This window comes from Streptomyces sp. NPDC002888 (assembly GCF_042888465.1).
Taxonomy (GTDB): domain Bacteria; phylum Actinomycetota; class Actinomycetes; order Streptomycetales; family Streptomycetaceae; genus Streptomyces.
This window is the reverse complement of the sequence record NZ_JBIAPU010000042.1, coordinates 1-56,869: the sequence shown is the minus strand read 5'-3', so window position 1 is coordinate 56,869 and position 56,869 is coordinate 1. Positions and strand designations below refer to the sequence as shown.

General features: G+C 69.1%; 46 protein-coding genes, 1 tRNA gene and 12 pseudogenes (1 of these 59 cut by a window edge). 25 read left to right on the top strand and 34 right to left on the bottom strand.

The annotated features are described in order from the left end of the window. The 6 genes from ACFYWX_RS43885 to ACFYWX_RS43860 all read left to right on the top strand — a co-directional run. Positions 1-4,369, top strand: partial view of a beta-ketoacyl synthase N-terminal-like domain-containing protein gene (locus tag ACFYWX_RS43885; RefSeq protein WP_389430983.1) — the 3' portion only. The gene continues 209 nt to the left of window position 1, outside the view; only the last 4,369 of its 4,578 coding nucleotides appear in the window; the start codon falls outside the window, past its left edge; its stop codon occupies positions 4,367-4,369. Continuing rightward, positions 4,366-4,683: an acyl carrier protein gene (locus tag ACFYWX_RS43880; RefSeq protein ID WP_389430948.1), complete on the top strand. Its 318-nt coding sequence runs from the start codon at positions 4,366-4,368 to the stop codon at positions 4,681-4,683. Before ACFYWX_RS43885 ends, ACFYWX_RS43880 begins: the two co-directional genes overlap by 4 nt. A 3-nt stretch (positions 4,684-4,686) precedes the next feature. Beyond that, positions 4,687-5,505, top strand: coding sequence for an alpha/beta fold hydrolase (locus ACFYWX_RS43875; protein WP_389430947.1), 819 nt, complete (start codon positions 4,687-4,689; stop codon positions 5,503-5,505). Continuing rightward, the gene (locus ACFYWX_RS43870; protein ID WP_389430946.1) at positions 5,502-6,659 is read left to right on the top strand and encodes a glycosyltransferase; all 1,158 of its coding nucleotides are present in this window, start codon (positions 5,502-5,504) and stop codon (positions 6,657-6,659) included. The genes ACFYWX_RS43875 and ACFYWX_RS43870 overlap by 4 nt, the downstream gene beginning before the upstream one ends. A gap of 86 nt (positions 6,660-6,745) precedes the next feature. Then, positions 6,746-7,783: a class I SAM-dependent methyltransferase gene (locus ACFYWX_RS43865; protein WP_389430981.1), complete on the top strand. Its 1,038-nt coding sequence runs from the start codon at positions 6,746-6,748 to the stop codon at positions 7,781-7,783. A 103-nt stretch (positions 7,784-7,886) separates the two neighbouring features. Beyond that, positions 7,887-8,819, top strand: coding sequence for an alpha/beta hydrolase fold domain-containing protein (locus ACFYWX_RS43860; protein WP_389430945.1), 933 nt, complete (start codon positions 7,887-7,889; stop codon positions 8,817-8,819). Between the two features lie 8 nt (positions 8,820-8,827). Here the strand turns inward: ACFYWX_RS43860 and ACFYWX_RS43855 are convergent, their stop codons facing one another. Then, entirely contained in the window at positions 8,828-10,168 is a 1,341-nt protein-coding gene (locus ACFYWX_RS43855; protein ID WP_389430944.1) for an MFS transporter, read from the bottom strand. 414 nt (positions 10,169-10,582) lie between these two features. Between ACFYWX_RS43855 and ACFYWX_RS43850 the strand changes: the two genes are divergently transcribed. After that, positions 10,583-10,807, top strand: coding sequence for a hypothetical protein (locus ACFYWX_RS43850; protein ID WP_389430943.1), 225 nt, complete (start codon positions 10,583-10,585; stop codon positions 10,805-10,807). A gap of 41 nt (positions 10,808-10,848) precedes the next feature. Here ACFYWX_RS43850 and ACFYWX_RS43845 read toward each other — a convergent pair. From ACFYWX_RS43845 to ACFYWX_RS43835, 3 genes and pseudogenes are all read right to left on the bottom strand, one after another. Beyond that, positions 10,849-10,925 (bottom strand) — tRNA-Met (locus ACFYWX_RS43845). A gap of 157 nt (positions 10,926-11,082) precedes the next feature. Beyond that, entirely contained in the window at positions 11,083-11,868 is a 786-nt protein-coding gene (locus ACFYWX_RS43840; protein WP_389430941.1) for a sulfite exporter TauE/SafE family protein, read from the bottom strand. Between the two features lie 147 nt (positions 11,869-12,015). Next, positions 12,016-12,623, bottom strand: a pseudogene (locus ACFYWX_RS43835) (cadmium resistance transporter). A gap of 252 nt (positions 12,624-12,875) precedes the next feature. Here ACFYWX_RS43835 and ACFYWX_RS43830 point away from each other — a divergent pair. Further along, positions 12,876-15,062 (top strand): annotated as a pseudogene (locus ACFYWX_RS43830) (PHP domain-containing protein); the annotation flags it as partial. Here ACFYWX_RS43830 and ACFYWX_RS43825 read toward each other — a convergent pair. Together ACFYWX_RS43825 and ACFYWX_RS43820 are read right to left on the bottom strand one after the other, a co-directional pair. Continuing rightward, positions 15,063-15,404, bottom strand: a complete 342-nt coding sequence (locus tag ACFYWX_RS43825) for a recombinase family protein (RefSeq protein WP_389430979.1) — start codon at positions 15,402-15,404, stop codon at positions 15,063-15,065. It lies immediately after the preceding pseudogene. 45 nt (positions 15,405-15,449) lie between these two features. Beyond that, positions 15,450-15,842, bottom strand: coding sequence for an ester cyclase (locus ACFYWX_RS43820; RefSeq protein ID WP_389430977.1), 393 nt, complete (start codon positions 15,840-15,842; stop codon positions 15,450-15,452). A gap of 123 nt (positions 15,843-15,965) precedes the next feature. On the opposite strand from ACFYWX_RS43820, the gene ACFYWX_RS43815 reads away from it, so the two are divergent. Further along, on the top strand, positions 15,966-16,544 hold the full coding sequence (locus ACFYWX_RS43815; protein WP_389430940.1) for a PadR family transcriptional regulator: 579 nt from the start codon (positions 15,966-15,968) through the stop codon (positions 16,542-16,544). 21 nt (positions 16,545-16,565) lie between these two features. Further along, a complete protein-coding gene (locus ACFYWX_RS43810; protein WP_389430939.1) occupies positions 16,566-17,546 on the top strand; it encodes an NADPH:quinone reductase in 981 nt (326 codons plus the stop codon). Positions 17,547-17,676: 130 nt separating this feature from the next. On the opposite strand, the gene ACFYWX_RS43805 is transcribed toward ACFYWX_RS43810, so the two are convergent. Then, entirely contained in the window at positions 17,677-17,952 is a 276-nt protein-coding gene (locus ACFYWX_RS43805; protein ID WP_389430938.1) for a hypothetical protein, read from the bottom strand. 73 nt (positions 17,953-18,025) lie between these two features. Between ACFYWX_RS43805 and ACFYWX_RS43800 the strand changes: the two genes are divergently transcribed. Continuing rightward, positions 18,026-18,322 (top strand): hypothetical protein, encoded by a 297-nt coding sequence (locus tag ACFYWX_RS43800; protein WP_306959384.1) that lies wholly within the window; start codon positions 18,026-18,028, stop codon positions 18,320-18,322. A 74-nt stretch (positions 18,323-18,396) separates the two neighbouring features. Here ACFYWX_RS43800 and ACFYWX_RS43795 read toward each other — a convergent pair whose 3' ends face one another. Further along, the gene (locus tag ACFYWX_RS43795) at positions 18,397-19,152 is read right to left on the bottom strand and encodes a class I SAM-dependent methyltransferase (RefSeq protein WP_389430976.1); all 756 of its coding nucleotides are present in this window, start codon (positions 19,150-19,152) and stop codon (positions 18,397-18,399) included. Between the two features lie 232 nt (positions 19,153-19,384). Between ACFYWX_RS43795 and istA the strand changes: the two are divergent. The 3 pseudogenes from istA to ACFYWX_RS43780 all read left to right on the top strand — a co-directional run. Continuing rightward, positions 19,385-21,087, top strand: a pseudogene (gene istA, locus ACFYWX_RS43790) (IS21 family transposase). Continuing rightward, positions 21,084-21,296 (top strand): annotated as a pseudogene (locus ACFYWX_RS43785) (AAA family ATPase); the annotation flags it as partial. The pseudogenes istA and ACFYWX_RS43785, both read left to right, overlap by 4 nt. 395 nt (positions 21,297-21,691) lie before the next feature. Continuing rightward, positions 21,692-22,711, top strand: a pseudogene (locus ACFYWX_RS43780) (DNA polymerase III subunit alpha); the annotation flags it as partial. Between the two features lie 149 nt (positions 22,712-22,860). Here ACFYWX_RS43780 and ACFYWX_RS43775 read toward each other — a convergent pair. Next, a complete protein-coding gene (locus tag ACFYWX_RS43775) occupies positions 22,861-23,742 on the bottom strand; it encodes a helix-turn-helix transcriptional regulator (RefSeq protein ID WP_389430936.1) in 882 nt (293 codons plus the stop codon). Between ACFYWX_RS43775 and ACFYWX_RS43770 the strand changes: the two are divergent. From ACFYWX_RS43770 to ACFYWX_RS43730, 9 genes and pseudogenes are all read left to right on the top strand, one after another. After that, positions 23,732-23,851: pseudogene (locus tag ACFYWX_RS43770) on the top strand (nuclear transport factor 2 family protein); the annotation flags it as partial. The gene ACFYWX_RS43775 and the pseudogene ACFYWX_RS43770 sit on opposite strands and share 11 nt — an antisense overlap. Then, positions 23,839-24,633, top strand: coding sequence for a DNA/RNA nuclease SfsA (locus ACFYWX_RS43765; RefSeq protein WP_389430935.1), 795 nt, complete (start codon positions 23,839-23,841; stop codon positions 24,631-24,633). The pseudogene ACFYWX_RS43770 and the gene ACFYWX_RS43765, both read left to right, overlap by 13 nt. 186 nt (positions 24,634-24,819) lie before the next feature. Continuing rightward, positions 24,820-25,197 carry a nuclear transport factor 2 family protein gene (locus tag ACFYWX_RS43760; RefSeq protein ID WP_389430934.1) on the top strand — a complete coding sequence of 126 codons (378 nt, stop codon included), beginning with the start codon at positions 24,820-24,822 and terminating at the stop codon, positions 25,195-25,197. A gap of 150 nt (positions 25,198-25,347) precedes the next feature. Then, the gene (locus tag ACFYWX_RS43755; RefSeq protein ID WP_389430933.1) at positions 25,348-26,298 is read left to right on the top strand and encodes an NAD(P)-dependent alcohol dehydrogenase; all 951 of its coding nucleotides are present in this window, start codon (positions 25,348-25,350) and stop codon (positions 26,296-26,298) included. Positions 26,299-26,483: 185 nt separating this feature from the next. Then, entirely contained in the window at positions 26,484-27,371 is an 888-nt protein-coding gene (locus tag ACFYWX_RS43750; protein WP_389430932.1) for an NmrA family NAD(P)-binding protein, read from the top strand. A gap of 8 nt (positions 27,372-27,379) precedes the next feature. Beyond that, positions 27,380-27,877 (top strand): TetR/AcrR family transcriptional regulator, encoded by a 498-nt coding sequence (locus ACFYWX_RS43745; RefSeq protein ID WP_389430931.1) that lies wholly within the window; start codon positions 27,380-27,382, stop codon positions 27,875-27,877. 14 nt (positions 27,878-27,891) lie between these two features. Then, positions 27,892-28,032 carry a hypothetical protein gene (locus ACFYWX_RS43740; protein ID WP_389430930.1) on the top strand — a complete coding sequence of 47 codons (141 nt, stop codon included), beginning with the start codon at positions 27,892-27,894 and terminating at the stop codon, positions 28,030-28,032. Between the two features lie 467 nt (positions 28,033-28,499). Beyond that, entirely contained in the window at positions 28,500-29,378 is an 879-nt protein-coding gene (locus ACFYWX_RS43735) for a serine/threonine-protein kinase (RefSeq protein WP_389430929.1), read from the top strand. 217 nt (positions 29,379-29,595) lie between these two features. Next, the gene (locus ACFYWX_RS43730) at positions 29,596-30,756 is read left to right on the top strand and encodes a pentapeptide repeat-containing protein (RefSeq protein ID WP_389430928.1); all 1,161 of its coding nucleotides are present in this window, start codon (positions 29,596-29,598) and stop codon (positions 30,754-30,756) included. Here ACFYWX_RS43730 and ACFYWX_RS43725 read toward each other — a convergent pair. From ACFYWX_RS43725 to ACFYWX_RS43705, 5 genes are all read right to left on the bottom strand, one after another. Further along, positions 30,698-31,126: a hypothetical protein gene (locus ACFYWX_RS43725; protein WP_389430927.1), complete on the bottom strand. Its 429-nt coding sequence runs from the start codon at positions 31,124-31,126 to the stop codon at positions 30,698-30,700. The genes ACFYWX_RS43730 and ACFYWX_RS43725 overlap by 59 nt on opposite strands. After that, the gene (locus tag ACFYWX_RS43720) at positions 31,123-31,713 is read right to left on the bottom strand and encodes a hypothetical protein (protein ID WP_389430926.1); all 591 of its coding nucleotides are present in this window, start codon (positions 31,711-31,713) and stop codon (positions 31,123-31,125) included. Before ACFYWX_RS43720 ends, ACFYWX_RS43725 begins: the two co-directional genes overlap by 4 nt. Before the next feature lie 138 nt (positions 31,714-31,851). Beyond that, positions 31,852-31,974, bottom strand: a complete 123-nt coding sequence (locus tag ACFYWX_RS43715; protein ID WP_389430925.1) for a hypothetical protein — start codon at positions 31,972-31,974, stop codon at positions 31,852-31,854. Positions 31,975-31,994: 20 nt separating this feature from the next. Further along, on the bottom strand, positions 31,995-32,906 hold the full coding sequence (locus ACFYWX_RS43710; protein ID WP_389430975.1) for a MerR family transcriptional regulator: 912 nt from the start codon (positions 32,904-32,906) through the stop codon (positions 31,995-31,997). Between the two features lie 179 nt (positions 32,907-33,085). Beyond that, positions 33,086-33,957 (bottom strand): IS5 family transposase gene (locus tag ACFYWX_RS43705; protein WP_389430973.1). Its coding sequence is split into 2 segments (ribosomal slippage): positions 33,086-33,292 and positions 33,295-33,957, totalling 870 coding nucleotides; the frame shifts between segments, so codons are not numbered across the junction. Positions 33,958-34,019: 62 nt separating this feature from the next. Here ACFYWX_RS43705 and ACFYWX_RS43700 point away from each other — a divergent pair. Beyond that, positions 34,020-34,157, top strand: a complete 138-nt coding sequence (locus ACFYWX_RS43700) for a DUF6207 family protein (protein WP_389430923.1) — start codon at positions 34,020-34,022, stop codon at positions 34,155-34,157. A gap of 315 nt (positions 34,158-34,472) precedes the next feature. On the opposite strand, the pseudogene ACFYWX_RS43695 reads toward ACFYWX_RS43700, so the two are convergent. The 11 genes and pseudogenes from ACFYWX_RS43695 to ACFYWX_RS43645 form a co-directional block, all read right to left on the bottom strand. Continuing rightward, positions 34,473-34,718, bottom strand: a pseudogene (locus ACFYWX_RS43695) (LexA family protein); the annotation flags it as partial. Positions 34,719-35,011: 293 nt separating this feature from the next. After that, positions 35,012-35,143 (bottom strand): annotated as a pseudogene (locus tag ACFYWX_RS43690) (ABC transporter permease); the annotation flags it as partial. A 312-nt stretch (positions 35,144-35,455) separates the two neighbouring features. Next, positions 35,456-37,066 carry a hypothetical protein gene (locus tag ACFYWX_RS43685; protein WP_389430921.1) on the bottom strand — a complete coding sequence of 537 codons (1,611 nt, stop codon included), beginning with the start codon at positions 37,064-37,066 and terminating at the stop codon, positions 35,456-35,458. A 75-nt stretch (positions 37,067-37,141) separates the two neighbouring features. Further along, positions 37,142-38,443, bottom strand: coding sequence for an amidohydrolase (locus tag ACFYWX_RS43680; protein WP_389430920.1), 1,302 nt, complete (start codon positions 38,441-38,443; stop codon positions 37,142-37,144). Beyond that, complete coding sequence (locus ACFYWX_RS43675; RefSeq protein ID WP_389430919.1) at positions 38,440-40,413, bottom strand: amidohydrolase family protein; 1,974 nt, start codon at positions 40,411-40,413, stop codon at positions 38,440-38,442. The genes ACFYWX_RS43680 and ACFYWX_RS43675 overlap by 4 nt, the downstream gene beginning before the upstream one ends. Next, positions 40,410-40,799 (bottom strand): RidA family protein, encoded by a 390-nt coding sequence (locus ACFYWX_RS43670; protein ID WP_266692932.1) that lies wholly within the window; start codon positions 40,797-40,799, stop codon positions 40,410-40,412. The genes ACFYWX_RS43675 and ACFYWX_RS43670 overlap by 4 nt, the downstream gene beginning before the upstream one ends. Before the next feature lie 21 nt (positions 40,800-40,820). After that, positions 40,821-41,906 carry an aminotransferase class V-fold PLP-dependent enzyme gene (locus ACFYWX_RS43665; RefSeq protein ID WP_389430917.1) on the bottom strand — a complete coding sequence of 362 codons (1,086 nt, stop codon included), beginning with the start codon at positions 41,904-41,906 and terminating at the stop codon, positions 40,821-40,823. 16 nt (positions 41,907-41,922) lie between these two features. Beyond that, entirely contained in the window at positions 41,923-43,566 is a 1,644-nt protein-coding gene (locus ACFYWX_RS43660; protein ID WP_389430915.1) for an ABC transporter substrate-binding protein, read from the bottom strand. Positions 43,567-43,646: 80 nt separating this feature from the next. Further along, the gene (locus ACFYWX_RS43655; protein WP_389430913.1) at positions 43,647-45,509 is read right to left on the bottom strand and encodes a dipeptide ABC transporter ATP-binding protein; all 1,863 of its coding nucleotides are present in this window, start codon (positions 45,507-45,509) and stop codon (positions 43,647-43,649) included. Beyond that, positions 45,506-46,387, bottom strand: coding sequence for an ABC transporter permease (locus ACFYWX_RS43650; protein ID WP_389430912.1), 882 nt, complete (start codon positions 46,385-46,387; stop codon positions 45,506-45,508). Before ACFYWX_RS43650 ends, ACFYWX_RS43655 begins: the two co-directional genes overlap by 4 nt. After that, positions 46,387-47,349: an ABC transporter permease gene (locus tag ACFYWX_RS43645; protein WP_389430911.1), complete on the bottom strand. Its 963-nt coding sequence runs from the start codon at positions 47,347-47,349 to the stop codon at positions 46,387-46,389. Before ACFYWX_RS43645 ends, ACFYWX_RS43650 begins: the two co-directional genes overlap by 1 nt. A 303-nt stretch (positions 47,350-47,652) precedes the next feature. Here ACFYWX_RS43645 and ACFYWX_RS43640 point away from each other — a divergent pair, with 303 nt between their 5' ends. Then, the gene (locus ACFYWX_RS43640; RefSeq protein ID WP_334453454.1) at positions 47,653-48,333 is read left to right on the top strand and encodes a PAS domain-containing protein; all 681 of its coding nucleotides are present in this window, start codon (positions 47,653-47,655) and stop codon (positions 48,331-48,333) included. A gap of 569 nt (positions 48,334-48,902) precedes the next feature. Here ACFYWX_RS43640 and ACFYWX_RS43635 read toward each other — a convergent pair. From ACFYWX_RS43635 to ACFYWX_RS43595, 9 genes and pseudogenes are all read right to left on the bottom strand, one after another. Then, positions 48,903-49,118 (bottom strand): annotated as a pseudogene (locus ACFYWX_RS43635) (IS1380 family transposase); the annotation flags it as partial. A gap of 122 nt (positions 49,119-49,240) precedes the next feature. Then, on the bottom strand, positions 49,241-50,284 hold the full coding sequence (locus tag ACFYWX_RS43630) for an alpha/beta hydrolase (protein ID WP_389430909.1): 1,044 nt from the start codon (positions 50,282-50,284) through the stop codon (positions 49,241-49,243). 319 nt (positions 50,285-50,603) lie between these two features. Beyond that, the gene (locus ACFYWX_RS43625) at positions 50,604-51,428 is read right to left on the bottom strand and encodes an enoyl-CoA hydratase/isomerase family protein (RefSeq protein ID WP_389430908.1); all 825 of its coding nucleotides are present in this window, start codon (positions 51,426-51,428) and stop codon (positions 50,604-50,606) included. Positions 51,429-52,006: 578 nt separating this feature from the next. Then, positions 52,007-52,153 (bottom strand): annotated as a pseudogene (locus tag ACFYWX_RS43620) (IS630 family transposase); the annotation flags it as partial. A gap of 35 nt (positions 52,154-52,188) precedes the next feature. Continuing rightward, positions 52,189-52,656, bottom strand: coding sequence for a helix-turn-helix domain-containing protein (locus ACFYWX_RS43615; protein WP_334453448.1), 468 nt, complete (start codon positions 52,654-52,656; stop codon positions 52,189-52,191). 704 nt (positions 52,657-53,360) lie between these two features. Beyond that, a pseudogene (locus ACFYWX_RS43610) lies at positions 53,361-53,624 on the bottom strand (transposase); the annotation flags it as partial. 637 nt (positions 53,625-54,261) lie between these two features. Next, positions 54,262-54,807 carry a TetR/AcrR family transcriptional regulator gene (locus ACFYWX_RS43605; RefSeq protein WP_389430907.1) on the bottom strand — a complete coding sequence of 182 codons (546 nt, stop codon included), beginning with the start codon at positions 54,805-54,807 and terminating at the stop codon, positions 54,262-54,264. Positions 54,808-54,818: 11 nt separating this feature from the next. Next, complete coding sequence (locus ACFYWX_RS43600) at positions 54,819-56,492, bottom strand: ArgE/DapE family deacylase (RefSeq protein WP_389430906.1); 1,674 nt, start codon at positions 56,490-56,492, stop codon at positions 54,819-54,821. Positions 56,493-56,653: 161 nt separating this feature from the next. Beyond that, positions 56,654-56,869 (bottom strand): annotated as a pseudogene (locus tag ACFYWX_RS43595) (diaminopropionate ammonia-lyase); the annotation flags it as partial.

The following is a 56,869-nucleotide window of genomic DNA, read 5'->3' as shown; positions in this document are numbered from 1 at the left end:
GTTCGGGATCATGCCCCACTCGGTGGCCGGCACCGAGCCCGACCAGCTCATCGCGCTGCACGTGGCCGCCGCGGCCCTCGACGACGCGGGCGGCACCGACCGCCTCCCCGACCGGGGGCGCGTCGGCGTCGTCCTCGGCCGGGGCGGCTACCTCACGCCCGGCCTGGTCCGGCTGGACCAGCGGGTGCGTACGGCGGCCCAACTCGTCCGTACACTGGGCGAGTTGCTGCCCGACCTGACGCCCGGCCAACTCGACCGCGTGCGTGCGGCGTTCACCGACCGCCTGGGCCCCGACAGTCCCGAGTCGGCCATCGGCCTGGTGCCCAACCTCGCCGCCTCCCGGGTCGCCAACCGGCTCGACCTGCGCGGCCCCGCCTACACCGTGGACGCCGCGTGCGCCTCGTCGCTCGTCGCGGTCGACCAGGCCGTGGGCGAACTCGCCACCGGGCGCTGCGACCTGATGCTCGCCGGGGGCGTCCACCACTGCCACGACATCACGCTGTGGAGTGTCTTCTCGCAACTGCGCGCACTCTCTCCGAGCCAGCGCATCCGTCCCTTCCACCGGGACGCCGACGGCATCCTGATCGGCGAGGGCACGGGTGTGGTGGTGCTCAAGCGGCTGGCCGACGCCGAGCGCGACGGCGACCGGATCTACGCGGTGATCCGGGGCACGGGAGTGGCCAGCGACGGTCGAGCGGCGGGCCTGGTCAACCCCGACCCCGGCGGCCAGGCCCTGGCCGTCCGCAAGGCCTGGCGGGCAGCCGGCCTGGACCCGGCCGAACCCGGTTCCGTCGGCCTGCTGGAGGCGCACGGCACGGCGACCCCGGCGGGCGACGCGGCCGAACTGGCCACGCTGGCGGAGGTGTTCGGCCCGGCGGCGGAGCGGGAGGGCGACTGTGCGGTGATCGGCTCGGTGAAGTCGATGATCGGGCACACCATGCCCGCCGCCGGAGTCGCCGGCCTCGTCAAGGCGGCCCTCGCCCTCCACCACGGCACCCTCCTGCCGACCCTCCACTGCGACGAACCCCACCCGGCGCTGACGGCGACACGGTTCCGCACGCTGGAGAAGGCGACCGCCTGGGAGACGAGCCCCGACCGGCCCGTGCGCCGGGCCGCCGTGAACGCCTTCGGGTTCGGCGGGATCAACGCGCACGTGGTGCTGGAGGAGGCACCGGAAGCCGGGAGTCGCCGAGCACGCGGGCCGGCGACGGTCGTGGACGTCACCGAACCCGAGCCTGTGCTCCTCCTCGCCGCCGACACCCCCGACCGGCTCGCCGCCCTGCTCGCCGCCGACGACGACTCCGTACGCGCCGCCGGTCTCGACCCCGCTCACGCGCATCCGGACGCGGGGCGGGCCCGCCTCGGCATCGTCGGGCCGACCGCCAAGCGGCTCGCCCTGGCCCGTCGGGCCGTCGCGAAGGGGCGGGCCTGGAACGGCCGGAGCGACGTATGGTTCCGTCCCGGCCCACTGCTCGGCGCCGGGGCCGAAGCGGGGAAGCTGGCCTTCGTCTTCCCGGGCCTGGAGGGCGAGTTCACGCCGCAGGTCGACGACGTGACTGCGCACTTCGGGCTTCCCGGCCCGCCGGTTCACCGCGGCCGGGTCGACGACGTGGGCCGGCACGGGTTCGGTGTGGTCGCCGTCGGTCGCCTCCTGAACGCCGCGCTGCGCCGCACGGGCGTCGTACCGGACGCGGTCGCCGGGCACAGCGTCGGCGAGTGGACGGCGATGACGGCGGCCGGGCTGTACTCCGGGGACGAGGTCGACGCCTTCATGGCGACGTTCGACCCGGACACGGTGAGCGTCCCGGGCCTCGCCTTCGGTGCGCTGGGCGCCTCCGCGGAGCGCGTGCTCGCCGCCCTGGAGAAGGAGTGGGCGGGGTCCGGGCTCGTACTGTCCCACGACAACGCGCCGGGCCAGTCGATGGTGTGCGGGCCGGACGCGGCGGTCGAGGAGTTCGTGCGGTCCTTCCGCGCGCGGGGGGTGCTCAGCCAGGTGCTGCCGTTCCGCTCCGGCTTCCACACCCCGATGCTGGAGCCCTACCTGGGCCCGATCAAGGAGGCCGCCCAGCGCTTCCGGCTGCACCGGCCCACCGTGCCGGTCTGGTCGGGGACGACCGCCGCGCCCTTCCCCGGCGACGAGGCGGAGATACGGGCCCTGTTCGTACGGCACCTGCTGGAACCCGTCCGCTTCCGGCAGCTCACGGAGGCCCTGTACGCGGCAGGACACCGGGCGTACGTCCAGGTCGGCCCCGGACAGCTCGGCTCACTCATCGGCGACACCCTCGGCACCCGCGACCACCTCGTCGTCCCCGCCAACTCCCCCCACCGCACCGGCCTCGCCCAACTGCTGAGGGTGACGACGGCACTGTGGACGGCGGGCGCGAGCGTGGCTCCGGCACTACGGCGGCCCGGGGGCGCGGCCGACACCCGGGCCGCCCCGCGAACCGTGAGAGCGCAGCGGCCACCCGTACGCCTGGACCTCGGCGGCGCGCTCGTGTCGCTGGAGCCGCAGACCCTCGCCGGGTTGCGTGCGGAACTCGGCGTGCCGCGTCCGACCAGGGGGTCGGCACCCTCCGCACCGGTGAGCGCCCAAGCCCCCGAGGGCCCACGCAGCGACGCCGCCCGGTCGCCGCTGGACACACTCGCCGGGCACCACCCCGTCGCCGCGGAGCTCAGCGCGCTCCTGCGTGACACGGCGGACACGGCCGCGGCCCTCATCACCGCGAGCGGACGGCGCGCGGCGCAGGTACCCGTCCCCTCCCGGACGCCCGCCGCCGGCACCCTCCCGTCCCCGGCCCGCCCCTCCACGTGGCACACCACCGTCCACGTCTCCCCCGACACCATGCCCTACCTCCTCGACCACTGTTTCTTCCCCCAACGCCCCGACTGGCCGGACATCACCGACCGTTGGCCCGTCGTCCCCGCGACGACGATCGTGCAGCACCTCATGGACGCGGCGCGGGAAGCGGCCCCCGGGGCGGCGGTCCCCGTCGCCGTGCACGGCGCACGGTTCGAGGAGTGGCTGACCGCCACGCCCGCCGTCGACGTACCGGTCACCGTGAAGCCTGAGGGCTCGGACCGCCTGGCCGTCTCCTTCGGTCCCCGCGCCCGGGCCGTCGTGGAGGTCGCCACCGCGTACCCGGCGCGGCGGCCCGCCCGCTGGCACACGGACCCCGCCTCGGAGCGCACCCCGGACCACACCGCGGCACAGCTCTACGGTGAGCGGTGGATGTTCCACGGCCCGGCGTTCCAGGGCGTCACCGAGCTGACGGCGATCGGCGAGAGGCAGGTGCGGGGCGTCATCACCACCCCGCCCGCGCCCGGCGCCCTGCTGGACAACGTGGGCCAGATCCTCGGTTACTGGATCATGGCGACCCGCACCGAGCGGACGGTCGTGTTCCCGGTCGGGATGCGGGAGATGCGCTTCTACGGACCGCACCCGACGCCGGGGACCGAGGTGGCGTGCCTGGTGCGGATCACCTCGCTGACCGACACCGTCCTGGAGGCCGACGTCCAGCTGACGGTCGACGGCACGGTGTGGGCGGAGCTGTACGGATGGCAGGACCGCCGCTTCGACAACGACCCGAAGACCCGTCCCGTCGAACGCTTCCCGGAGCGCAACACGCTCTCCGAGTCCCGGCCGGGCGGCTGGTCACTGCTGCACGAACGGTGGCCGGACCTGGCCTCCCGCGAGCTGATCATGCGCAACTCGCTCGGCGGAGCGGAGCGTTCGGAGTACGCCGAGCACGCCCCGCGCGGGCGTCGGCAGTGGCTCCTGGGCCGGATCGCGGTCAAGGACGCCGTGCGGCGGTGGCTGTGGGACCACGGGGAGGGCCCGGTCTGGCCGGCCGAACTGCGGGTGCACAACGACGACTTGGGGCGCCCGTACGTCACCGGGGTGCACGGCCGGACGCCGCCCCCGCTGGACGTGTCGCTGGCCCACTGCGCGGAAACGGGCGTCGCGATCGTACGGCCGCACACGCCAGGCCCCGGCCCGGGCATCGACGTCGAGGAGGTCACCGACCGCTCGCCGGAGACCCTGGCCGCCGCCCTCGGCGCGGACGAACTCCGGTTGCTCAAGGACGTGTCGATCACGACCGGAGACTCCGAGGCGCTGTGGTTCACCCGCTTCTGGGCGGCGAAGGAGGCGGTCGCCAAGGCGGAGGGCACCGGATTCGGCGGCCGGCCACGGGACTTCGCGGTCCTCGAGGTGACACCGGACGGCGACCGGCTGACCGTCTCGGGCCGCCTGGAACGCGCCTACACCGTGCACTGCGCCCCGGCCGCCAACCCGCCCGGCCTGCCGGAGCGGGCCTACGTCGTGGCCTGGACGACGGGACCCACCGAAGCGAAGGAGTACGCCCGATGAGCCCCCACACCCCCGTCACCGCCGACGAGGAGTCCGTCCTCGCCGACATCACCGGCATGCTCGCGAAACTCCTGGAGGACGAGTACGGCCTCGACGACGTCGAGATCGGCATGGCGACCACGTTCAACCGCGATCTGGAGCTGGAGAGCATCGACCTGGTGGCGCTGGCCGGCCTGTTGGAGGAGCGGTACGGCGGACGGGTCAACTTCGCCGAGTTCCTGGCCGGCATGGAGTTCGAGGAGATCATCGAACTCACCGTCGGACGGCTCGTCGAGTACGTCGTGACCAGCCTGAAGGCGGCGGGGGCGAGCTGACGCATGGCGAAGGTCGACACCGGCACCGTCCGGTTGCACGTGCAGCGGATCGGTCCCCGGGAGGGCCAGAAGCCCACCGCCACCGTGGTGCTCGTACACGGTCTGCTCACCGACAGCCTGGCCAGCTACTACTTCACCGTGGCGCCCGCGTTCGCGGCGGCCGGCCTCGACGTCGTCATGTACGACCTGCGGGGTCACGGCCGCAGCCAGCGCCCGGCGTCGGGCTACACCCTGGACCACAACATCGACGACCTGGAGGCACTGCTCGACCGGCTCGACGTGACCGGCCCGGTGCACCTGGTCGGCAACTCCTACGGCGGCACGATCGCCTTCGGGTTCGCGGCACGCCGTCCGGAGCGGGCGGCGAGCGTCACCCTGATCGAGTCCGAACCGGCCACCGCCGCCTGGGCCGTGAAGCTGGGCGGCATCCTCGACCGGGTGGTGACGCAGCTGGCGTACAACGAGCCCGACGCCCTGACGTGGATCACGGCCAACCGCGGCCACAACACCGCGCGCCTGGCCAAGGGAGCGGCCCGGCTCGCCCGTGAGACCACACTCGGGCAGGACATCCCGGCCAGCCGGGTGTTGACGGAAAATCAGATACGGGCGGTGCGCTGTCCGGTGCTCGGGGTGTACGGCGGTGACTCCGACCTCGCCGAACTGGTGCCCTGGCTGGAGTCGTCGCTGCCGGACTGCCGGACGGTGGTGGTGCCGGGGCACGAGCACTCGGTCCTGGTGGAGGCGTCGAGGGTCGTGGGCGGGGCCGTCCTGTCCCTGATCGACCGGGCCCGCGGAGCACGGACGGGGGTCGAGGCGCGATGAGCGGTTTCCTCTTCGTCGTACCGCCGTTGACCGGGCACATCAACCCGACCGTGGGCGTCGCCGCCCAACTGCGTTCGCGGGGGCACCGAGTGGCGTGGGTGTGCGCCGATCCCGGGCTGGTCCGGCGGCTCGCGGGTGACGGGGCCGAGGTGTTCGTGTGCGCCGGGGCGGCGGCGGGGAGCCGGCCGCCCGAGCTGCGGGGGCCGGAGGCGCTGAGGTTTCTGTGGGAGTGGTTCCTGCTGCCGCTGGCCGACGCGATGGCGCCGGGGGTGCGGGCGGCGGTCGAGGGGTTCCGGCCGGATGTGGTGGTCGCCGACCAGCAGGCCTTCGCGGGCGCGCTGGTGGCGGAGCGGCTGGGGGTGCCGTGGGCGACCTCGGCGACCACGTCGGCCGAGTTCACCGACCCGCTGGCCGGGCTGCCCAAGGTCCAGGAGTGGCTGGAGAAGCGGCTGGCCTACTTGCGGGCCGCGATCGGGGATCCGGCGGGCACCGCGGATCCACGGTTCTCACCCCACCTCGTACTCGCCTTCAGCACACCGGAGTTGGCGGGGCCCGCGCCAGATGTCCGCTGGGTCGGCCCCTCGATCGCGCCCCGCCCTGCCGAGTCCGGCTTCCCGTGGGAGTGGCTCGACGCCGGCCGGGCCACCGTGCTGGTCACGCTCGGCACCGCGAACACCGACGTCGGCGGCCGCTTCCTCGACGTGTGCCGGGAAGTGGTGCGGGAGCGGGCGGACCGGACGCAGGGAGTGCTCGTCGATCCCGGCGGAGCGCTCCGGGTACGGGGCGACGACAAGGACGTCCTGGTCGTACCGTCCGTACCCCAACTCGCCCTGCTGGACAGGGGCGTGGATGCGGTGGTCTGCCACGCCGGGCACAACACCGTGTGCGAGGCGCTGTGGCACGGGGTCCCGCTCGTGGTGGCGCCCATCCGTGACGACCAGCCGGTGGTGGCCGGGCAGGTCGCGGACGCGGGGGCCGGGGTGCGGGTGCGGTTCGGCCGGGTCGCCGCGCCGAAGCTGGGCGCGGCCCTCGACAGCGTGCTGGACGAGCCCGACTGCCGCGCGGCGGCCGACCGGATCCGTACGGCGTTCCGCGCCGCCGGCGGTGCGCCCGCCGCAGCGGCCCATCTCGACGAACTGGCCAGGGAGTTGTGATGAGCGACGACACCAAGCCCATCGATCACGGTGACACCGGGCCCACCGAACGGGACGACACCGAGGCCGCCGAGCCGGCCGCGCGGATCGCCGCACTGCGCCCCGGCTACCAGGCCGACCTGGCCGACGGCGTGGACCGCTTCTTCGAACCCCGCGCCACTGCCTGCCCCTGGTGCGGCTCGGACCGGCTGACCACCCGCCTGCGCACCACCGACCTGCTCCAGCACAAGCCCGGCCGCTTCGTCCTGGACCGGTGCGAGGGGTGCGGGCACACCTTCCAGAATCCGCGTCTGAACGAGGCGGGTCTGGAGTTCTACTACCGCGACTTCTACGACGGCCTGGGCGAGAAGAAGCTCGGCGACACCTTCGGCGGACGCACGAAGATGTACCGCGGCCGCGCCGAGTCGATGCTGCCGCACGACCCCACACCGAAGAACTGGCTGGACGTCGGCACCGGCCACGGCCACTTCTGCGCCGCCGCCCGTGACGTCCTGTCCGGCACCGTCTTCGACGGGCTCGACTTCACCGACGGCGTCGAACTCGCCGAACGTGAGGGCCGGGTGGAGCGCGGTTACCGGGGCAGCTTCCCCGACCTGGCGCCCGAACTGGCCTCCCGCTACGACGTGGTGAGCATGTTCCACTACCTGGAGCACAGCACCGACCCCGACCGTGAACTGAGGGCCGCGCGGCAGGTGGTGCGCCCCGGCGGTCACCTGCTCATCGAGGTGCCGGACCCGCAGAGCCGGTACGCGCGCCTCCTCGGCCGCTGGTGGCTGCCGTGGCTCCAGCCGCAGCACCTGCACTTCGTGCCGGTCGCGAACCTGCGGCGCCGGCTCACCGACCTGGGCTTCACCGTCGTCGCGGAACAGCACGCCGAGCCGCACGACCCGGTGGACCTGCTGGCCGCCGTATGGCTGGCGCTGGACCACGCGGCCCCGCGCGACGACGCGCCGTGGCTGCCCGAGCCGCCGGGCGCCCTGCGCCGCACGGTACGCGGCGCTCTGTTCCTCGCCGGAATCCCCGCGCTGGTAGTGAGTACCCTCCTCGACCGGTTCGCGGTGCGGCCGCTGGCGCAGCGGCTGGGCCTGTCGAACGCCTATCGGATCGTGGCCAGGCGCGACTGATCGTGCTAGCTTCTGCTCACCCCATTACCAGGAAACCTGATAATGGGCGGCGTCAATCATTACGACCATCATTACGACGCCCGGGCACGACGATCGGAACCGCATGTCCCTCCTGGCCAGGCCGGCGGTGGCCTCCTTCGCCGCCAAGTCGATGCAACGTCTCACCCTGCTGGCCGACCGACGGGCGAGCGGGCCGGGGTCCCGTGCCTCCTGGCACGCCCGCTTCCCCGAGTTCCCGCGCGACGTGAGCGAGTTGACGGTTCCGACGTCGGTCGCACCGGCTCAGGTCACGGTGTACCGGCCCGCGACCGACGTGCCGAATCCGCCGGTGCACGTCAACTTCCACGGCGGCGGTTACGTCCTGGCGCTCACGGAGATCGACGACCCGTTCTGCCGGTTCGTCGCCGCCGAGGCGGGGGTGGTGGTGATCAACGTGGACTATGTCGTCGCCCCTCAGCATCCGTTCCCGGCCCCGCCCCGCCAGGCCTTCGAGGTCGTCCGCTGGATCGCCGAGCACGGCGCGGAGCACGGCTGGGACGGCGACCGGCTCACCGTCGGCGGGCAGAGCGCGGGCGGCGGGCTCGCGGCGGCGGTGGCCCGCCAGGCCCTGACGGAGGGCGGACCGTCGATCGCGCTGCAGGTCCTGCACTACGCGCCGCTGGATCTCGCGACCAACGCCAAGGACAAGCGGGCCGCCGTCGCCAAACCGGTGCTGCGGCCCTGGATGGCGGACGTCTTCGACACGTCGTACGTCCCCGAGCCGCACCGGCGCGCCGACCCGCTGGTCTCCCCCGCCCACCCGTCGGACACGGCCGATCTCAAGGGCATCGCCCCGGCCCTGCTCGTCACCGCGGCCCACGACCTGCTGCGCGCCGAGGGCGTCCGGTACGCCGACCGTCTGCGCGCCGCGAACGCCCTCGTCGACCACCACGACGTGGCGGACGCCGACCACGGCTACGACGGCAAGGACGAGGAGAAGGCCCGCGAGACCTACGCCCTGATCGCCCGGCACGTCCGGCAGGCCCACACCCCCTGAGACGGGGGTCAGTGCGTGCCGATGAGCTCCTGGCGTGTGCTGCTCTCCCCGGCCGTCCTCGATCCGCGCAGCGCGGCGACGCCGATGAAGACCATGGAGGACACACCGGCGAGCGCGAAGGCGGTGAAGCCCCAGTCGCCGCGGTTCGCGGCGAGCAGCTGGCCGCCGAGCCACGGGCCGAAGACGGCGCCGAAGCGGCCCATGCCGGAGGTCCAGCCCACGGCGGTGGCGCGCTGGTCGGGGTGGGAGCGGATGGAGACGGTGGCGTAGATCATCGTCTGGGCACTGTTGAGGAAGACGCCCGTGAGGAAGACGACGACCATCGTCACGCCCATCGGCATGTGGACGCTGAGCAGGTAGACGCCGGCGGCGGTCAGCGCGAACCAGATCGCCGAGATGCGCGGGGCGCCGAACCGGTCGGCGGCCCGGCCGGCAACCAGCATGCCCACGATGCCGCCGAGGTTGAAGACGACCACGAAGGACAGGGCGGAGCCCAGCTCGTAGCCCTCGGCCCGCATCAGGGTGGGCAGCCACGTGGCGACGCCGTAGACCAGCAGCAGGCCGCCGAAGGAAGCCACCCAGTACAGCAGGGTCTGGATCCACTCGCCGCCGCGGAAGAGGTTCACCAGGTTCGTCCAGCGGTCGGTCGCGCCCTCCTTGCCGGCCTTGGCGGCGGGCAGCTCGACGTCGTGGCGGGCGGCCAGGGCGCGGGCCTCCTCGGTGCGGCCCTTGGCGACGAGGAAGCTCAGCGACTCGGGCAGCAGCCGGGCGAGCACCGGGACGAAGAGCAGCGGCAGCACACAGACCCAGAACGCGGCACGCCAGCCGACCGGCTCCACGAGCCACTTGGCGACGTAGGCGGAGAGGATGCCGCCGGCGTGGTGGGCCGTCATCAGCAGGCCGATGACGAGGGCGGCGCGGCCGCGGGGGGCGTAGTCGGAGACCATGCTGATCGCGGTGGGCAGCAGACCGCCGAGGCCGACGCCCGCCAGGGTCCGGCCGAGACCGAAGACCGCCACGCCGTCCGCCAGCGCGCACACGCCGGAGGCCAGCGAGAAGAGGGACACGCACGTGACCATCAGCTTCTTGCGCCCGATCCGGTCGGCGACGGTGCCCGCGGCCAGGGCGCCGACCAGCATGCCGAAGGTGGCATAGCTGCCGAGGTCGCCTGCCTGGTCCGCGGTGAGGCCGAAGGTCTTCGTGGCCAGCAGGTGCGGCAGCACCGAGCCGTAGATGAACATGTCGAGACCGTCGAAGAGCACGGCCAGCCAGCACAGGCCGACGGCCAGAGCGGCCAGTCTGCTGCCGCGAGCGGACCGGGGCGGCGACGTGGACGGGGAGGAGGACATCGTTGTTTCCCTCTCGAGCGGGGTGGGTCCTCAGACGCTAAGGACCCGCCCCGAAAAGTGTCAACATTTTTGTCCACAATCTCACGGCAACTATAGGGGTGCTTCGTTAGGGGACGGTGTTCCTCGAGGACGCCGGCGACGGCCCGCCACCCGTCGGCCTTGACCTCATATCGGGTCTGGGCGCCCGGCCAGTGGTCCTCGGCAGGAAGGTCCCGCGCGGTGACGGGGCGTACGACATCGACGGGCGGGCGTACGGGGACATCCTCGCGGGCCATGGCCTTCAGCGCACCGGACGAGCGCTCCGCACCGGGTGTGACGCGCGGGGAGCAGAAGCAAGATCCACCGGTTGGCCGTGCCCGGCCGGACCGGTCGCGAGTGTCGTCGCCGTAGCGGCTGGTCGGGCAGGATGGCCTCGTGAAAACATGGCACGTCACGATGCAGTCCAGGCCCAGCGGCCCGGCCGTGGAAGGCACCTGGACCGACCACGCCGTGGCGTTGGAGAAGTTCCGCGGCTGGCTGGGGATACACGGCAGCCGTGACGGAGTGACCATCGTCTTGCTGGAGGACACCGGCGGGGAACGTGAGCCTCTGCGAACGTGGACGAAGGAGCGCGGCGAGGTCATTCACCGTGCCGCATAACGCATCCGGCCCCCGCGACATGGCGTCACAGGGGCCGGAGTTGGTAGCGGGGACAGGATTTGAACCTGCGACCTCTGGGTTATGAGCCCAGCGAGCTACCGAGCTGCTCCACCCCGCGTCGATAGACCGCAGCCTACGGCATGCGAGTGATCCAAGCGGACCATCACTCACTGCCGGAGCTGTACGGGCGACTCCAGACGTCAACATGCCAGCCCGCCGCTGCGGCCATGACGAGCATCACAGTTGGCCACCCTCTCTGACCTGGAGCGCGCAGGTCAGGTGAGCGCACCGACCGCGTAGAGGGTGCCGAGCGCGGCGGCGAGGGCTCCCAGCAGGAGACGGAGGAGTGTCTCGGGCAGGCGGGGCTGGAGGTGCGCGCCGAGGTATCCGCCGATGAGGCCGCCGAAGCCGCAGGCCAGGCCCAGGTACCAGTCAGGGGCGATGCTGCCGGAGTGAGTCAGGGACAGCAGGGCGTATGTCGAGGCGCCGACGATGGAAGTGGCGAAGGTGGAGGCCAGCGCGGCGGGGGCAACTTCGGCGACGGGAATGCCGCGGCCTGCGAGGATCGGACCGAGGATCGAGCCGCCGCCGATGCCGTAGATGCCGCCCATGACGCCCACGACGAGTGCGAGCCCCGTGATCGTCCGGGGCGCAGGCTGGGGGTGCTGGGTGCCGGAGCGAGCAGGGCGGAGGGTCCTGATGATGAGCCAGGTGCCGATCGGGAGCATCAAGGCGGCAACCAGCAGCCGGAAGACGCGCGGTCCGGGAAGGGCGAACACGCGGATGATCGCGCCAAGGATCACGCCGGGCAGGGTACCGAGCACCAGGCGGCGTACGAGCGGTCCATGCAGCGCGCCGGCCCGCCGATAGCGCAGCAGGGCGCCGGGCCCCGCCACCACGTTGTAGAGCAGGTTCGTAGGAGTGACGGCAGGGTTGGGCACGGCGAACACGCTCAACTGCACAGGTAGCAGGAACACCGCTCCGGACACGCCGACCGGCGCGGTCACCACCGCGATCAGCAATCCGACCGCGACGCCGGCCGCCCCCAGTTCCCACTCCACCCGGCCCCCCGATGTACGGCGCGTCAGCTGATACGGGGCTCCTCGGTTCGCCCGCCGCCCCGAGCGTAGGACCACCTCATCGACCTGGACAGGTCAGCCCTGGCCAGCCACTCCGCCGCCCAGGAAGCTCGTGGCTCGTGGAGCGGCTCAGAGCCCGAAGGCGCCGCCTTCGATGAGGATGAGCAGGCCGATGGCGATCAGGACCAGGGGCAGCAGAATGTGACCCCAGCGGCTGAGGGCCTTGGCGATGAAAGGCCGGGTGGCGAAGAACTTGCCCGCGAAGCACCACACGGCAACCAGGGCGAGGAAGACAACCGCGTACACGCTCATGCCGCCGATGCCGGCGGTGGCGAACACCGGGACGTAGACGCCGATGTTGTCGCCGCCGTTGGCGAAGGTCACCGCGGCGACCTCCAGCGGGCTCGGCCCACCCTCCTTTACCTCGTCCTCCTCCTCGTCCTCCTCCTCGCCATCGCCATCGCGACGGTTCTTCCACGCCTGCCATGCGGCCTTGAGGCCCAGGGCGAGCGGCAGCAGACCGAGGTAGGGGATAGCCGACTCGGGCAGGAACGTGGCGCCGAACGCAGCGGCCACGGCCACGGCCACGGCCAGAATCGCGGCGAAGCCAAGGTATTGGCCGAGCACGATCTTGCGGGTGGATCCGCGGCGCCCGACCCCTGCGCGAAGAACAGCGCGAGGATCAGGATGTCGTCGATGTTGGTGACAGCGAACAGCCCTGCTGCCTGCCCGATCATGCCCAGGTTCACTGACCAGCCTGTTTCCGCTCGCACGACACCGACCGGACGACCCTACGCAGCCTCCGGTATCGCTGAGCGTCGGAGCGGCCAGCTGAAGCACTCAGTGGCCAACTGTGCCGCTAAGTCACACGCCCCTCGGGCGACACGTGGACGTCACCACCCGACGAGTTCGAACATATTTTCGGTTTTCGGTTATGGTGGAGACCTGGAGGGACACCGATCAGGGGAGGGACAAACGAGAGGCAGGAGGTGCGCAGCGGTGGATTTACTCATCTGCACGTCGCCTCCGGTTACTCCGCCCGCTACGGCGCCTCCCTCCCCGATGCCCTCGTGCAGCGTGCTGCAGAGCGTGGGATGACGACGCTCGCGCTGACCGACCGGGACACCGTCGCGGGCACCGTCCGCTTCGCCAAGGCCGCCGGCATCCGCGCCGTCTTCGGCGTCAACGTCGCCGTCGCCCCCGTCCGCACGCCCGACCCGGCTGCCGGTCGGCCGCGTACACCCGTACGCGGCGGCGCTCACGTGGTGGAGCCGCCATTGCGGATCACCCTGCTCGCGCAGACCCCCGCCGGGTGGGCGCGGCTGTGCCGTCTCGTATCCGCCGCGCACGCCGAGGCGAACGGAGGCCTGCCGGTCGTGTCCTGGCCGGTCCTGCGCGAGTTCGCCGACACCGACCTGCTGGTCCTGCTCGGTCCCGCCTCCGAACCGGTCCGGGCCCTGTCCGCCGGCCGCCCCGACGTCGCCGAGCAGCTGGACGGCGGCGAGCGCTGGCTGAAGGGTCCGCCCGCCATGACGGCGGCCGCCGAGCGGATCGCCCAGGCCGTCGGCGACGACCGCGCCCGGGCCGTACGCCTGCTGGCCGAGACCGAGGCCACCGGCCAGTCCTGCACCCTCACCCCGGCCGATCTCGGGCTGGGACAGACGCACTTCCCCGAGCCGTCCGTTGTGGGCGCGGGCCCGGAGCCCGGTTCAGCGATGCGGCTGCTGCGGCAGCGGTGTGAGACCGGGATGGTCGCCCGCGGATTGGACCGGGACGAGCGTTCCGTGCGACAGCTCGCATACGAGCTGGAGTGCATTTGGCGCCTCTCGTACGAGGGGTACTACCTGGCCGTGGCCCAGGTGGTCGCGGACACGCGGGCGCTCGGGATCCGGGTGGCCGCGCGCGGCTCCGGCGCCGGGAGCATGGTCAACCATGCGCTGTTCGTGGCCACCGCCAACCCCCTCGAACACCACTTGCTGTTCGAAAGGCACCTCAACGATCGCCGCACCTCACTGCCCGACATCGACCTCGACGTGGAGTCCGAGCGGCGCCTGGAGGTGTACGACGCGATCATCGAGAGGTTCGGGCGGGAGCGGACCGCGGTCACCGGCATGCCCGAGACCTACCGGGCCCGGCACGCACTGAGGGACACCGGGCTCGCCCTCGGGATTCCGCCGCAGGTCGTGGGCGAGATCGCCAAGAGCTTTCCGCACATCCGGGCCCGGGACATCCGCGGCGCCCTGGCCGAACTCCCGGAGCTGCGGCAACTCGCTGCCCAGGCGGGCAAGTTCGGGCCACTGTGGGAGCTGGCCGAGGGCCTGGACGCGCTGCCACGCGGCTACGCCATGCACCCCTGCGGGGTGATCCTGTCGAACGCGTCGCTGCTGGACCGGCTTCCAGTGCAGCCGACGCCCGCCGGCTACGCGATGCTGATGGCCGACAAGGAGGACGTCGAAGATCTTGGACTTCTGAAACTCGACGTCCTCGGCGTTCGCATGCAGAGCGCCATGGCGCACGCGGTCGCCGAGATCCGCCGCACCACCGGCCGCGCGCTCGATCTCGACAACCCCGACCATGTCAGCCTGAACGACCCGCGGGCCTTCGAGATGATCCGCGCCTCGGACACCGTCGGCCTCTTCCAGCTCGAAAGTCCTGGTCAGCAGGATCTGGTGGGTCGTCTTCAGCCGAGGCACATGCAGGACGTCGTCGCGGACATCAGCCTCTTCAGGCCAGGACCCGTATCCGGGGGCATGCCCGCTTTGTATATCGCCGCCCGGCACGGCGCCGCCCCCAAGTACCCGCACCCGGACCTGGAGCCGGTGCTCGCCGACACCTAGGGCGTGGTCATCTGGCACGAGCAGATCATCGCCATCCTGACGACCATGACCGGCTGCGACCGTGCCGCCGGCGACGTCGCCCGCCGCGCCCTGGCCGACCCCGACCGGCTGACGAAGGTCGAGGCGTGGTTCCGACGTACGGCCGGGGAGCGCGGCTACGCCAAGGACGTGCTGGACGAGGTGTGGGAGACCGTCTCCTCCTTCGGCGCGTACGGCTTCTGCCGCGCGCACGCAGTCGCCTTCGCCGTACCCGCTCTGCAGTCCGCGTATTTGAAGGCGCACTTCCCGGCGTATCTGTACGCAGGGCTGCTTGAGCACGACCCCGGCATGTGGCCCCGATTACTTCCGCACTCGCTGTGTCCCGTGCTGGTCATGTCTCATTGTGGCGAGGTCACGTCGCAGGCTGCGTCCCGGGGATTTGGCTGGCCGTGTCGCTCTGATGCAGGACGAACATGGGTGGTTTCCGAAAGGATCGCCAGGCCGCAGCGGTGGTCCCCGGCGCCGTCCTGGGGCCGGCGCCGGGGTATGTGCGGAGCGCGAGAGCCGGTCGAGCCGGGTGACTTTCAGCGTGTCGCCCTCGCGCAGCAACGTGAGGACGAGGTCGAGCTTGGGGCGGGAGGCCTTCGCCCCACTCGCCGTATCGAGGTGGATGTTGACGGGGTCGACGCCGGCCCGCGGCAAGGCGTCGATCTGGTGGTCGGGGTTCTGGTTGAGCGCTCGCTCGTCCTACGGCGTCGGTACGGCGCCGATCTGCTGCATCACCCCGAGCAGGTCGGGCTGCCCCCGTTCCCCGATGATCCGGCCGTCGGCCAGATAGTAGAAGTTCATGGCCTGCGCCGAGATCTTGTTGCCACTCGCCGGAATCCCGAAGAATTCGCCGTCGTGGGTGCCTCGCATGGTGAACCGCGCGGCCACCGTGTCACCTTCGGTGATCATCTCCTCCAGCGTCCACCGGACGTCCGGGAAGGCGCTGCGCATCATCCCGATGACTTCCATGTACCCAGCGGGCCCCCGCAATGGTTCCGGGTGGCTTGGTGCATGGAACACCGCATCCGGAGAAATGACCTCGCGAGCAAGGTCCTCGTCGGCGGTATTGATGAACTCGACGAAGCGGTTCATCACTGACTTGGTGGACTGCAGTGGCATCTCGCGCTGCCTCTCAGGAGACGTTGATGGAGGCTTAGAGCCTAACATCGAATCGATGTATGCATCGATTCGATGTGTCTGTGTGACAATGAAGCCATGCTGGAACTAGCGATACTCGGCTTCCTGGCCGAGGGCCCCCTGCGCGGCCATGAGCTGCGCCGCCGCGTCGCACAGCTGACCGGGTACGCCCGGCCGGTGAGCGATGGCACCCTGTACCCCGCGATCAACCGCCTCGCCAGGGCCGGCCTGCTGGAGCGGAGCACCGATCCGGGCGCCGGTGCCGCACGCTATGTGCTGAGCCTGACCGACGACGGGCGGGCCGAGATGCTGGAGCGCCTGCGCAAGCCGGCCGACCATGAGATCACCGACTTCAGCCGGTTCTTCACCATCCTGGCGTTCCTCTCGCTCCTGCCTGACATCGCCGACCAGCACGCGGTGCTGCGCCGTCGACTGGACTTCCTGCAGGCGCCGGCGAGCTTCTTCTACGACGGTGACGAGCCGCTGCGCGCAGAGCAGGTCACCGACCCCTACCGGCGAGGGATGCTCCTCACGGCCCGCGCCACCAGCCGCGCCGAGCGCGCCTGGCTCCGTGACCTCCTCGGCGAGGGCGAGCCGGGGCCCGATGCCGCGCGCACCCGCAACGATCCCCCTACGCTCGAAGAACCCGCGGGCTGACAGGTGATGGAGGTTCCCCGCATGCTTGCCTCCTGGTACGACGCGCAGGGCCCCGCTGACGAGGTGCTGCACGTCGGTGAGCTGCCCGTCCCCCGGCCCGGCCCCGGCGAGGTGCGCGTCCGTGTGACCGTCTCGGGCGTCAACCCCGGTGACACCAAGAAGCGGCGTGGCTGGCTCGGCTCGACGATGCCCTTTCCCCGCGTGATCCCGCACAGTGACGCCGCCGGGGTCGTGGACGCAGTCGGGGAAGGCGTCGATGCGCGCCGTACGGGGGAGCGGGTGTGGGTCTACGGCGCGCAGTCCTACCGGCCGTTCGGCACTGCCGCCCAGTACACCGTCGTCCCCGCCGACCTGGCCGCTGTTCTGCCCGACCACCTTGGCGACGAGCTCGGGGCGAGCCTGGGCATCCCCGGGATCACCGCCCACCGCACTGTCTTCGCCGACGGCCCGGTCGACGGCAAGATCGTCCTGGTGCACGGTGTGCTCGGCGGGGTCGGCTCTCTGGCCGCACAGCTCGCCCGCTGGGCCGGGGCCACCGTGCTCGCCACGGTCCGGCGCGGGAAGGACCTGGACCGCGTCGATGCCGGCGTGGTCTCTCATGCCGTCGCCCTCGACTCCGGCGACCCGGCAGCGGAGATCCGCACGTGTGCGCCGAAGGGAGTCCACCGCATCGTCGAGGTGGCCCTGTCCGACAACGCCGACCTGGACTGCGCCGTCGCCGCAAACGATGCGGTCATTGCCGCCTACGCCACCCGCGCCGACCGGACCGACATTCCCTTCTGGCCACTGTTGTTCAACAACGTCACCCTCCGCCTGCTCGGCAGCGACGACTTCCCCGCCGAGGCCAGACGGCAGGCCGCCCGCGATCTCACGGCCGCGGCCGCCGTCGGCGCCCTCACGGTGGACATCGGCGCCCGTTTCCCGCTGGAGGAGATCGCCCAGGCGCACGACCGCGTCGATGCCGGCGGCCGCGGCCGCACTCTGGTCACCATCCCCCGGTGATACAGCTGGGCCCACGCGACGGACGGCCGTAGCGTTCCGCGGCAGAGGGAACAGGAGCTCCTTCAACCACATCCAGGAAGGCCCGCCCGGCCCGTCGGCCTCGCTCGGCGCAGTGCCCTGTCGGCCGGTGTCAGCCGGCGGCCGTGTCGCGGGCGTCTTCGGCAGCGGCCGGTGCGGAAGCCGGCGCGCCGGTCCAGCTGGCGAGGGCCTCCGCGGAGGGGGAGGCGGGCTCGGGGGTGAGGATGACGAGGGACTGGTCGGGGGTCCCGGCGACGTCCAGGGTCACGAGGTCGAAGGCGAGGTCACCGACGTGGTTCTGTCGGTAGTTGGTGACGTCAGTTGTTGTGAAAGCTGACGGCACCAGGTGATGGCCCAGAGAGATGTTCGCGAATTCTGACGTCACCATCGGGGTTGCGGTGTCAAGCTGGATGTGCTCAGTAAAGGAGCACCCCCGATGCCGCCTGGCCAGTCGAATCGAGTTGTACGCCGCGCTGCGGCGCGACTCCCGCGATGGCATGTCGAACCGGGCGTTGCAGTGCAAGTACGGCGTCACCTGGAGCACGGTCAACAAGGCCCTGACCTCGGCTTGGCCGCAGCCACGCACGACAACCGCTTCGGCGCGGCCGTCGAAGCTGGATCCGTTCACGCTGCTGATCGACGAGATCCTGCTCATTGATCTGGACGCGACCAGGAAACAGCGCCACACCGTCACCCCGGATCTACCGCCGTCTGATCGACGAGCACTCCTCGTCCGAGGCGTTGCGTTGACCACTTGAACCCGCACCGATGAGAGGGCGCAAGCGTCCTGCGAGCAACCGCGCGGTCCGGCCAGGGACTGAGAGTCCGGTGTTTATACCTTGCTCGCGACCACCATGTAGTTCTCGGCCTCAAGATCGAACGTGCTCAGTTCCGTTTGGAGTCCGACCCGGTGCAGCTCGACTTCGAATTCCTCGTACCGGTAGGGCCAGCAGGACAGCAGTTCCGAGCGGACAAGAACCAACCCGGTCGCATCAACTTGCGCGATCGCAATCTCGATGTGGTGCTCCTCCTCCCAATGCGGCGCAATCTCCCAGCGGTAGACCACGACGGCATCGCGACCGTTCCGGCGGACGAGTCGGTCACTGATCTCCAGCCGGGAACCTCTGGCCCTCACGAGTTCCCAAGTGCGGGATGTGAGTACCAAGCGCCCGCCGGGGCGCAGAAGCCGTGACATCGACTCCAGAGCAGCACCCCTGCCTGTCGCGCCCGCGGCATGGTGAAGCGAGTTGCCAACGCAGAACACCATGTCGAACGTGTTGTCCTGGAAATGGTCGGGCAACTCTTCCCAGTTCGCCCGTACGGCCCGGACGGATGCCCCGAACTCCTCAGACAACTCTGCAGTCCGACGAACCATCGCCTCGCTGGCGTCAGTTGCGACAACCTGCATGCCACGACCGGCGAGGCCAACCGCCAACTGTCCGGTTCCGCACGAACAGTCGAGGACGTGAGCGTTCGACGGCAGGAGATTGAGAACGTCGTCGAACGACGCAGCGAACTCGGCTGGAGGCAACTTTGCATCCGAGATGAGCCATTCGTACACCTCGGCAAGCACGTCATAGCCTGTCACAACCACTACCTCCGTCACGCGGCAGACTCACGGTGGGACGTCAGTCCATCAGCGGAGCAAGCCGGGCACCAATGGTTTTCGCAAGGATGGCTCTGACGGTGTTTGTGGGTTGTCAGTTGTCCGTCTGAGTGGATGTCACCGGCTGGTTAGCTGGGAAGTTGCTCGTGAGAAGTAGTGTCACTCGCGGGGTTGCGGTGGCAAGGTGAATGTGCTCAGTGAAGGAGCACCGCCGATGCCGCCTGGTCAGTCGAAGGTCGAGTTGTATGCCGCGCTGCGGCGTGACGCTCGCGAGGGCATGTCGAACCGGGCGCTGGAGCGCAAGTACCGGGTGGGCTGGCGGACTGTTCAGAAGGCGCTGAGTTCGGCGTGGCCGCAACCTCGGGAACCGTACGCGCCTCGCCGTTCCAAGCTGGATCCGTTCAAGCCGGTGATCGACCAGATGCTGCTGGCTGATCTGGATGCGCCGAGGAAGCAGCGTCACACGGTGGTCCGGATCTATCGCCGGTTGATCAACGAGCACGCGATGGACGACGTGTCCTACCAGGTCGTGCGCGCGCCTACGTCGCCAAGCGGAAGCCGGAGATTCGGGTCGAGGCCGGCCGTGGCCCGGCGCAGGTGTTCATCGAGCAGTCGCACCTGGCCGGCGCCGAAGCCGAGGTCGACTTCGGCGAGGTCGCGGTCCGTTTGCGGGGCGAGCTGGTGAAGTGCCATTTGTTCTGCCTGCGGTTGTCGTTCTCCGGGAAGGCGGTGCACCGGGTGTTCGCCTCCGGCGGTCAGGAGGCGTTCTTCGAGGGCCACGAGCACGCTTTCAGAGTGCTGGGCGGCGTGCCGTTCGGCAAGATCCGGTATGACAACCTGAAGGCCGCGGTCGCGTCGGTGCTCGGCTTCACGCGGCGCCGGGTCGAGACCGACCGGTGGACCGCATTTCGGTCCCACTACGGCATCGAGCCGTTCTACTGCACGCCGGGAATCGAGGGCGCCCACGAGAAAGGCGGCGTCGAGGGCCAGATCGGCTGGTTTCGCCGCAACCACTTCGTTCCCGTCCCCGAGATCGACTCGCTGGCGCACTTGAACATACTGATCGACGAGTGGGATCTGGCCGACGAGGCCCGGCGGATCGGGACCCGTCCCCGCACGATCGGCGAGCTGTTCGCCGTCGAACGGCCGTCGTTGAAGCCGTTGCCCGTCGAGACGTTCGAGACCGGCCGCTGGTTCACCCCACGGGTCGACCGGTTCTCCCAGATCACCGTCCGCACCAACCGTTACTCGGTCCCGACCCGGTTCATCGGCCGCCAGGTCCGGGTCTTGCTGCACGCCTCCGAGCTCGTGGTGTTCGACGGCCGCACCGAGATCGCCCAGCACGAACGGCTGCTGACCAAGAGCGGATCACGGCTCGAGCTCGATCACTATCTCGAAGCGCTGCTGCGCAAACCGGGCGCGCTGCCCGGCGCCACGGTCCTCGAACAGGCCCGGGCCGCGGGCCAGTTCACCCCGATCCACGAAGCCTGGTGGACAGCCGCCTGCAACGCCCACGGCGACACCGCCGGCACCCGCGCTCTGATCGAGGTTCTGCTGCTGCACCGGCACATGCAGCACGACCACGTCATCGCCGGCCTGGCCGCCGCGCTCCAGGTCGGAGCGCTCACCGCGGACGCGGCCGCGCTGGAAGCCCGCCGCATCGCCGACAACGACGCACCGACCTCGGCCAAGCCACGACGCCGAGCCACTACCGAGGCAGACCGGGCCGTCGCAGCGACCGTCACCTCGCTGACCCAGCGGCGCCTGGCGCAACTGCCCAAAGACACCCGCCCCATGCCTGACGTGTCGATCTACGACCAGCTGCTTCCCAGCCGGCGAGCCGCCGTGGCCGCCGCTGGGCGCGCGCCGGCCCCGAGACCCACCCAGAAGCCGAGCAGGAAGAAGCCGCCGCCATGAGCCCTCGCCGCCGGATGAGTGAACAAGCCGCCGAAGCCGCCGTCGACCAGGCATGCCGGGTCCTGCGACTGCCCACGATCCGCAACCAGTTTCCCGACCTGGCGGCCAAGGCCGGCAACGACCAGATGTCCTACCTGGTGTTCCTGGCCGAACTGCTGCTGGCCGAGTGCGACGACCGCGCCAGGCGCCGCAACGAACGCCGGATCAAGGGCCACCAGCCGTTCCATGGTGGCCATGGCCATCGTGTGACGGCAGCGGTGCGGATGAACGTGGGGAAACCGCGGCTCGTAGCGCTCGGCGATCCGGCGGCTGGTCCGCTCGAACAGGCTCGACCAGGCGGTGAACGGGCCTCCGTCGGACCGGACGGCCAGCAACATCGACCCGCCGTCCGGCGCCACCAGGCGCCGCCGCTGAGACGGTTTCAGCGAACTCCACTTGACCCACTGCCCGTTGACCCGTCCGCCATGGCTGTCCATCTCGGTCCGAACGCCACCTCCATGCCCTCGACCGTACGAACGGGACACAGCACGGAACACCCGACAAGTGCGTTCGAGGGGTCACCCAACCAGCCTTACGAGACACGACAGTTCAGCGTGAACAACCGCGCCGGGTCATCGTCGCCGACGCCCGCCGCCACGGCGTTGCCGTGCTGCCCGTCGACGTCAACCACTCCCGCGGGCAGCACAGCGTGGAGCAGACCGGACAGGGCTGGGGGGTGCGCCTGGCGTTCACGACGGTCAAGGGCATCAGCGAGGCGGAGACCGCCCGCCTTACGGCCGGCCAGCCCTACACCGGCCTGCAGGATCTGTGGCAGCGTGCCCGCCCGTCCCTGCCGCTCGCGCAGCGCCTGATCTGTATCGGCGCCCTCGATGCCCTCTCCCCCGGTCTGACCCGGCGGGACCTGCTGCTGCAGGCGGTCGAGTTGCACCGGCAGTCCCGCAACCGCACCGCCACCGACGGGCAGCTGCCACTGGGCGGCGAGCTGGTGACCGCGACCCCGAGCGGACTGCCGGAGATGACCAGTCGCGACAAGCTCGGCGCCGAACTCGACACCCTCTCCATTGACGTGAGCCGGCACCTGATGGAGCACCACCACCGGCTGCTGCGCGAGCTCGGCGCGACCGACGCCGCCCACCTGCGCGCCATGGTGCCCGGACAGAAGGTGCTGGTCGCCGGAGTACGGGCCTCCACGCAGACGCCCCCAATCCCGTCCGGCAAGCGCGTCATCTTCTGCACCCTGGAGGACGGCTCGGGCCTGGTCGACATCGCGTTCTTCGAGGACTCCCACGAGAACGTCGCGCACACCGTTTTCCACTCCGGGCTGCTGCTGGTGCGCGGCACCGTCGAGGCCCGCGGCCCGCGCCGCACCGTTGTCGGCGAGATGGCCTGGGACCTGGACGAGGTGGCCGCCGCCCGCCGCGACCACGGCCCCCAGGCCGCCCTCGACCTCCTCGGCCGCACCGGCCCGGCCCCCACCCCCGCACAGCCGGCCACGCCCCAGCGCACGCTCGCCGACGGCACGGCCGGGGCGCGGCTTTACCCCTACGCCGATCTCCAGCCCGCCGGGACCCGCTCCGCGGACCTGCGCCGGCTCGGCCACCGAAGTCAGGGTTCTCCAGGCTGATAGGTGTCTCACGAGACACACCAACGCCCACTCGCGCGAGGGGGCGTACCAGGTTCGGGGGCTGGACCGGTCAGTTCTGGCAGCTGCCTCCACTTGCGGAAGTGTCCTCGACTCTTGGTAGAGGTGGTGGGTGTGCCCGGGCTGTCCGGTCAGGTGTCCTGGCAGGGGGTGTAGAGAGCGGCGGTTGCGGCGACTTTGCGGGCCAGGGCCTGGCGGAGATCTTCGGGGGTGAGGACTTCCGCGTCGGGGCCGAAGGCGAGGAGTGCCTCGGCGGCCACCAGGGAGCGGAAGCGTAGCTCGACCTTCGTCCAGCCCGGCTCGCCCTCGGGTTCGGGGGGCGACTCGGCCGGGGCGGGAGCCGCGAGGTCGGCTTCGTGGATGCGGAGGAACTTGGCCAGGATCTCGTTGCGGACGCGGGCGGTGACGGCGAGCGGGGCGGGGATGTCGTCGATGCGGCGGCGCAGGGTCTGCCACACGTCGGTGAGCTCCTGGCCGTCGCGGAGCCGGGCGGGCTGGTCGAGGACGGAGGCGGACAGGGCACGGTCGGTGCGGAAGAGGCGGGCTTCGCCGTCGTGGTCGGCGACGAGGTACCAGACGCCGGCTTTGTTGACGAGGCCGTAGGGGTCGACGGTGTAGGTGCCCACGCGGTTGTCCCGTCCGTGCCGGTAGCGCAGGCGCAGGCGCCGGTCGGTGAGTGCGGCCTGCTGGAAGGGGGCGAGGTCCGGGGCGGGGTGGTCGGGGCTGGGGGTGCCGCGCCAGCGGACGGGGTCGATGAGGATGCGGCGCTGGCCAGGTCGGCGTCGGGGCGGTGTGGGGCGGGCAGGGCTGCCATGACTTTGCGCAGGGCGGAGCCGAGGGCTTGGCCCAGGCCCAGGCCCAGGCCGAGGTCGGCGTGGGCGCTGTCGGAGAAGAGAACGAACAGGGCCCGGCCGCTCCCGGAAGACGGGCCGCCAGTACACGAGCTGTACTGGGGCCTGGGGGACGCACGGGAGCAGTGCTCCAGGAAAGGGAATACCTGTTATGACCGCCATCACCGGCTCTGCCCAGAAGATTGCCGACGAGTTCGTCCGTGCCTGGCTCGGCGGCGACATCGACAAGGCGATGTCCTTCGTCGCTGAGGACATTGTGTGCGAGGCGCCGAACGGCCGCTTCGAGGGGCTGGACCGATACCGCCAGTTCCTGGAGCCGTTCACCAGCGCCCTCATCAGCAGCAGCGTGATCGGCGTGCTGGCCCCAACCGGTTCATCATCGACGCAGACGTCGCCGGGACCGAGGTCGCCTGCCACTGCCCGACCACCGGCCGCATCGGCGATCTCGTCCTGGACGGCCTGCCCTGTCTGCTCTCCCGCAGTCACAGCTCTGCCCGCAAGACCCCATACACCGTCGAAGCCGTCAGCGTCGATGCGCCCGGCACCCAGGAACCTGCCTGGATCGGCATCAACCAGACCGCCGCCAACCGTTACGTGGAACAGGCCCTGAAGAACAACCTCCTGAGCAAGATCGTCACCGTGAGCTGCGTCCAGCGTGAGAAGACCCTGGGCGGCTCCCGCCTCGACTTTCTCGTCAACGACGACACCTACATCGAGGTGAAGACGCCCCTGGACCATCTCCAGGTGCCCCTCGGCGACCATGTGCGCACCCGGCCCCGCCCGCCGCTCGCTTCCACCGATCGGCTGGTGAGGCACATCGGCGAACTCGGCGACAGTCTCGAAGCACACGAACGCGCGGTCCTGCTGGTCTGCTTCCTCTACGACAATCCCGGCTTCCAGGTCCGCCGTAGCAGCCGCCATGAAGAGGTCAAGGCCCAAGTCGCCCAGGCCGTGCAGCGCGGCGTCGAAATCTGGCAGGTCAACCTCCGACTCGACGCGGTCGGCGTCCGCGTCGGCCGCCACTTCGAACTCACCCCCCAGTTCCTCGCCTGAGGAGCCGACCGCCGTAGCACCGGACTGCGCGAGGGCGACCGCTCACCCGGCCCCGCCATACCCCACACACCAGCAGAACTCTTCCCCTTACATGACACAACGTGTCATATAAGCCGCCAAAGATGTAGGCAGACGGCCGGTCGAGCTCGACCGGCCGCGCCACCGAACACGAGGAAAACGCACCCCATGACCACCACCGCCCCCACCACCGCACGCGACGTCGCACTCGCCTGGCTCGACGCGCGTGTCGCCCACAACCTGGACGCAGTCGTCGACCACGCCGCCGACGACATCGTCTACGACGCGCCCGGCATCCGCCTGACCGGCAAGGACGCCTTCCGCGAGGCCGAGGCCGTGTTCCTGCCGATGATCACCGGCGTCACGGTGATCAGCGCGTTCGGCGACGACACGTCCGCGCTGCTGATGTACAGCGTCGACACCGCGCCCGTGCCCGCGAACACCACCGGCGCCCACCTCACCGTCACCGACGGCAAGATCAGCGCGCTGCGGGTCGTGTACGACCAGACGCCGTTCGCCGCCCTGCAAGGCGGCACCGGCCGGTAACCCCGCTGGCGGGTGACACCACCACCGCCGACCACCACCCATGGCCCGGGCTCCCGGGGCACCGTCGGTCGACAGGCACCAGCCACCCCAATGCCGCAGCACCGCACCATCCCGTCCCTCAGGACGGGTCTTCTTCAAGGAACACGTCTCATGCGCAGGATTCAGTACCACCGCTACGGCGGCCCCGACACGATGCGGCTGGAGGACTTCGTCCTGTCCTCGCCGAAGGAAGGCGAGGTCGCGGTCACGGTTGCCGCGGCCGCGGTCAACCCAATCGACTGGAAGGTCCGGCAGGGTGCGCTGAAGATGATGACCGGCCGGTCGTTCCCCCGAGCGATGGGCTCGGACTTCGCCGGCACCGTCACCGCGACCGGCCCCGGCGTCACCGCCGTCAAGCCCGGCGACCAGGTGTATGGGATCGCTCCGCTGGGGCCCAGCGGGGCCTTCGCCCAAGCGGTCATCGTCCCCGCCTCCCACCTCGCCCTCAAACCCGCCGGTCTGTCCTTCGAACAGGCCGCTGCTCTCGCCACCCCGGCGGTCATGGCCCAGGCCGGACTCATCGACCGCGCCCGCCTGCGCGCCGGGCAGCGGGTCTTCGTCAACGGGGCCACCGGCGGCGTCGGCGAAGCCGTCGTCCAGCTCACCAAGGCCCTCGGCGCCACCGTCACCGGCACCAGCGGCCCCACCTCGACGGACCGCGCCCGCGCTCTCGGCGTCGGCCGGGTCTACGACTACACCACCACCGACCCGGCCGACCAGGCAGAACTCCAAGGCACGTTCGACGTCGTCTACGACACCAGCGGCTCTCTCCCCGTCCGGACCGCGATGCGGCTGCTGAACAAGACCGGCCTCTACCTCGACATCAACGCCACCCCCGCCAAGTTCGCGCACGCCGTCCTCGCCCGCCGCCACAAGATCTTCTTCTGCAAGCCCAACACCCGGACCCTCACCGAGGCCGCCGCCCGGGCTGACGCCGGGGACATCCGCATGTCCATCGGCGAAACCGTCCCCCTGGACACCGCCACCACCCTGATTACCGACCTGGAGAAGGGCCGCAAGATCAACGGCAAGGGCCTGATCCTCATGACCCCAGGCACCTGACCGGTCCGACAGCGCCCCGACCGCCAAGGCGACCAGCCCTCCACCCGCTCCCGCGCACCTGCCTCCATCTGGCGACGCATCAGTGGCGCCCCCCGATCCAGCCGGCGCCGGGCTGCTCGAACGCGCCCGTGCGGCCCGGCATCCGCTCAGGGCGTCATTGCACCCACTCCGACAAGGAAACCATCATGATCACCATCACTGCAGCGACCGGACACTACGGCCGCCTCGTCGTCGACGAACTGCTCAAGCGGGGGGTGCCCGCGAGCGGCATCGTCGCGGCTGTCCGCGACCCCGCCAAGGCCGCCGACCTGGCCGAGCGGGGCGTACAGGTCCGCGAAGCCGACTACGACCGGCCCGAGACCCTGGTACCCGCCTTCGCGGGTACTACCACGCTGCTGCTCGTCCCGGGCGCCGTGTTCGGGCAGCGACACCCGCAGATCCAGCGAGCGATCGCTGCCGCCGTCGAAGCACGCGTCGGCATGGTCGCCTACGCGAGCTTCGTCAACACCGGCACCAGCACCCTCCGGCTCGGCGAGGAGCACAAGCAGACCGAGCAGGAACTGCGCTCCTCTGGCCTGCCGCATGTCCTGCTCCGCAACGGCGCCTATGTCGAGATGTACACCACCACCCTCGGCCCCGCCCTGGAACACGGCGCCATCATCGGCTCCTTCGGCGACGGAAAGATCTCCGGGGCCACGCGCGCGGACCTCGCCGCGGCCGCCGCCGTCGTCCTCCTGGCCGGCGACGACCAGGCGGGAAAGGTCTACGAGCTCGGCGGAACCGCGTTCACCATGTCCGATCTGGCCGCCGAAGTCTCCCGTCAGACCGGCAAGCCAGTCACCTACCAGGACATGCCGGTCGACCAGTACGCCAAAGCCCTGACCGGAGCCGGCCTGCCCGCCGGGTTCGCCGATCTACTCGCCGACACCAGCCTCGCGGCCACCCGAGGCGACTGGTACACCGACAGCACCGACCTGCCCCAGCTCATCGGCCGCCCATCCACCACCCTGGCCGCCGCCGTCGCCGATGCCCTCAAGGCCGGCCCCACCAAGACCTTCGACCCGCGCGGCTGACCGCACCAATGAAGGGTGCCGTCAGCGAGCCCGGCAGCAAAGCTCTTCCCCCCGAGGCGTTGAGGTCCGACGTGTCATCTCCCGCGACGGAGCGGTCCGACGCGGCCCGAAACCGGATCCGGCTTCTGCACGCGGCCACTCGACTGATTGCTGAACGAGGGGCCCAGCATGTGACCATGCAGGCCATCGCACAAGGAGCCGGTGTCGGGAAGGCCACCCTCTTCAGGCGGTTCGGCGACCGCAACGGTCTGCTCCTGGTCCTCTTGGGGGAGGCAGAGGCCCAGTTCAGACAGTCCTACACCACGGGCCCGCCTCCGTTGGGACCAGGCGCACCCGCCGCTTACAGGCTGACAGCCTTCGGCTGCGCCCTGATCGACCGCACAGCAGCCGATTCCGACCTGGGCACCATCTTGGGCCGCCACCTCCCCTCGAGTGCCGCTATGCATCCGGTACTTGGCAGGCGTTCCACCGTCATGTCGCCTCACTGCTGCACCAGGCAGGAGTAGACGGGGATTGCGACATGCTCGCTCACGCCCTGCTCGGCTTCCTGAACATCGAGCTGTCGGACTACCTGCGCCGCGCGTGTTCCGTATCGGCCGGCCGCCTGCAGAGCGCCTGGGTGGACCTCGTGCAGCGCGTAGTCGGGGGTGAGTCACAGTGAACGCGCCACGACGGACTCGCAGACCGGGTGATACGTACGGGCTGGCCGGTGAACAGCACGGGTGCTGACCCGGTCCAGAGCTGCACACGAAACGGGACGGGGGTGTCGGGAAACCTCTGGAGGAGCCGTCTCGATGTCGCTTTTCCGGGCTCTGCGCGCCCAGCTGCACGGGCGCAGAGGAGGCCGACGTTGGGCTGACGTGGCCTGCCTTTCCCGTCTTTCACATCCGCTCACTCTGGCGGGCGAGAGGCAGTGGGACGACCACGCCGGAGCGGTTGGTGAGTGGTCCGCGGAGAGCGGCGTTCTCGGCTAGGCCGTGTCTCGGAACTCGAACCCGGTCAGCCGACCGCTGGCGCGGGCATCGACATCAGCCGGCGGTCGTAGGGGACGGTCCGCACCCGACATCGCGCCGCAGCACCCTCACCGATATCCATGGCCCCGAGGCGTCCGGATGCTACTTTCGACAGGTGGCCCGATATCAACCCATTTCACTTGGTTCACAGATCGCGGGCTACCAGGTGGAGCGTGAGATCGGCCGCGGCGGAACGGGCGTCGTCTACCTCGCGACAGATTTGCGGCTGGGCCGTGCCGTGGCCCTGAAAGTACTCCCTCCCGAACAGACTCACAGCGACGCTGTCCGTCGCACTTTTCTCCATGAGTCGCGCGTGGCCGCTGCGATGGATCATCCGCACATTGTTCCGATCTTCGCGTCGGGAGAGTTTAACGGTGTCCTGTACATCGCCATGCACTACGTTTCCGGGCCGGACTTGGGGACTCTCCTGGACCGGGACGGTCCCCTGCCGTTGACAGATGCGTTGCTCATCGCCGCTCAGGTGGCGTCGGCGCTCGATGCCGCGCACGAGCACCATCTCGTACACGGGGATGTGAAGCCCGGCAACATCCTCGTGGCCACGGGCGGTGTCGGTGACGTTCCCTATGCGTATCTCACGGACTTCGGAATGGCGAAATCAGCGCTGGCCGCGTCCCCCAACCCGGAGGTCAACATCGGCATCTTTGAAGAGGTCAACATCGGCACTTTTGAATACGTGACCCCCGAGAAGCTCGAAGGCCACCCTGTGGACGGTCGGGGCGATCTTTACAGCCTCGCGTGCGTCGTTTATGAGGCCCTTGTGGGTGAGCCGGCATTCCATGGGGGTGCATTGGAGCTGATGCATCAGCACCTATCCGCCCCGCCGCCGGAGCTCTCCGGGAAACGGCCGGGGCTCGCGCCGGCCGTCGACAGGGTGATGGCGAAGGCGATGGCCAAGGCCCCTGAGGATCGCTACGGCTCATGCCGCGATTTCGTAGCGGATTTGGGTTACGCCGCAGGCGGCCGGGTGCGCTGAAACGATGCCTCGGAGACGCTGGTGGCCGCGCCGATGGAGGCATACGAGCGGTCGGTACGCGCCGGACCTGTGGCCCGTGTGGATCGTGGCCGGTCTGGCTGTGGTCGTGGTCTGGGGCGCCGGCGTCGTGGCGTACTGGCTCGTCCGTCGGCTGGCGGAACCCACGGAGACCCTCGGCGTTCCCGACGGCATCAGGCTCAGCATCGCCATCCTGACGGTGTTCGGCGCGGTGCTCGCCGGTGTGTACGCCTACCGCAAGCAGCGCATCGCTGAAGGGGATGCCCACCGGGCGGACGCGACCCAGTTCGCCGAGCGCTACAGCACGGCGGCCGACCAACTCGGCCATGAAGGACCGGCCGTACGCCTCGCCGGCGTATACGCGATGGCCCGGCTGGCCGACGACTGGGTGGAGCAACGTCAGGTCTGCGTGGACGTTCTGTGCGCCTATCTGCGCATGCCCTATGAATGTAATCCGGAGTCCGATCAGTACACGAAGGGAGAACGGGAGGTACGGCAGACGATCATCCAGGTCATCCGCGATCACCTCCGGGAGTCACGAGAGGAGTTTTCCTGGTCGACCTGCGCACTTGATTTCACCCGCGCGACCTTCGACGGAGGCGACTTTTCCGGCTGCCGGTTTCGTGGCAGTGTCTCCTTTGCCGACGCCGACTTCGTCGGTGACCTGATCAGCTTCGACGAAGCCGGATTCCTCGACGGCGCGGTCACCTTCCATGGCGCGCGATTCGGCGCTGGCACGGTCTCGTTCAACGACGCGCAATTCCAGGGCGGTACGGTCAGCTTCGACGAGGCGCGGTTCAGTGGCAGCGCGCTCTCCTTCTGCGGCGCGCTGCTTGGTCCCGGGGGCATCACGTTTCGCCATGCGAGTTTCAGCGGCGGGACGCTCGCCTTGGACGAAGCACGGTTCAGTGGCGGCACGGTCGGCTTCGACTACGCGCAGTTCGGCAACGCCACGGTCACCTTCACCCGGGCGCGACTTGAGGACGGTTCGCTCGCCTTCCGCCGCGTACGGTTCACCGGAGGCACGCTGAGTTTCGACCACGGACGCTTCACCGGCGGTGCCGTCGCCCTCGATGACGCGGAGTTCACGGGCGGTACGGTGAGCTTCTACGCGGCGCGGTTCGACGGTGGAAACGTCACGTTCGACTATGGGCAGTTCACCGACAGCACGGTCACCTTCCACCACGGGCGGTTCAACGGAGGCACCGTCTCGCTCGGCCACGCCAGGTTCATTGGCGGCATGGTCTCCTTCGTCCGTGCTCAGGTGAACGGGGGCCGGGTCGCCTTCGACGACGCACAGTTCAGCGGCGCCAACGTCCGATGGGGGCGCCTCCGGCCGCCCGAGGGCGGGACGCGCTGAACTCGGCCCGATTTTGCGAGCAAGTGCCGTCGGATCCTGCACTCACTGATAAAGCCATCAGGTGCTGGGCCCAGGCGGGCGAGGGCTCGGTGTAGCCCTGGGTGGTGGTGTTCGCGAGCGCCCGGGTGGCGACGTTGTTGAGCTGCATACCGACGGCGATTTCCGAGCCGGGGAACTCCCGGGTGAGCATCGCCATGGTGCAGCGGAACATGTGCGGGGCCAGCTTCTGCTCGGGGATCTGTGGAAGCCCGGTGACGTGACAGTTGTTGTTGGCGTGCCTGACGAAGCAGTGATCGCGTCGCTGCTGTCGAAGTGGTTGATGGTCGACTTGGCCTGCCGGGGCCGCCTCGTGCACGCTCCACTGCTTCATCCGCTTCCACGCCCGCCAGCGGATGCGGTCCCAGCCCGAGCCGGTGAGCATCCGGCCGCCCTGATGAACAGCGCCAGCGGGTCCAGGCCACCGCCCGTCTCCAGCATGGTGATCCGCCGCAGGCCCGGCTTCATGTCCTTGATCACCCGGGTGATCGTGACGCCCTCCAGGACCCCGCGGACCCGGGTGCCGTCCCCTTCGATCCGCTGGACCACGAACAGGTCGCGCACCTGGCGCCGCAGCGTGCGCCGCGCTGTCGCCACGATCCTCGGCCGCTCCAGCAGCAGACAGGGGTCCAGCAGTTCCATCGCGTCTAGGGGCACGTAGACCGACCGCGGCCGCCCGTACTTCGCACACGCCACCAGGTCGACCTCCGCGACCGCGAGTCGGCGGCCGCCGGCTAGGCCGAGCTCGGGCAGCAGCAGGGTCGACCACTCCTGGATCCGCATCCCCGTCAGCAGTGCCAGCTCCAATGCCGAGCGGTTGCGGTGCGGCCGCCATCCCCGGAAGCCCAAGTCCAGGGCGCCGCCCGGCTCCAGTCCGCCGAATCCGACGTCCCGGAAGAAGAGGTACTGATCAAGCTCCATGTGCCGGACCCGCAGATCCCGGCTCACCCCGCTGCCCAGGGACTCTCTGCGTCCCGTCGCGCGCCGGGGCCGCCCGCTCACGTAACCGACCTGGGCCAGGTAGTCGTAGAGCCCGCCGATCGCGGCGGCGCCCCGATCTCAGGTGGCCTCCTCGGCGGTCTCCTCGGCGTCCGCCCGCCGCCACTGCCTGAAATCCAGCACATCCGCCTCGGTGGCCAGCCTCAGATCCAGGCCTCGCGCCATGAGGAAGTGGAGCAGCATCAGGACGGTTAGGCCGTGTTTTAGGTAGCGGGTGACTCTTGGGCGGATAGTTCTTCGGCCAGTTCCATACAGCGCAGGCGGGCTGGGGAGAAGTCGTAGGGCATCTTGCCGGTGGCCTCGAACGCGCTCATGGAGTCAGCCTCCCGCCTGCCAGAGCTGAGGTCGGCCTCGTCCTCGCCGTCATCGGCGGTAGCAGGGTGCAAAGTTTCCCAGGCGTCGAAGAGGGCATCGTCGTCCTTCCCTAGGCCGGACTCCTCGATGACGGCCTGCAGGGCACTTTCGAAGGCGTGCCGCTCGACGGCCACCTGAGCCACCCGTGGATCATCGACGGCGACGCTGTCATCGAGTGCCTCCTCGGCGTCATCGATGCGGTCGGAGTCCTCCCGCAGAGCGGGATGCGTGGCCAGGACGACGAAGCGGCTGGTCTGGACGGCCGCGCCGAGCGGGCCGAAGATCCGCTCAGTGACCAGCAGACTGTCCAGGTCCGCCTGACGCAGGGAGCCCTCAGGCAGGCTCTTGAGACGGTCGGTGACGAACTCGGAGAGCAGGCCCATCCGGCTGCCTTCGGTGCGCATCCGCTGCACGGCGGTCCGCTGCCGACGCAATTCCGCCTCCTGCTCGGCGAGGGTTTCCTCCAACCGCTCCAGGATGCCCGCGATACCGTCTCCGCTGTCCGCACCGGCGGAAGCCGTGCCGGTGGTAAAGGCGTCACGGATGTCGTCCAGGGCGATCCCGGCGTCGGCCATCTTGCGAATCCACAGCAAGCGGATCATGTCCTCGTACCCGTAGCGGCGGCGGTCATCGCCGCCCCGCTCAGGCTCGGGGAGCAGGCCGATCTCGTGGTAATGGCGAATCGCCCGTGGCGTGCTGCCGGCGAAGGCCGCCGCGTCACCGATCTTGACCTGGCGGGGTGGCATGAAAGACGAATGCATGAGCAGGGACCTTTCCTCAAGGGATCGGGAGGTAAGTCCACCGGACCACATGCCGCTACGGAAGGTGCAACCCCATACACACCGCCCCGCGCCAATGCCAGGAAACGCGCCCTTCCTCCGTAATGACCGCAGGGCCGTCCTTTCCTGCCGGGGCATCCGCACGACGGCAGACTGAGGGTTCACAGCCACTGATGAATCGCCGCGACCTGAACCGTCGCCTCGAACCGAACCGCAAGTTTGTCGAACCGGGTTGCCACGGCCCGGTGCTGCTTGAGACGGCTGATCCCGCATTCGACCGCATGCCGGGCCTTGTCGTCCTCGCGGTCGAAGAAGGGCGGACGGCCACCGCCACGTCCGCGGCGCCTGCGGTTGCGGACCTGATCGACCCCGGCTCAGGAATCGTGCACCTGATGCCACGTCTGCGCAGGTAGGCGCGATTCGCGCGTGAAGAGTACGCCTTATCGCCTCGCACCCGCAGCGGGCGGCTTCTCGGCCGGCCGACACCAGGCCGGGGCACCCCGATCGCGTTCAGGACCGGCTCGAACTGCGGACTGTCACCGCGCTGCCCGGCGGTGATCAGCAGCGACAACGGCTTCTGTCCCTGCTCACACGCCAGATGAACCTTCGTGGTGAACCCGCCTCGCGACCTGTCCAGTCCATGGTCTTCAGGTTTGGCGCTCACTCCGCCCGGCGGTTCCTTCTGCACAGCACCGCGCCGGCGGGCACCGGCAGCATGCTGGTGTGCCCGGCAGATGGTGGAGTCGACATTGACCTCCCAGAAGATCAGCCCGGCCGCATCAGCCCTCGCCTGCAACAACGTCAACAGCCGGGCCCACACACCCCGACGCTGCCATCTCCGGAACAGTCCATACACCGTCTGCCACGGTCCGTACTCGAACGGCAGGTCCCGCCTTGGAACTCCGGTCCGAACCCGCCACCGCACACCGTCCACCAGCCGCCGACAGCCAGGCCACCTGCGACTTATGCCCACCGCAGGCAGCAACGACTCCAGCACCGACCACTGCTCATCAGAAAGATCCCCTCGCCCCACATCTTGATCATCACAGTGCAGGACGCGCACAGGAATCCGAACCTAAAACACGGCCTAGGCGTATGCCCGCATCGTCTTCACATGTCGAGCGCACCACCCGGGATGCCGGCCAGCCCGGTGTTCGGCTGCGGATGTACACCGGTCTGCGGCAGGTCCTCGAGGAGGCCTCGCCGCCGGAGCCGGCGCCAGCGGTCACGTAGACAGGCGGGTCCGCCACCACGGGGGGAGTCGCGGACCCGCCTGCGTCCACGCTGCCACACCCGTCCCCGGCGTGCGTGGTCCGTGGGTGAAGTCTCCGCACGAGAGGCGGCTTCGGCCGAGCGGAGCGTTCTTAGGCGCGAGCCCACAGCAGAGCGAGACGGCGTCCGCGCACGCGTGGTATCCATTCCAGACGGCAACGTAGTCGGTGTGCAACTGGTCGAACTCTTCGTCCCGGCCGGGCTGGATGCGCATCGGCCAGGGCTGTCGGTCCGTCCGTACCCTATTCGGTGCTATTGCAGGCCGGACGGGGCTGTTCAGAGAAGGCGTAGGACGCCGACGACCTTGCCGAGGATCCGCGCCTCGTCACCGGGGATCGGGTCGTACGACGGATTGCGCGGCATGAGCCACACCCGCCCGTCCTGCCGCCGCAACACCTTCACCGTGGCTTCGTCGTCCAGGAGCGCGGCGACGATGTCACCATGGTCGGCGCTGTCCTGCCGTTTCACGGTGACGATGTCGCCGTCGCAGATCGCTGCATCGATCATGCTGTCGCCGGACACGGGAAACCGACGGGTTCGCCGAATCTTGAAGGGCTCAGGTCGGGAACTGGTGGCAGACTGCACCCGATCACGCACGGCCTGACGTGGGTTCGCGTGCCCTGGGGCGTGGATCGGTCCAGCCGTGGAGACCTACTGTGTCGGTGGCGTCATGGACCCCCTTGAGGAAGCCGCCGCCGACCAGGAACGGGCCAGGAAAAAAAGGGGGCGGCCCGCCGGAAGCAGGGCGACCCCCAGGCGGTTGCGCTCCCACTCCCGGCGGCAGGCCTCGGGATCCGGTGCGACGGATGCCAGCCGACCGCCGTCACGACGAAGCCGAGGCAGAACATGATGTGGGCGATGAGGATCGTCCAGAATCCCAACTGTGCGCCCATGTTGAGGAAGAGGGTGAGCAGGGAGGCGGCCATCACTACCTCGGGCATCGCCATCTCGCGCGCTTGTGGAGAGCGGCGTACTGCCTCGTCCATGTCAGAGGGCGGAGCAGCCATGCCGTGCGCCGCTCGCCGACCGCGCCGATGGCCCAGAAGTTCCGTCCGGGGGCGAGGGACCGAGACCTGAATCGTTGCCGTAGCGCCAGCGCTCGACGACGTGGCTGAAGGCTGGGTCGTCGACGTCAGCGGGTTCCATGACGATGACCTGCATCGTGCCGTCGATCCGAACACGGCGATCTCCCCATGTGATGAGATGCCGCCTGGCCCCTCATCGCGCAGGCAAGGCGCGGCTGACTTCGGGGCAGTGGGTCAGCCAGTCTTCTCCCACAGCATGCCCGGCACGAGGTCGCCGAAGGGCTCGTAGGTGACCTCAAACTCCTGACCGTCCCGCGCGAGGGTGAGGGTGATCTCCTTGGCGGGTTTCGAGGGCAGGCTGTGGGGGGCTGGCGCCTGCACGATCTGGTCGCCGTCACGAATACCGACCCGGTCCGCGTTGCCTCCCTGCACCACGCCGCTGACGGTCTGCGTCCTGAAACTGCTGTAGTTGAAGCCGACGTCCAACTGGCGGATCTGCTCCTCGCGGCCTGTGAAGCGCGGGCTCAGACAGTCGGCGGAGGGCAACACCCACTGGCCGGCCATCATCGCCTCGTACTCCTTGCGGCCGTCCTGGCCGAGTTCGGCGGTGATCAGCTCGACCCAGGCGTCGACGCCTGTTTCCTGTCCTGCCCGCTTGCGGTCAAGAAGTTCCCAGATGATGTCGTCCAGGCTTCGCCGGCCCTCACTGGCTTGTCGGATCTTGTGGTCGACGTCGAGCAGGTAGAACTGGCCGCGGCCGTAGGGCACACGCTGAGCCCGCCAGTCCGTCCAGTAGATCCGGGCAGCCTCCGCGCTGCTGAGGGTCTGCACCGGATTCCCGTAGTAGCCGTTGGCCCTCTCATTGAGCAGGGACACGAAGGTGTCCTCGTCGATGACGCCGGTCCGCAAGGTGAGGAGGAGGGAGTAGTACTCCGCAGTGCCTTCGTTGTACCAGCTGACTTCGGCGGGATCGCCGTCCAGCAACGTCCAATTGTGGACCGTCTCGTGCTCGAGCAGTCGCTTCAGTGCGGCCGTCGTCTGGGTTTTCTCGTCGCTCCAGCCGAACATGAACCCGCGGGAGCCGGGCAGCGCGCTGCCGCCGTTGCCAACGAAGGGGTGTTTGCGCACGAATACCCGGTAGCCCGGATCCGGGTCCCGGAAGAACGCGCACATCTGCTGGTACAGCAGTTCCACGTGGCGTCCCACCTCGCTGGCGTCGAACTTGGTTTCTGACAGCCAGTACATGCCGAAGGTGTCTCCGGGGACCTGTGGGTAGGAGCTCACAGGTCCTGCCATGAAGAAGGTGTAGGTCAGCTGTTCTGCGGTGGCCGTGCGGTGGACGGTGCCTTCGCCGTGGCTACTGACGCCGCGGGCGCCCGCGGGCAGATGGGAGAGGTCCCAGGCGACCTGGGCGGTGAGCTCCTCTTCGCGGTCCGGCAGGGCGAGGAAGGACACCCCGGCGGCGCTGACGCCTGGCCCCTCGGCGCGCAGGTCGTACAGGGGGCCGTTGGTGGTTGCCGCGGTGACCACGCGCACGGGTGCGAAGTATTCCACGCGGACCGTGCCCTGGGTGGTCCTCTGGGGCTTCCAGCGACGGAAGGTCCAGGTGGGTGTGGGATCGTCGACTGCATGGCCCAGGGGTATGGTTCCCGCGTCGTCGGTGGCGGTGACGCCGTCGTCGGTGACCGCTGCTCCGGCGACGCCGACGAGAATCTGCGGAAGACGGCAGAGGGTGTCTTCTTCGGTCAGGACCAGGCCTCGCAGTTCGAAGCTGACACGGATGCCGGTGGCCGCGCCGTCCGCCACTTCCGGTGCGAGGGTGATCTCGATACTGGGTGAAGCCATGGAATGGGTGCCTTTCGGTGCAAGACGGGAATCAAGCGGTGAGCGGCCGGGCCGGAGGGACCACTGACCTTGGGTTCAGGGCCGGACTGCCTGGTTCTGCGGTGTCAGCCAGGCGAAGGCGGCCGCGACCAGTGCTTGAACCCCTGTCGTCAGGGTCGGCTCGATGACCGGCGCGAAGTAGGGGGAATGGTTGGTCGGCAGCAATTCCGGCCGGCCCTGCGTCATGGCCGCTGTGAACTCGTCGGGGTCCAGGCCGCCCAGGAACCAGAAGACCGTTGGGGCGCCGCACTCCCGTCCGAACACGCCGACGTCCTCGCTCGCGGTGACGGGCGGCTGCACGACCACGTTGTGCGAGCCGAACTGGGCGGTGAGGGCGGTGACGGTCCGAGCGGTGGCCTCGGGGTCGTTGACGGTCGGCGGCGCGGCGCAACTCCACTCGATCTCGGGGGGTTCTGGTGCTGCGCTCGCTTCGGCCTCTGCGTGTAGGACGCGTTCGATGGCGTTGCGGATCAAGCTGCGGGTCTGCTCGGTGTAGCTGCGGACGTTGATGCCGAGTTCGGCCCGGTCGGGAATGATGTTGTCCTTGGTTCCCGCCTGGAGCCGTCCGACGGTGAGGACGGCGGCTTCGGATGCCGCTATCTCCCGGGGGATGATTCCTTGCAGCCGGGTGATCACGTGTGCGGCCATCAGGACCGGGTCGATGGTGCTTTCCGGGCGTGAGCCGTGTCCGCCCCGGCCGTGCAGGACGACGTTGGCGGTGTCGGTGGCCGCCATGATGGGTCCCGACCCGTAGGCGATGGTTCCGGCGGGCAGCGGTGCGACGTGCTGGCCGAGGACGACGTCAGGAACCGGGAAGCGTTCGAAGAGACCGTCGTCGACCATGTCCTGAGCGCCGCGTGCGAGTTCCTCCGCCGGCTGGAAGACTGCCAGCAGCGTTCCCGACCAGGTGCCGGCCGATTCAGCGAGCAAGGTGGCAGCTCCGAGCAGGCAGGCTATGTGCATATCGTGACCGCAGGCGTGCATCACGGGCACCTCCTGCCCATCAGCGCCCGTTGCGCGGACGGTGCTGGCGTACGTAAGGCCGGTGTCCTCGCGCACCGGGAGGGCGTCGAGGTCGGAGCGCACCATGACCACGGGGCCGTCGCCGTTGCGGAGCAGGCCGACCACGCCGGTGCCGCCCACGTTCTCGGTGACCTCAAAGCCCAACGGGCGCAGGAACTCGGCGACCTGACGCGCTGTGCGGTGCTCCTGGAGAGACAGCTCAGGGTGCTCGTGCAGGTCGCGGTAGAGGTCGGCGAGACGGTGCTGCAGGCCGGCCAGCCGGTCCCCGAGGCTGTCCGGGAGGTCCGTGGTGCTGTGAGCAGAGGCAAAAGTCATCGCGTGGGCTCCTGATCGATCGCCGGTGCCGTGCTGAACGGGGTGATTCCCAGCTCGGTGTAGATCTCTTCGGGGAAGTAGATGTCTCCGGCCTTCACCACCATGCGGATGTTGCGGATCGCGGAGATGTCGGTGAGGGGGTCGCCGTCGATCAGCAGGAGAGATGCGGTTTTGCCGCGCTCGATGGCACCGTGGTTGTGCCCGAGGCCCAGGTGGGCTGCGCAGTCATGGGTGGCGATGCGCAAGACCTCCGCCGGGGAGAGGCCCGCCTCTACGTAGAGTTCCAGTTCGCGGTGGACGGTGAAGCCGGTGGAGTCGTCGGTTCCGGGCCACAGCGGGATGCCGTTGTCGTGGAGGAGCTTGATGACCTCCAGGACCTTGGGGAACGACTCGTCGTACCTGAGCAGGTCTTCTTCCGTGCGGCTGGGGACATAGGTGCGCTTGCGCCGGCGCTGGTATCCGGCCGGCATGTGGGACAGGAACGGTGTATCGGCGGGCAGTACCGTGCGGGCCCTGCTGAGCATGAGGCGTTCGACGATGACCGCGGTGGTGTCCAGGCCAATGCCGCCGTCCCGCATGCGCTTGATGGTCTGCTGCACTGCCTCGGAATCGAGGTCCAGGTCCCGGGCCCTGGCCAGGGCCGTCAGACGCAGCGGGGTGCGGGTGTCCTCGCCGTCGTCGAGAATCCAGCCGAGCATCAACTGGTTGACATGGGTGACTTCGTCGTAGCCGGCTTCGATCATGCGGTCCGGCGTGGTGAACGCCGGGATGTGGCCGACAACGCGGAGGCCCAGGCGGTGTGCCTCCTCGGCCATCGCCGGCACCCACTCGGGGTTCATCGAGTTGTAGATCTTGATCTGGTGGTAGCCGCGGGCGGCGTACCAGCGCACCGCATCCAGGGCCTCGGGCAGGGTTTCGGGAATTATGCCCAGGAGCGCGGAGTGCTCGCTGCGCCCTTCGATGAAGCCGGAGGGGACCACGGCGGGGCCCGCGGTGACGCTGTCGTCCCAGCGCTCGAGCAGGCGCATCAGGGTGTCGTTGGCGTTGCCCATGTCGCGCACCGTGGTTACGCCTGCGGCAAGGTAGAACAGGCCGTCGATGGGGCGGACGTGGGCGTGCATGTCGTGCAGGCCGGCGAGCACGGTTCCGCCGCCGCCGTCGATGACGACCTCCCCGGCGACAGCGTGGGCGGTGGCGTCCGCCTCGACCGTGGTGATGCGGCCGCGGTGGAAGGTCACCGACTGCGATGCGGTGAGGGTCAGGGTGCGGGGGTCGAAGACGCGGACGTTGCGGATGCGGACCGGCGCGGAGTAGCGGTGCAGAATCCGGCTCTGGACTTGTTCGAGGTGCAAGTCGGTCAGGTGCGTTTCGAGGGCGTCCAGTTCGCGCTGCCGGTCGCTGTGGTCCTCTCTCAGAAGCGTTTGTCCGCTGCCGAGCCACGCGACGAAGCGTCCCTCGTGGTCGGCCAGGACGTAGTCGGGCGTGAGGCCGACTCCGCGGAGAACATAGATGTCCACGGGGTTGCGATCGCCGTCCAGGGTTGTCTGGTCCAGCAGCTCGACCGTGATCTGCCCGGAGGGCAAGGCATCGACGCTGCCGCCGGCGGTCAGTGCAGCCTGAAGGGTGATCCAATGTGCGTAGGGGCTGGTGTCGGCGGCCAGGTAGAGGCGCCGATTACCGGTGTGGCTGCCCTCTTCGGCTTGGCTCGACCAGGTCTGGGTGGTTCCTTCGGCGCTGAGCCGCTCGTGCACGGCCGCCCCCATCAGTGAGGTTCCCTCCACGCTCCATGCGATGGGCAGTGCACGGTCGTCGAGGTTGATCTCCTCGTGAAGGCGGGCGCCGCGTCCGTTGTTGGACACGGCGAAGTCGACTATGAGCCGGTCGGCCGTGGCGGCGGTGACGGTGAGGTCTCCGCACCGCACGCCTGCGGAGAAGTAGGCGTAGTGGTCGGAGCCAGGTGCGGCGTTCAACGGACGGCATCCTGCCGGTGAGCGACGCAGGTGATCTCGACATTCGCGCCTGCAGGCAGGTCGGCGACGCCGACCACGGCTCGGGCAGGCGCGGCCTCGGGAGAGAAGTAGTCGGAGTAGATGGTGTTGAACAGTGGCCAGTCGTCGATGTCGCGGAGGAAGGCGGTGACGGTGACGATGTCGGACATCTGGTATCCGGCCTCGTCGATCACACCCTGGAGGTTCTTCATTGTCTGGTGGATCTCGGCTTCCGTGCCGCCCTCCGCGAGCTGGCTCGTGCCGGGGAGGAATCCTCCCGTCCCGGCGACGTAGCAGGTATCGCCGACGACGACGGCCTGCGAGTAGGGGCCGATCGATGAGCCGTTCTGGATGACTCTCTTGGTCATGGCGTTCCTTTCGTGGGGGTGTCAGGCGTGCGGGTGGGACAGAGCGAGAAGCAGCGCATCCACGTCGCTGTCCGGGGTGTAGAAGTGCGGAGAGATGCGTAGATTGCCGCCGCGTTCCGCGACGATCACGTCCGTGCCTTCCAGGCGGGTGACCCAGGACTCGGCCGGCAGCCCCGGGGGGACCAAGCTGACGATCTGGCTGACGTGACCGGAGTGGCCGACCGGCCGGAACCCGAGGGCCTGGGCTTCGTCGCGGATGCGTGCCGCCAGGGCGGTCGCCCGTTCGGTGATGGCCTGGTGTCCTACCGTGCGGCGCAGCTCTGCTGCGGCTCCGAGTGCGTGTATGCCGGCCAGATTCGGGGTGCCGACGGCCAGGTTGCGCGAGGGGGGGATGTTGGCATGGCCCAGCAGCGTCGGTTCCAGAGTGTCCCTCACCGGCGCCTTGATGATCAGGAAGGCGATGCCGAACCCTGCGAGCATCCACTTGTAGCCGGTGGCCACGTAGAAGTCCGCCTGGGCGGAGACGACGGGCAGGACCCCAGCCGCCTGGCCTCCGTCGCACAGCAGCAGAGCACCTGCCGATGTGCACGCCGCTCCGAGCGCGGCCAGGTCGACGGCTGTTCCGGTGTGGGAACTGACGTGGGAGACCGCGACCAGCCTGGTATGCGGGCCGATGGCCCTCATCAGGGCGCTGGTGCGGTCGTCGTCAGGTCCCGCCGGGACGGTGACGAGGCGGACGCCGGGTAGTTTGCTCCAGGGCTGCGAGACGGTGGGGAACTCGTCGTCCAGGGTGAGGACCTCATCGCCCTGCTGCCACGAGATGGCACGGGCAACAGCATTGACAGCCTCGCCGGTGGAAGAGGCGAAAACGATGTCCTGCGCAGTGCACCCGAACTCCTCTGCCAGCAGAGTCCGGGTGCGTTCCACAGCGGCACGGGTACGGGCCATGCCCCTCACGCCCGCACCGAGGGCCTCGTAGCAGCGCGCAGCGGCGGCACCGGCCTGGGTGGGTACCAGTCCGATGGATGCGGTGTCCAGGTAGGCGGCGCGGCCGCGTCCGGGGAAGGCATCCGGCCATGGGACCGTGCGTGAGGTGGCGAAGGGCATGGTCGTCCTGTTCCAGTTACTGCTGGGTGGCTCGGATGTTGAGCAGCCAGGCACCGTTGCCGATGTCTGCAGTGGTGGCTTTGCCCGTGACGGATACGTAGCCCTTGCCGAAGGCCACCAGCACGTCCTCGGAGGCCAGCGGGACGTAGGCTGCCTGCTCTGCGATCTGCGACAGGATGGTCGTCGTCGCTTTCCACCGGGCGGCGTCGGCACCGGCCGCACTCAGCACCGGGAGCGCCTTCTCGACCTGCGGTGTGGTGAAGTTGGCCAGGTTGGCCTTCTGCGGACCGATGTTCTCCTTGCCGACCATGGCTCCGAGCGGGTTGGAGGGATCATGTGTGTCGGCAGTGAACCCGAAACCGAGGGTCAGACCGGTCAGCTTGTGCTGGTAGAACTGCGCCGACCAGGCGTTCAAGGTGGTCGCCTTGACCTTGACGTCGATACCGAGCTGCTTCAGGTTCTCTTGGAGGGACAGTGCGAGGACTTTGGTGTAGGGCACCTCATTGACGTACTGCACGGTGGTGCTGAACCCGTCCGGGTGTGCGGACTTGGCGAGTTCGGCCTTGGCCTTCTCCAGGTCGAAGTTGTGGTCGGGCAGGGAGTCGAGGTAGCTCTGCGCGGTCTTCTGGCCGCCGGCCACGTCGGAAAGGCTGGACAGAGGCAGGAGCCCCTGCAGGGCGCTGGCCTCCCCTCCCCAGGCCGCCTTGATCACACCCGGCACGTCGACGGAGTGCGAGATCGCCTGCCGCACGTGAATGTCGTCGAACGGAGCCTTGGTGACGTCCATGGCCAGGAAGTTGAGGGATCCCGAGGGCGCTGAGACCACAGTGGTGCCGTCGATCCCACGCCATTGGCCAGCGGTCTTCACATTGGTCAGTCGACGCATGTTCACCTCGCCGGATCTCATGGCAAGCTGCGCGCTGTTGTCGTCCGGGATCGTCTTGAAGTTGAGTGTCTGCACCTTGGGCTTCGTGCCCCAGTAGGACTTCCGGCGCTCCAAGACGACGCCTGAAGCGGAAGTCGACTGGACCTGGTAGGGGCCGGTGCCCACCGGTATCGCCTTGGTGGTGCCAAGGTTGGACTTGTGGGCGGTGGCGAACGCCTTCTCCTGGATCAGGGTCGCGTTGGCGATCGTCTCCCGAGCGGCCGGCGCACCGTAGGAGAACTTGACGGTCACTTCCCGCGGGCCGCTGACCGAGGCGCTCTTGAAGCCTCGCACGCTCGCGGAGGTCTGGGCGGGCGGCGCGGCCGTGTGCGTGATACTCCAGGCCACGTCCTCGGCGGTCAGGTCCTGTCCGTCGGAGAACTTCACTCCCTCGCGCAGGGTGTACACCACGGTCGCCGCGTCCGGTTGGGTGACCTTCTCGGCCAGGACCGGGGTGTAGTTCCCGTCGTCCCCGACACGCTCCAGCGGCTCTGTCACCAGGGACATGACGGATCCCGTGACATAGGGCTGGGCGCTGATGGCGCGGTCGAATCCCGGCATCTGCGAGGGCATTGCGACGGTGAACGACGCGATGTCCTTGTCGGTCACCTTCGCCTTGCCCGTCTCGCCGTCGGTTCCGGCACCGGCACATGCCGTAGCGGACAGCGCCAACAGCGCAACCGTGGCGATGGCACTTCTCCTGCTGAAAGTCGGGCGAGCCCGGTCAGTTGTCATGAGGGTTCCTCTCAAAGGCGCGGGGGGCACTGTTCCTGTGCGGGATGTCGCTCACCGAGCGCCGGCGTCGCGGCCGTCGCTCAGCGGTCGGAGCGAGCTGTGACCGGCGCGTGTCCGGAGACCGCGGCCACCAGACTCTGCGTGTAGGCGTGCTCGGGGGCGTCCAGCAGCTGCGCGGTGGGGCCGGCTTCCACGACCTCACCGCCTCGAAGGACGAGCGTTCGGTCGGTCATCTGGCGTGCGACCGACAGGTCGTGGGTGATGAAGAGCATGCTGGTCTTGAAGCGGGAGCGGATGTCCCGCAGCAGCTCCAACACCTGTGCCTGTACCGATACGTCGAGAGCGGCCACCGGTTCGTCGCAGATCAGCAGCTCGGGTCCGACCGCCAAGGAACGCGCGATGGCCACCCGCTGACGTTCGCCGCCGGACAGCGCGCTCGGCTTGCGGACGGCGTAGCTGCTGCTCAGGCCTACCAGGCCCAGCAGTTCTTCCAGGGACGAGGGAGCGCGCTCGTTGCCGGCGCCCGCAGAGAGTGCCTCGCTCAGTGCTGCGCCGATGGTCAGCGAGGGGTTGAGGGAGGCGTAGGGGTCCTGGAAGACGACCTGGACCTTGCCGCGGACCTGTGCCCGCTGCTCGCCCCTCAGGCGTCGGTAGTCGGTGATGTCGACGCCGTCGAGTTCGATCGACCCAGTTGTCGCCGCGGTCAGGCCCAGGATGCAGCGGGCTGTGGTCGTCTTACCGGAACCGGTTTCCCCCAGCAGGCCCAGGGACTCGCCTCGGGCGAGGGTGAATGACACGCCCTTCAGCACTGTGGTCTGCGTGCGCCGCCCGAGCAGCGAGTTGCTGCGGTATGTCTTGCCCAAGTCGGTGACTTGCAGCAGCGGCGCGCCGGTCGTCGGGGTGGGCGCGATTCCCGGTCTCGCCGAGTGGGACCGCATGGCGTCGTCCATCTGTGCGCCGATCTCCGCGATCCGAACGCAGGCCGATGTGTGCCGCGCGGCATCTTCAACTCGCGTGATATCCGCCAGCGGTGGTGCCTTGTCGGTGCACGACGGCGTGCTCCACTGGCACCGGTCGGCAAAGGCGCACCGGCTTGTTACGGTGTCCGCCGCCGGGACCTGGCCGGGAATGAAGCTGAGGGTGTCCTGGTAGTGCGTCACGGAGGGTTCCGCGAGCAGCAGGCCCAGCGAGTAGGGGTGGCGAGGAGCGGTGGACATGGAGGACGCCGGAGCGTGCTCCAGTACCGTCCCGGAGTACATGACCATGATGCTGTCGCTGACCGAGAACGCCACCCGCAGGTCGTGGGTGATCAAGATCAGGCCCATGCCCCGCTCCCGCTGCAGCGTGCGCAACAGGTCGAGAACTTGGGCCTGCGTGCTGGCGTCCAGTGCTGTGGTTGGTTCGTCCGCGATCAGCAGCTGGGGGTCTCGAGCCAGCGCGGCCGCGATGACCACGCGTTGCCGCATGCCTCCGGAGAGCTGGAAGGGGTAGCGGTCGGCGACCTCCTTGGCGAGGCCGACCTCCGCCAGGCGCCGTTCGACCTCGGCGCGGGCCGCGACGCGGCCCGCGCGGAACTTCGGATCGAGCGATTCCCGGATGTGCTCGCGGACAGTCTGAAGTGGGTTGAGCGCGGTGAACGGGTCCTGCAAAACCATGGCGAAGCGGGACCCGCGCAGCGGCCGCAGGTCACGAGCACTGCTCTGGAGGATCTTGGTGCCGTCGAAGTCGATGTCCCCGTCCGCGACCACGCCCTCGGGCAGGGCCTGGACCAGGGCGCGTGCGGTCAGCGTCTTGCCGCTTCCGGACTCGCCGACGATGCCGAGCACCTCACCGGCCTTCAGGTCGAAGCTCGCTTTGTGGATCAGCGTGCGTCCGGCGGCGGTGCGCACCTCCAGGTCACGGACCGACAGCAGCGGGCCGTCCGTCGCTGCGGCGGGGCTCACCGGTGTGCTCCCTCTTCGGTGAAGCGGTCGTACATCCAGTCTCCAAGGAGGGTGATGCTGGTCGCGGTGAGGACGAGCAACAGGCCGGGCGCAAGGGACACCCACGGGTTGACGGTGAGCATGCTCTGGCCGTCCTGGAGCAGCGAGCCCCAGTCCGGGGTCCCGGCCGGTGCTCCGAGCCCGAGGAAGGACAGGCCGGACAGGCCGATCAGGGCGCCGACGAAGTCCAGCAGGAACGTGGCCAGCACCGTGGGCATGATGTTGGGAAGAATGTGACGGAAGATGATCCGGCCAGCGGGCAACCCGAGGGTGCGGGCCGCCTCGACGTACGGAAGGCGCGCCTGGGCCGCCGCCACGCTGCGGGTCATACGGAACGCGGTGGGCAACGACAGCACCAGCAGGACGAATACGGCCAGCCAGTAGCCGCCGTCGATGACGCCGACCACGACCACGACGACCAGCAGACCGGGCAGTGCGTACATCAGGTCAGCCCACCGGCACAGCAGCGTGTCCAGCAGCCCGCCGTACCAGCCTGCCATCATGCCGAGCGTCGTCCCGAACAGGACGGCGCCGAGTGCAATGATGAGCGGCCCGATGACCGCGTTGTGCGCTCCGGACATCAGCAGGGCGAGCACATCGCGGCCCAGTGAGTCGGTGCCCAGCAGGTGCCCGTTGCCCGGTCCCGCGGCGGTGTTCATCAGATCCTGGTGCATCGGATCATAGGGAGCGATCCACACCCCGACGGTGACAAGCACCAGGATGGCTGCAGCGACAGCACCGGATATCCACACCAGCACCGGCGGCCTCAGGCGTCTGCTCCCGGCCGGCGCGGCCGGGTCCGCCTCGCTCTGGGGCGGCGTCACGGTCAGTTCGGACATCACGCACCCTCCTTCGCCACAAGGCGCACGCGCGGGTCAAACACGAGGGAGAGCAGATCGACGGCCAGATTGATCAGGATCACGGCAGCACCCAGGATCAGTACGGTCCCCTGCACCACCGGCACATCCGTGTTCGTCACCGCCTGCAGCAGCAGGGTCCCGACTCCCGGAAGCGAGAACACCTGCTCGATGAAAAGGGTGGACGAGAGCAGTGACACAAGGATCAGGCCGAGACTGGTGATCACGGGTAGAGACGCGTTGCGCAGCGCGTAACGCACCAGGATCCGGCGCGGGCTGAGCCCACGCAGCCGGGCGAACGCCACGTAGTCCTGGCTCATCACGTTCATCATCGCGGCCCGCGTCTGACGGATCAGGACGGCGGAGAGCACGGTAGCGAGCGTGACCGCGGGCAGCGTCAGGTGGCTTACGCGCTCAGTGAAGCCCGTGCCGGTGCCGTAAACGGGGAACCACTTCAATGCGACACCGAAGATGTAGAGCAGCACGATGGCCATCACGAACGCCGGCGCGCTGATGGCCATCGTGGCTCCCAGCGACACCGCCCGGTCCAGACGCCGCCCGCGCCGGATGCCGGCAGCCATCCCCAGCGGCAGACCTACGGCCAGCACCAGCAGCAGCGCGTACAGTGCCAGCTCGACGGTCAGGACCAGCCGCTCCCCCAGAATGTCCCCTACCGCCGTACCGCTCTGCACGGAGATCGACGAACCCAGATCCAGTCTGACGACATCCCCGAGCCAGCGGCCGTACTGGACAATGAACGGGTCGTTCAGGTGGTAGCGGACGTTCAGGGAATCAATGAGCTCGGGAGAAGCCGTGCGCGTGCCCAGCAGTGCCTGCAGCGGCGTTCCCGGGCTCAGCGAGAGCAGGCTGAATACCAGAAAGCTCAGCACGAGCAGCAGGACGACACCGGCTCCGATCCTCTTCAGCACGAAGACCGCGATCACAGCACATCACCTCCCACGAAGCATGAAAGGGTCATCAGGGGCACCTCATCTCGAGCGGCTCAGAACGTCTCCGCGAATCTCAACGTCGAGTTGATGTCATCGACGCGATGTTGATGTCACCAGCGCAATGTCGCACGAAGATTTCGCCAACGGAAGCCCCTGGCTACCAAGTTTTTCCGGGACCCTCAGCGTTGACCAGCCCACAGGCGGACTGCCACACTCTGTGGAATGGCAGCCAACACGCGTCAACCTCGGCGGTCAGCTCCTAGCAGTGCGACACCTGACGGGGAGCTGAAGTTCACCTTGAGCCAGCGCGCTCATGCCTCCCGAGTCGTCGAGATCGTCGGCCCGATCGTGCCGCTGCTTGCGGCAGCCCTGGGCCCGCGCACCGAGGTCGTCCTCCATGACCTGACCCGGATGCCCAACACGATCGCCGCTATCGCCGGCTCCGTCACCGGCCGGGACATCGGAGGGCCTCCCACCGACCTCGGCTTGCGCACGTTCCGGACCGAAGACCCGCAGGACATGGTCAACTACCGCACGGAGACCGCGGAAGGACTCGTCCTCAAGTCCTCTAGCATGTTCTTCCGCAGCCAGGGCGGAAAACCTGTCGCCTGCCTGTGCCTCAACTCGGACGTGAACGATCTGGAGCGGGCCAAAGAGGTCCTGCAGTCGCTCACGGCATTTGGTGAGCCCTTGCCCGCGATGCGCGACGCGTCGCCGGTCGAGTCCTTCCCCTCCACCGTCGACGAATTGGCGGACGGCCTGATCAGGGCTGCCATCAGCGACGTCGGGGTGCCGCCCCACCTCATGAAGAAGGCGCACAAAGTGGCGGTCGTACGCGACCTCGAACAGCGCGGATTCTTTGCGATCCGGGAAGCAGTCGACGTGATCGCCCAGCGACTCGACGTCAGCAGGTACACGATCTACAACTATCTGAACGAACTGGCCAGCGATCAGGAACCGCAGGCCGACGCGGGATGATCTGACCAGCTCTCCCACGCACACGGCAAGGCCAACTCCAACGCCGCACTGGTGCTCGGGCCCCACGGCCTATTGGAGGGCGGTCGGCTCCTCGTCCTGTCCGCGCCGATCTCCCTCCTCGCAGTCAACGCACCCGTCCCAGCCACCACACCACGAGGTACTGGGCGCCATGAGGCGCTATCAGACATGTGGATCTGGCCCGTAATCGGTGGTAGCGCTGTGTAGTGATCACTCGATTCCCTGGGGCTGGTGCAAGCCGCGTTCGAAGAGGCTGCGCACGTGATCCGCGTTCTCCGGACGCCCCCCCCGTGCGCCTGAAGGCGGCCACGCTGTTCGCCCCTTGGCACGGCAATGCCACGACCGCCAAGGACTTACGTCTGGGCGTGAGGTCGGTGCAGCGATGGCGCCAGGCCTGGGAACAGGGGGGCGGACATGTCCTGACGTCGAAGGGGCCAGCGTCCAGGCCCAAGCTGAGCGAGGCGCACTTCGCCGTACTGGAGCAGGAACTGCTGGAGGGACTGCGGCGCACGGCTGGCCGGACCGGACCTGGCCGCTGTCGCGGATCACGACCCTGATCGGACGCCGCTTCCAAGATCCACGAGTACCTTGCCCGGGTCGTGGACGGCCCGTGGTTTCGACCCGGGGGCGAGTGCTGCGGATATGGCCTGGTCAAGGCCGGCCTTGCGGACCGTTTCGACCATCAGGACCGAACCGGCGTGCGAGACCACGGCCTGGCCGTCATCCCGGAGAGGAGCATGGTGATACGACCCGACAGGCCGCTTCACCTGGAAAGGGCCTCCGACGGGGGCGGGAACAAGGACCTCGGCAATCCTCATTCTCGCTGGTCAGAGGCACTTTCTGGTTACCTCATCGCCTGTCGGACAGCACGCTTCAGGAAAGCGCGAGACTAGAGCTTGTCGGAGAGCCACTTGTTGATGATGTCCGTGGCGCTGTCGGCGTTGCGCTGGAGAGCCAGGTCGTGGCCGGCATTGAGAACGGATTTCACGTCGACGTCAGGACTGGACCCGTAGGAGGCCGGCTCCGCGGCGAGGGCCTTCTCCAGGTCGGCGGGGTCGAAGAACAGTCCGTCGTGCTCGCCCACGAGCGACAGAACCGGGACATTGACGTTCTTGCCGAACGTGTCGTTGATCAGCTCGTCCCCGAAGGCGGTGAACTCTCCCTGGGTGGTGATCTGCTTGACCGCGTCGTCGCCCTTGACGGTGCTCAGGTCGGCATTGAACGGCCAGTAGAACTGGTGGCGCATGCCGTCCCTGCTGGTGAGGGAGCCATCCGGTATCGTGCGGCCCTTGAAGGCTGCGTCCTCGGCTGCGGGGTGCATCATGGCGTTGAACACCAGCTGGCCGGAGCCGGAATGGTGCATGAATCCGGTGACGACCACGGCGTCGACGTCCTTGTAGGTCGCGGCCTCCCTGATGGCCACCGCGCTTCCCATGGAGTGGCCGACCAAGGCGACCGGCAGCCCCTTATGGGCGGCCTTCAGCTTGGTGATCAGTTGATGGATGGTGGCGGAGTGGGTCGCGCCGTTCAGCTGGTCCGCGGCCGGGCTGCTGGAGGCGCCGGTTCCAAGGCGATCGACGGCGACGGAGATCCAGCCGTCCTTGGCCGCTTCGCGCGCCTGTGAGACCCAGCCGCGGCTTGTCTTGAGATCGAAGTACCGGTGGTCGTAGGTGACGCCCGGGACCATCACCTGAATGCCCTTGACGCGCACTCCCGTCGGTTCGTACTGCACGGCGCTCAGTGTCTGGTCAGCCGGTCCGCTGCCGGTGAGTGAGACCTTCTGGGTGATCGTGTGGCGGGTGAAGCCCGGGTCACCGCCGGTGGCAGCGGATGCGCCCCCGGTGGAGACCGCGATGGCGGCGACGAGCGACGCGGCGGACACTCCGATCACGCCGAAGCGGACCGCGGAGTGTCGGGGATGGATCGAGAACATGGGAGAGGGCCTTGTCGTTTGGGCCGAGGTGCACGCCGCGGCGTGCACCCTGAGGTGGGCGTGACGCCCGAAGGACATCATGATTCAAATTTGAAGCATTAGCAGCCATGGATCGCCCGACATGTCAACAGGCAGCGCTGGGTGCCGGAAAGGTGATCTCGACACCCAGCGCACCGCTGTCGATGGCTTCTGGATGAGCACGGCCAGGCAGCGGCGGCCGTTCGAACGCGGCGCCGGGGTCCGGGCTGCGTTGCGCTTCGCGGGCGTCCGTCCACGCATGCCCACATGGAGCAGGCGACGGCACAAACGCCCGAGAGGCTCACAACCTTTCGGCGACGTGCTTGCCGAGATCGAGTTCGATTCCGTCAGGCTGCTGCAAGCCGCGTTCGAAGAGGCTGCGCACGTGATCCGCGTTCTCCGGACGCCCCCCCGTGCGCCTGATGGCGGCCAGAGCGGCTGCGAAGTCCCCCGCCGGGATTGCGGTGGCCGCGTCGACGAACTCCTTCGTGCCCGAGACCGCGGCCTTGTCGAAGCCGGCGATGCGGCGGGCGAAAGTGTCGACGAAGTCGTCCAGCTCGCCCTCGGGAAGAACGCGGTTGACGTAGCCGTATTCGGCGGCGAGCTGGGCCGGGAAGTCGTCTCCTCCCACCACGATCTCCATCGCGCGGCCCCGGCCCACCAGCTCGGCCAGTCGCCCCATCGGGTTGCCGCCGGGTACGGCGCCGAAGCCCACCTCGGGCTGCCCCAGGATGGCGTTGCTACCGGCGAAGCGGATGTCCGTGTTCAGGACGAACTCACTTCCCGCTCCTCGGGCACGGCCCTTGATGGCCGAGATCGTGACAGCCGGGACCTTGCTGAGGCGCAGAAGGCTGTCCGAGTAGGGGAGGAGTCCGGTGGGACCCGGCGCCGTGGTGTAAAAGCGCTGCATGTCGGACCGGAGGTCGAAGTGCGCCATGAAGAAGTCGGGGTTGGCGCTCTGGAACACCACGACGGTCAGATCGGGGTCCTGCTCCATACGGGTCACCAGATCGCCAAGCTGCTCGACGGTGTCCAGATCGATGAGGTTGATCGGGCCGTTCTCGAAGGTCACCTTCCAGTAGGACGGCGACACCGCATGTACATGAAACTGCGAGGAATTGCTCATGGGGGTGACCCTAGAGGGTCTGACTTTAAAAATGCAATCCAGACTGGATGTGACCGTGCCCCCACTTTCGAGAGAAGCGGCGAGTCAGGGGGCGCCGGAGTGTCACCGCAGCGGTGCTGAGCAGGCACGTCACACGTCCGTCGTCCGGCTGCGCGGACGGCGCCGCAAGCCGCCGGATCCCGGCTAGTGCTGTGACCGCTTAGGTTCACCGGCCGGTCAGGTGGCAGGGCATGTCTGCTGGCGTGCCTCACTGCCACGATGTTGGGATGCAGGTGCCGGATGCTCTCGTGGGTCTTCAGCTGTCGGTCTATCGGGAGCGGAGTGGGCTAGCCGACTTCGCCAGATTCAGCGGTCCCAGCAATGACTGGAGTGCTGGTATTCGGGAGGAAGCCGCAAGGCGCCAGCGTTTCCTCGAACAGTCGGAGCGCGCGTTGGAGCAGGCTGTGTGAGGTCAGGCGCGCACTGAGGACCAGGTGCGAGAGTTGCAGCGCGCCTTGAGACGACGGGCGGGGGTCAGTCTGGCGACGCAGGATTCGGACCTGCCACGGGGCGGCGCTGCGAGCGAAGGCTCGATCTGATCACGCGATGAGGGCTGATCGTCCGCCCCAGCGGATGCCTTTCTCGCTGCGGATGCGAGCGCGCTCCTTCCTCTGGGCGGCGAGGTGTCGTCGCCGATCGAGTAGCAGCCGTGGAAGTACCTGACGCCGTGGGTGCGGTGATAGGGCGGGGGGACGCTCGGGGCGGCTGGCGGGGACTGTGTTCAGCCGGACTGGCCGAGGGTTGAGCTCTGAGGCTCAGGTGCTGCCATCAGTGACACGTCCTCCATGGGGACCTCGCGGCCATCCTCATCGAGGAACCCCACATGGACGGCCCGACCCGTGGAGCGGGTCCGCTGGCAAGCGGAGGGACCTGCGGGCCGCGGACGGTGACGGTCGCCCCACTGCTGCAGCGCACCCAAGACGGGCTGCAGTTCGAGCCCGGCCGGCGTCAGGTGGTAGCTCTGCCGGGGCCTGCTGCCGGCCTCCTGGTAGGCCAGTGTCCGCAGTACTCCGGCGTCGACGAGAACCTTGAGCCGGTCACTGAGCAGGTTCGACGCGATGCCGAGAGATGACTGAATTTCAGCGAACCGGTGCCTGCCGTAGAGGACCTCACGCAGCACCAGCAGGGTCCACCGCTCGCCGAGTATTTGCAGGCTCCGCTCCATGGAGCAGGCCGGCTCGTCATCCATAGGGCCGGACACGTGCCTTCCTGACGGCACGGAACTCACCTCCACATCGACGCCGGGTACTCGCTCCGGTGGCCACGTACACCCCGCAACCTGACCGTATAGCTGAGTTTACTATCAGCAGCCAGAAGGCGCGTATGCCTGCGGGGCGGGAGCAGGTCGCAGGTAGGAAGAAACAACCGTGCGTCCCCTCGCAGGCCAGGCCGATTGCACGGCGCGGCTGCCGGTCTGGCGCGTGTGGCGGCGAGTCGGACTGCCGGTACGACCGGCGAGCCAGTGACCGGTCAGGGAGGCGCAGCCGGGGGCATCCGCAGCGGACGCCGGACATGGACGGCGCTGCGGGAACAGCGGCCGACCAGCCCTCAGGCTGCCGCTCCGGCGAAGGCCGCCTGCTCCCGATTGCCACCTGTGCTACTTCCGGCGGGGGGAGGCGGCGGTCGGAATCAGTGCCACGGAGCTCGGACAGACCGAGCATCCTGCGCCAGGTCGAGGGCACCGAACGACCGGTTGCACGTCGGGTTCGACGATGACGGAAACGAAATCGACGAAGGGAGTCGACGGCGAACAGCAGCCGGTCGGCGCCGATGGCCTGGACGGCTCCGAGGAGGCTACGCAGCCAAGGCCCTGGCCTACCACCCGTCCTACGTGCAGCACACCGGAGTGCCCGATCCCACCGAGATCGAGCGCCGCAGGTGGGCTGCCGAGGACCTCACCGACAGCGAGTCCGCCACCTCACGGCACAGCGTCTCGTATCCAAGCTGGTAGCGGTGCTTGAGGTACAGCAGCCGCAACAGCGTCTCGACCGGGACCGACGGCCGCCCCAGCTGCTCGGCGAACACCGCCCGCCACGGGGCGACGAACCGCTCGTCGTCCAAGTACGCGTCGATCTCGGCCAGCCCGGCGGGCAGTTGCCGCGCTTGCTCCGGCAGCACCTCCCACCATGCGCCCTGTGGCCCAGACACACGCAACATCGCCACCACCCCCGGCCGCCAAGACCCACCCCCACTGTGACGGCCGCAGGCGACCCGCACCAGCACTCCGCGCAGGTCACCCCAGCGCAAGCCCCGACTTCTTCAGGGGCAAGTAGCTAATGAACCGGTTTCACGCGAAACGCCGCGGGTCCGACTTTCCTGCTGTTGCGAACAGGGGGCCACCGACTTCGACAGCAAGAACCGAGGGGCTGGCACGACCGCAGGATCTCTCCGTCATCCAGCAGCCCGTGCTCGTCGCCAACGGTGACGACGACAGGATGGTCCCGACGAAGAAGTCGATCGTCATGGCCCTGCGGCTGCCGAACGCCGGGCTGGTGATCTACCCCGACGCGGCCACGGCGGCACCTTCCCGTTTTACGAGCAGTTCGTGCCGACGGCTCTCGAGCTCCTCGAACGGCCGTAGGCGCCCAGTGCAGTCGGCGCCGGGGCCGAGGGCGTCGGTTCAGAGCCGTGCTGCCCGGTGGGGGCGGCTGTGTTTCCCGCTCCAAGCCGGGGTTCGACCTGCGGCCACGCTCGCGATCCGGTCAGTCCCGGCGCGAGCCGCGGTCGGCCGCGCGTCATCACGCAGGGCGCGGCAGGGACAGGCGGTCACCCGGCCGGGGATTGATCGTTCCCCTCAGCGCATGAGGGTGAGGGCGTTCTCGATTCCCTTCTCAAGGACCTCGTCGGAGAGCTTCCGGTCGGAGAGAGCGCGGGACAACTGCAAGGTTCCCACCGCCATGGTGAAGAGCCCGATGGCCTTACCGCGGGCGGATTGCGGATCCTCGGGTGCCAGTCGGACGGCGAGCTCTTCCACGATGGCCCTGGCGCCGTCGGTGTAGGCGTCCTTGGTCCCGCCGCCGCAGCGGCCGACCTCGTCGAGCAGGGCAGCGGACGGGCATCCGTCGCCGGGGTTGTCCTGGTGCTCGGGCGACAGATATTCGCGAAGGAAGTCCTCGAGTCCCTCGCGACCGGGCCGCAGCGTGCCGCACTTCTTCATCTGCGTGCGCAACTGGTCGGCGACGACGTTGGCGACGAGGTCGTCCTTGGAGTCGAAGTGGGCGTAGATGGCTCCGTTGGTGAGTCCGGCGTCCGACGTCAGCGTGGAGATGCCGGAGCCGTCTATCCCGTCCTGCTTGAACCGGTGGCCGGCCCTCCCGAAGATCGATTCTCCGTTCAGCATCCGAGTCCAGGTCAGGAACAGAAGTCGGCGATGGTGGCGGTGAGGATGTCGGTGAGGCGGTCCAGCGAGGCGAGGTCGACGTACTCGGTTGCCGCGTGGGCGCCTTCCCCGTCGACCCCGAAGAGCAGGCAGGGGATGCCGGCGCGGTCCAGGAGGGCGCAGTCGGTCCAGTAGGGCTCGGCGCGCACCACGGGTGGGTGGCCGAGGGCCTGCTCGGCGTGGCGGGTGAGGGTGCGGACGATCGCGGCGTCGGGGTCGGCTTCGAAGGGTTCGCGGTGCAGGCCGCGGGTCAGCCGGTAGCGGAAGTCGGGGACCGTGGCGGTGAGGTGGTCGAGCATGGCGGCCAGTTCGCGCTCGACGCTGTCGGCGTCCTCACCGGGGACGGTGCGGCGTTCCAGGGTGGTGCGGCAGTGCGCCGGGTAGGTGGAGGGTTCCTCGCCGCCGTGGATGACGGAGGCGTGCACGGTGCCGGTGCCCAGGAGGGGATGTGCGGGGCCCTGAGCGAGGCGGGCGCCCAGGTTCTCCAGGGCGAGGAGGAGGTGTCCGGTTTTGGCGATGGCGTCGACGCCGAGGTCGGGGCGTGAACCGTGCGCGGCACGGCCTTCGATGTCCACGTCGAACCAGGCGAAGCCCTTGTGGGCGAGGGTGACATCGAGGTGGCTCGGCTCGGTGACGATCGCCGCGTCGGCCGTGAAGGCCTCCAGCACCTCCTCGGTGCCCGAGCTGCTGTACTCCTCGTCGGCGACGCAGGCGAGGATGACGTCGCCGCGCAGGGGGCCGTGGGCGGTGGTGCGGGCGGCGGCGACCATCATGGCGGCGATGCCGGCTTTCATGTCGAAGGTGCCGCGGCCGTACATCCTGCCGTCGCGGATCTGTGGGTCGAGCGGGTCGCCGTCGTAGTCGGTGAGGCTGACGGTGTCGAGGTGGCCGTTGAGCATGAGGGACTGGCCGCCGCCGGTGCCGCGGGCGATCGCGACGAGCGAGGGCCGGCCGGGCCGCTTTTCGAGGCGGTGAATTTCGAAGCCGCGAGCGGCCAGCCATGCGCCGCAGAAGTCTGCGATGACGCTCTCACCGGCCCCGCCGGGTACGAGGTCGGGGTTGACGGAGTCGATGGAGATCAGCCGGGCCAGCAGACGGGCGGGATCGGAGTCAAGGGATCCAGGGGTGACGGGAGTCTCGGGAAGCATGGGGGCCTTTCGGAGTACGGCACTTGGGAAGTGGCGGTGTTCGGGGCGTGATGGGTTAGTGCTGGTCTGCCAGGCGTAGGAGGGTGGAGTACTCGCGGGTTGTGGCTGATGCCGTCGTACTCGCCTCGTACGAAGATCATGGCGGTGGGGCAGAGCGCGGCGATCCTCGTCAAAGGGAACGTAGGCCGTCCTGGCCTTCCGCCCGGTGGTCAGTGACAGGCCCGGCTGACTCCCCTCCAGTTCGTTCCGGAACGCGGTCAGGGCCTCCTCAGCGCGGGCCATCCGGTCGTCGTCGGGGTTGCGGAGATCGACGGTCGGCTCGGCGCGGGCCGAGATGATGTCGGTGAGGTCCGGGTGGACGATCCAGTGGCCGACAGTGGCGCGCAGGTCGCCGTAGTCACCGGAATCGACCAGGGCACGCAGGCGGACGATGATCTGCGTGGCTGTGAGGCCGGCGTCGGCGCGCAGGTGGGTGGGGGGTGCCGGCGTGGGTGGCACGGCCGTGGATGGTGATCTCCCGCCAGGACATGCCCTGCACGTCGGTGACCACACCGATCTCGACGTTGGCGGCCACGAAGTGGGTCCGCAGCCGGGGCGGTGCTACTTGGGGCCATGAGGGAACGGTGTCTCAACACCAGGGTCTTCCCGGTGTCCCATGTTCAGTGGCTGGAGTGCGGGTTTGCGGCCGTGCCCTCGGTGCTCAGCAGCACGACCACCGAGGTCGGACCCAGCCCCAGAGCCGTACGGCGTTCCTCGGCTCCCACGCCGGTGAGCGCCGCCCGCAGACCGGCGAGCGCCGCGGCCCCGCAAGGACCAGAAGAGACACCGGCAGCGGCCAGATCACCGGCCGCGCGGGCACTGTCGGCGTCCGAGAC

What these genes read in the sequence shown, in the direction of transcription:
- ACFYWX_RS43880 (WP_389430948.1), top strand. Translation starts at nt 4,366, where the DNA reads ATGAGCCCCCACACCCCCGTCACCGCCGACGAGGAGTCCGTCCTCGCC.
- ACFYWX_RS43875 (WP_389430947.1), top strand. Translation starts at nt 4,687, where the DNA reads ATGGCGAAGGTCGACACCGGCACCGTCCGGTTGCACGTGCAGCGGATC.
- ACFYWX_RS43870 (WP_389430946.1), top strand. Translation starts at nt 5,502, where the DNA reads ATGAGCGGTTTCCTCTTCGTCGTACCGCCGTTGACCGGGCACATCAAC.
- ACFYWX_RS43860 (WP_389430945.1), top strand. Translation starts at nt 7,887, where the DNA reads ATGTCCCTCCTGGCCAGGCCGGCGGTGGCCTCCTTCGCCGCCAAGTCG.
- ACFYWX_RS43855 (WP_389430944.1), bottom strand. Translation starts at nt 10,168, where the DNA reads ATGTCCTCCTCCCCGTCCACGTCGCCGCCCCGGTCCGCTCGCGGCAGC.
- ACFYWX_RS43820 (WP_389430977.1), bottom strand. Translation starts at nt 15,842, where the DNA reads ATGAACCGCTTCGTCGAGTTCATCAATACCGCCGACGAGGACCTTGCT.
- ACFYWX_RS43815 (WP_389430940.1), top strand. Translation starts at nt 15,966, where the DNA reads ATGCTGGAACTAGCGATACTCGGCTTCCTGGCCGAGGGCCCCCTGCGC.
- ACFYWX_RS43810 (WP_389430939.1), top strand. Translation starts at nt 16,566, where the DNA reads ATGCTTGCCTCCTGGTACGACGCGCAGGGCCCCGCTGACGAGGTGCTG.
- ACFYWX_RS43805 (WP_389430938.1), bottom strand. Translation starts at nt 17,952, where the DNA reads ATGGTGACGTCAGAATTCGCGAACATCTCTCTGGGCCATCACCTGGTG.
- ACFYWX_RS43775 (WP_389430936.1), bottom strand. Translation starts at nt 23,742, where the DNA reads ATGGCGGTCATAACAGGTATTCCCTTTCCTGGAGCACTGCTCCCGTGC.
- ACFYWX_RS43760 (WP_389430934.1), top strand. Translation starts at nt 24,820, where the DNA reads ATGACCACCACCGCCCCCACCACCGCACGCGACGTCGCACTCGCCTGG.
- ACFYWX_RS43755 (WP_389430933.1), top strand. Translation starts at nt 25,348, where the DNA reads ATGCGCAGGATTCAGTACCACCGCTACGGCGGCCCCGACACGATGCGG.
- ACFYWX_RS43750 (WP_389430932.1), top strand. Translation starts at nt 26,484, where the DNA reads ATGATCACCATCACTGCAGCGACCGGACACTACGGCCGCCTCGTCGTC.
- ACFYWX_RS43745 (WP_389430931.1), top strand. Translation starts at nt 27,380, where the DNA reads ATGAAGGGTGCCGTCAGCGAGCCCGGCAGCAAAGCTCTTCCCCCCGAG.
- ACFYWX_RS43740 (WP_389430930.1), top strand. Translation starts at nt 27,892, where the DNA reads ATGCTCGCTCACGCCCTGCTCGGCTTCCTGAACATCGAGCTGTCGGAC.
- ACFYWX_RS43725 (WP_389430927.1), bottom strand. Translation starts at nt 31,126, where the DNA reads ATGAAGCAGTGGAGCGTGCACGAGGCGGCCCCGGCAGGCCAAGTCGAC.
- ACFYWX_RS43720 (WP_389430926.1), bottom strand. Translation starts at nt 31,713, where the DNA reads ATGGAGCTTGATCAGTACCTCTTCTTCCGGGACGTCGGATTCGGCGGA.
- ACFYWX_RS43715 (WP_389430925.1), bottom strand. Translation starts at nt 31,974, where the DNA reads ATGCTGCTCCACTTCCTCATGGCGCGAGGCCTGGATCTGAGGCTGGCC.
- ACFYWX_RS43710 (WP_389430975.1), bottom strand. Translation starts at nt 32,906, where the DNA reads ATGCATTCGTCTTTCATGCCACCCCGCCAGGTCAAGATCGGTGACGCG.
- ACFYWX_RS43700 (WP_389430923.1), top strand. Translation starts at nt 34,020, where the DNA reads ATGCCCGCATCGTCTTCACATGTCGAGCGCACCACCCGGGATGCCGGC.
- ACFYWX_RS43685 (WP_389430921.1), bottom strand. Translation starts at nt 37,066, where the DNA reads ATGGCTTCACCCAGTATCGAGATCACCCTCGCACCGGAAGTGGCGGAC.
- ACFYWX_RS43680 (WP_389430920.1), bottom strand. Translation starts at nt 38,443, where the DNA reads ATGACTTTTGCCTCTGCTCACAGCACCACGGACCTCCCGGACAGCCTC.
- ACFYWX_RS43670 (WP_266692932.1), bottom strand. Translation starts at nt 40,799, where the DNA reads ATGACCAAGAGAGTCATCCAGAACGGCTCATCGATCGGCCCCTACTCG.
- ACFYWX_RS43665 (WP_389430917.1), bottom strand. Translation starts at nt 41,906, where the DNA reads ATGCCCTTCGCCACCTCACGCACGGTCCCATGGCCGGATGCCTTCCCC.
- ACFYWX_RS43660 (WP_389430915.1), bottom strand. Translation starts at nt 43,566, where the DNA reads ATGACAACTGACCGGGCTCGCCCGACTTTCAGCAGGAGAAGTGCCATC.
- ACFYWX_RS43650 (WP_389430912.1), bottom strand. Translation starts at nt 46,387, where the DNA reads ATGTCCGAACTGACCGTGACGCCGCCCCAGAGCGAGGCGGACCCGGCC.
- ACFYWX_RS43630 (WP_389430909.1), bottom strand. Translation starts at nt 50,284, where the DNA reads ATGTTCTCGATCCATCCCCGACACTCCGCGGTCCGCTTCGGCGTGATC.
- ACFYWX_RS43625 (WP_389430908.1), bottom strand. Translation starts at nt 51,428, where the DNA reads ATGAGCAATTCCTCGCAGTTTCATGTACATGCGGTGTCGCCGTCCTAC.
- ACFYWX_RS43615 (WP_334453448.1), bottom strand. Translation starts at nt 52,656, where the DNA reads ATGGATGACGAGCCGGCCTGCTCCATGGAGCGGAGCCTGCAAATACTC.
- ACFYWX_RS43605 (WP_389430907.1), bottom strand. Translation starts at nt 54,807, where the DNA reads ATGCTGAACGGAGAATCGATCTTCGGGAGGGCCGGCCACCGGTTCAAG.